52 protein-coding genes, 1 tRNA gene and 1 pseudogene (2 of these 54 cut by a window edge) are annotated in these 57076 nt (G+C 60.0%); 28 read left to right on the forward strand and 26 right to left on the reverse strand.

Annotation, left to right across the window (positions count from 1 at the left end):
* From hemN to ABDX87_RS04555, 3 genes are all read left to right on the forward strand, one after another.
* Nucleotides 1-328, forward strand: partial view of an oxygen-independent coproporphyrinogen III oxidase gene (gene hemN, locus ABDX87_RS04545; protein ID WP_346831806.1) — the end only. The gene continues 1055 nt to the left of window position 1, outside the view; 328 of the gene's 1383 nt are visible here — the last part of the coding sequence; its start codon lies off the left edge, out of view; its stop codon occupies nt 326-328.
* Nucleotides 329-448: 120 nt separating this feature from the next.
* The gene (gene fnr, locus ABDX87_RS04550) at nt 449-1183 is read left to right on the forward strand and encodes a fumarate/nitrate reduction transcriptional regulator Fnr (RefSeq protein WP_346831807.1); all 735 of its coding nucleotides are present in this window, start codon (nt 449-451) and stop codon (nt 1181-1183) included.
* A gap of 66 nt (nt 1184-1249) precedes the next feature.
* A complete protein-coding gene (locus ABDX87_RS04555; protein ID WP_346831808.1) occupies nt 1250-1798 on the forward strand; it encodes an adenine phosphoribosyltransferase in 549 nt (182 codons plus the stop codon).
* 128 nt (nt 1799-1926) lie between these two features.
* Here the strand turns inward: ABDX87_RS04555 and recR are convergent, their stop codons facing one another.
* From recR to dnaX, 4 genes are all read right to left on the reverse strand, one after another.
* The gene (gene recR / locus ABDX87_RS04560) at nt 1927-2529 is read right to left on the reverse strand and encodes a recombination mediator RecR (protein WP_074755055.1); all 603 of its coding nucleotides are present in this window, start codon (nt 2527-2529) and stop codon (nt 1927-1929) included.
* Nucleotides 2530-2598: 69 nt separating this feature from the next.
* Nucleotides 2599-3627: an NADP-dependent oxidoreductase gene (locus ABDX87_RS04565; RefSeq protein WP_346831809.1), complete on the reverse strand. Its 1029-nt coding sequence runs from the start codon at nt 3625-3627 to the stop codon at nt 2599-2601.
* A gap of 401 nt (nt 3628-4028) precedes the next feature.
* Nucleotides 4029-4355 carry a YbaB/EbfC family nucleoid-associated protein gene (locus ABDX87_RS04570; RefSeq protein ID WP_062385680.1) on the reverse strand — a complete coding sequence of 109 codons (327 nt, stop codon included), beginning with the start codon at nt 4353-4355 and terminating at the stop codon, nt 4029-4031.
* A gap of 67 nt (nt 4356-4422) precedes the next feature.
* A complete protein-coding gene (gene dnaX / locus ABDX87_RS04575; RefSeq protein ID WP_346831810.1) occupies nt 4423-6561 on the reverse strand; it encodes a DNA polymerase III subunit gamma/tau in 2139 nt (712 codons plus the stop codon).
* 153 nt (nt 6562-6714) lie between these two features.
* Here dnaX and ABDX87_RS04580 point away from each other — a divergent pair, with 153 nt between their 5' ends.
* Together ABDX87_RS04580 and acpA are read left to right on the forward strand one after the other, a co-directional pair.
* Entirely contained in the window at nt 6715-7488 is a 774-nt protein-coding gene (locus tag ABDX87_RS04580) for a substrate-binding periplasmic protein (RefSeq protein ID WP_346831811.1), read from the forward strand.
* 148 nt (nt 7489-7636) lie between these two features.
* Nucleotides 7637-9358 carry an acid phosphatase gene (gene acpA / locus ABDX87_RS04585; protein ID WP_346831812.1) on the forward strand — a complete coding sequence of 574 codons (1722 nt, stop codon included), beginning with the start codon at nt 7637-7639 and terminating at the stop codon, nt 9356-9358.
* Nucleotides 9359-9420: 62 nt separating this feature from the next.
* Here the strand turns inward: acpA and ABDX87_RS04590 are convergent, their stop codons facing one another.
* Nucleotides 9421-10308, reverse strand: coding sequence for a LysR family transcriptional regulator (locus ABDX87_RS04590; RefSeq protein WP_346831813.1), 888 nt, complete (start codon nt 10306-10308; stop codon nt 9421-9423).
* A 107-nt stretch (nt 10309-10415) separates the two neighbouring features.
* Between ABDX87_RS04590 and ABDX87_RS04595 the strand changes: the two genes are divergently transcribed.
* On the forward strand, nt 10416-10907 hold the full coding sequence (locus ABDX87_RS04595; protein ID WP_346831814.1) for a multidrug/biocide efflux PACE transporter: 492 nt from the start codon (nt 10416-10418) through the stop codon (nt 10905-10907).
* A 160-nt stretch (nt 10908-11067) separates the two neighbouring features.
* Here ABDX87_RS04595 and ABDX87_RS04600 read toward each other — a convergent pair whose 3' ends face one another.
* The gene (locus ABDX87_RS04600) at nt 11068-11943 is read right to left on the reverse strand and encodes an alpha/beta fold hydrolase (RefSeq protein WP_346831815.1); all 876 of its coding nucleotides are present in this window, start codon (nt 11941-11943) and stop codon (nt 11068-11070) included.
* A 258-nt stretch (nt 11944-12201) separates the two neighbouring features.
* Here ABDX87_RS04600 and ABDX87_RS04605 point away from each other — a divergent pair, with 258 nt between their 5' ends.
* Nucleotides 12202-12639, forward strand: a complete 438-nt coding sequence (locus ABDX87_RS04605; RefSeq protein ID WP_346831816.1) for a carboxymuconolactone decarboxylase family protein — start codon at nt 12202-12204, stop codon at nt 12637-12639.
* Nucleotides 12640-12806: 167 nt separating this feature from the next.
* Complete coding sequence (locus ABDX87_RS04610; RefSeq protein WP_346831817.1) at nt 12807-13640, forward strand: PhzF family phenazine biosynthesis protein; 834 nt, start codon at nt 12807-12809, stop codon at nt 13638-13640.
* 3 nt (nt 13641-13643) lie between these two features.
* On the opposite strand, the gene ABDX87_RS04615 is transcribed toward ABDX87_RS04610, so the two are convergent.
* Both ABDX87_RS04615 and ABDX87_RS04620 read right to left on the reverse strand, forming a co-directional pair.
* Nucleotides 13644-14795 carry an MFS transporter gene (locus tag ABDX87_RS04615; protein ID WP_346831818.1) on the reverse strand — a complete coding sequence of 384 codons (1152 nt, stop codon included), beginning with the start codon at nt 14793-14795 and terminating at the stop codon, nt 13644-13646.
* A gap of 1008 nt (nt 14796-15803) precedes the next feature.
* The gene (locus ABDX87_RS04620; RefSeq protein WP_346831819.1) at nt 15804-16445 is read right to left on the reverse strand and encodes an HD domain-containing protein; all 642 of its coding nucleotides are present in this window, start codon (nt 16443-16445) and stop codon (nt 15804-15806) included.
* A gap of 265 nt (nt 16446-16710) precedes the next feature.
* Here ABDX87_RS04620 and rarD point away from each other — a divergent pair, with 265 nt between their 5' ends.
* Complete coding sequence (gene rarD, locus ABDX87_RS04625; protein ID WP_346831820.1) at nt 16711-17595, forward strand: EamA family transporter RarD; 885 nt, start codon at nt 16711-16713, stop codon at nt 17593-17595.
* Nucleotides 17596-17772: 177 nt separating this feature from the next.
* On the opposite strand, the gene zapE is transcribed toward rarD, so the two are convergent.
* The 3 genes from zapE to ABDX87_RS04640 form a co-directional block, all read right to left on the reverse strand.
* Nucleotides 17773-18894 (reverse strand): cell division protein ZapE, encoded by a 1122-nt coding sequence (zapE, locus tag ABDX87_RS04630; protein WP_346831821.1) that lies wholly within the window; start codon nt 18892-18894, stop codon nt 17773-17775.
* Between the two features lie 9 nt (nt 18895-18903).
* Entirely contained in the window at nt 18904-20112 is a 1209-nt protein-coding gene (locus tag ABDX87_RS04635) for an MFS transporter (protein WP_346831822.1), read from the reverse strand.
* A 106-nt stretch (nt 20113-20218) separates the two neighbouring features.
* The gene (locus ABDX87_RS04640; protein WP_346831823.1) at nt 20219-22801 is read right to left on the reverse strand and encodes a bifunctional diguanylate cyclase/phosphodiesterase; all 2583 of its coding nucleotides are present in this window, start codon (nt 22799-22801) and stop codon (nt 20219-20221) included.
* 271 nt (nt 22802-23072) lie between these two features.
* Here ABDX87_RS04640 and ABDX87_RS04645 point away from each other — a divergent pair, with 271 nt between their 5' ends.
* Nucleotides 23073-24515 (forward strand): SulP family inorganic anion transporter, encoded by a 1443-nt coding sequence (locus ABDX87_RS04645; RefSeq protein WP_346831824.1) that lies wholly within the window; start codon nt 23073-23075, stop codon nt 24513-24515.
* Nucleotides 24516-24576: 61 nt separating this feature from the next.
* On the opposite strand, the gene ABDX87_RS04650 is transcribed toward ABDX87_RS04645, so the two are convergent.
* The 3 genes from ABDX87_RS04650 to ABDX87_RS04660 all read right to left on the reverse strand — a co-directional run bounded on the left by ABDX87_RS04650 (nt 24577) and on the right by ABDX87_RS04660 (nt 26993).
* The gene (locus tag ABDX87_RS04650; protein ID WP_346831825.1) at nt 24577-25251 is read right to left on the reverse strand and encodes an HAD family hydrolase; all 675 of its coding nucleotides are present in this window, start codon (nt 25249-25251) and stop codon (nt 24577-24579) included.
* 88 nt (nt 25252-25339) lie between these two features.
* Nucleotides 25340-25531, reverse strand: a complete 192-nt coding sequence (locus tag ABDX87_RS04655) for a hypothetical protein (RefSeq protein WP_346831826.1) — start codon at nt 25529-25531, stop codon at nt 25340-25342.
* A 559-nt stretch (nt 25532-26090) separates the two neighbouring features.
* Nucleotides 26091-26993: a manganese catalase family protein gene (locus ABDX87_RS04660; protein ID WP_346831827.1), complete on the reverse strand. Its 903-nt coding sequence runs from the start codon at nt 26991-26993 to the stop codon at nt 26091-26093.
* A 406-nt stretch (nt 26994-27399) separates the two neighbouring features.
* On the opposite strand from ABDX87_RS04660, the gene ABDX87_RS04665 reads away from it, so the two are divergent.
* The 4 genes from ABDX87_RS04665 (at nt 27400) to ABDX87_RS04680 (ending at nt 31269) form a co-directional block, all read left to right on the forward strand.
* Nucleotides 27400-27915 (forward strand): DUF4142 domain-containing protein, encoded by a 516-nt coding sequence (locus ABDX87_RS04665; protein WP_346833702.1) that lies wholly within the window; start codon nt 27400-27402, stop codon nt 27913-27915.
* A 397-nt stretch (nt 27916-28312) separates the two neighbouring features.
* Nucleotides 28313-28747: a hypothetical protein gene (locus ABDX87_RS04670; RefSeq protein WP_346831828.1), complete on the forward strand. Its 435-nt coding sequence runs from the start codon at nt 28313-28315 to the stop codon at nt 28745-28747.
* On the forward strand, nt 28744-30228 hold the full coding sequence (locus tag ABDX87_RS04675; RefSeq protein WP_346831829.1) for an ATPase domain-containing protein: 1485 nt from the start codon (nt 28744-28746) through the stop codon (nt 30226-30228). The genes ABDX87_RS04670 and ABDX87_RS04675 overlap by 4 nt, the downstream gene beginning before the upstream one ends.
* Before the next feature lie 9 nt (nt 30229-30237).
* A complete protein-coding gene (locus ABDX87_RS04680; protein WP_346831830.1) occupies nt 30238-31269 on the forward strand; it encodes a sensor histidine kinase in 1032 nt (343 codons plus the stop codon).
* A 384-nt stretch (nt 31270-31653) separates the two neighbouring features.
* Here ABDX87_RS04680 and ABDX87_RS04685 read toward each other — a convergent pair whose 3' ends face one another.
* Genes ABDX87_RS04685 through ABDX87_RS04700 form a run of 4 tightly spaced genes read right to left on the reverse strand, consistent with a single transcriptional unit; the run spans nt 31654 to nt 35269 of the window.
* The gene (locus tag ABDX87_RS04685; protein WP_431061209.1) at nt 31654-33195 is read right to left on the reverse strand and encodes an ArnT family glycosyltransferase; all 1542 of its coding nucleotides are present in this window, start codon (nt 33193-33195) and stop codon (nt 31654-31656) included.
* A gap of 2 nt (nt 33196-33197) precedes the next feature.
* Entirely contained in the window at nt 33198-33491 is a 294-nt protein-coding gene (locus ABDX87_RS04690) for a lipid-A-disaccharide synthase N-terminal domain-containing protein (RefSeq protein WP_346831832.1), read from the reverse strand.
* Between the two features lies 1 nt (nt 33492).
* On the reverse strand, nt 33493-34236 hold the full coding sequence (locus ABDX87_RS04695; RefSeq protein WP_346831833.1) for a glycosyltransferase family 2 protein: 744 nt from the start codon (nt 34234-34236) through the stop codon (nt 33493-33495).
* Between the two features lie 34 nt (nt 34237-34270).
* Complete coding sequence (locus ABDX87_RS04700; protein ID WP_346831834.1) at nt 34271-35269, reverse strand: NAD-dependent epimerase/dehydratase family protein; 999 nt, start codon at nt 35267-35269, stop codon at nt 34271-34273.
* A gap of 551 nt (nt 35270-35820) precedes the next feature.
* Between ABDX87_RS04700 and ABDX87_RS29110 the strand changes: the two are divergent.
* Together ABDX87_RS29110 and ABDX87_RS29115 are read left to right on the forward strand one after the other, a co-directional pair.
* Nucleotides 35821-36711 (forward strand): annotated as a pseudogene (locus ABDX87_RS29110) (cache domain-containing protein); the annotation flags it as partial.
* A gap of 201 nt (nt 36712-36912) precedes the next feature.
* On the forward strand, nt 36913-37617 hold the full coding sequence (locus ABDX87_RS29115; RefSeq protein ID WP_431061309.1) for a methyl-accepting chemotaxis protein: 705 nt from the start codon (nt 36913-36915) through the stop codon (nt 37615-37617).
* A 103-nt stretch (nt 37618-37720) separates the two neighbouring features.
* Here the strand turns inward: ABDX87_RS29115 and ABDX87_RS04710 are convergent, their stop codons facing one another.
* Nucleotides 37721-38281 carry a cysteine hydrolase family protein gene (locus ABDX87_RS04710; protein WP_346831836.1) on the reverse strand — a complete coding sequence of 187 codons (561 nt, stop codon included), beginning with the start codon at nt 38279-38281 and terminating at the stop codon, nt 37721-37723.
* Between the two features lie 13 nt (nt 38282-38294).
* Nucleotides 38295-39218, reverse strand: coding sequence for a LysR family transcriptional regulator (locus tag ABDX87_RS04715; protein ID WP_346833703.1), 924 nt, complete (start codon nt 39216-39218; stop codon nt 38295-38297).
* Nucleotides 39219-39337: 119 nt separating this feature from the next.
* On the opposite strand from ABDX87_RS04715, the gene ABDX87_RS04720 reads away from it, so the two are divergent.
* The 10 genes from ABDX87_RS04720 to ABDX87_RS04765 all read left to right on the forward strand — a co-directional run bounded on the left by ABDX87_RS04720 (nt 39338) and on the right by ABDX87_RS04765 (nt 47511).
* Complete coding sequence (locus ABDX87_RS04720) at nt 39338-40087, forward strand: 3-oxoacyl-ACP reductase family protein (RefSeq protein WP_346831837.1); 750 nt, start codon at nt 39338-39340, stop codon at nt 40085-40087.
* Nucleotides 40088-40250: 163 nt separating this feature from the next.
* Nucleotides 40251-40340: transfer RNA gene (locus ABDX87_RS04725), tRNA-Ser, on the forward strand.
* Nucleotides 40341-40768: 428 nt separating this feature from the next.
* Nucleotides 40769-41263: a helix-turn-helix domain-containing protein gene (locus ABDX87_RS04730; RefSeq protein WP_346831838.1), complete on the forward strand. Its 495-nt coding sequence runs from the start codon at nt 40769-40771 to the stop codon at nt 41261-41263.
* 72 nt (nt 41264-41335) lie between these two features.
* Nucleotides 41336-41767, forward strand: coding sequence for a DUF4124 domain-containing protein (locus ABDX87_RS04735; RefSeq protein WP_346831839.1), 432 nt, complete (start codon nt 41336-41338; stop codon nt 41765-41767).
* 129 nt (nt 41768-41896) lie between these two features.
* On the forward strand, nt 41897-42295 hold the full coding sequence (locus ABDX87_RS04740) for a YybH family protein (RefSeq protein WP_346831840.1): 399 nt from the start codon (nt 41897-41899) through the stop codon (nt 42293-42295).
* Between the two features lie 198 nt (nt 42296-42493).
* Nucleotides 42494-43996, forward strand: coding sequence for a purine-cytosine permease family protein (locus tag ABDX87_RS04745; RefSeq protein ID WP_346831841.1), 1503 nt, complete (start codon nt 42494-42496; stop codon nt 43994-43996).
* Between the two features lie 174 nt (nt 43997-44170).
* Entirely contained in the window at nt 44171-44464 is a 294-nt protein-coding gene (locus ABDX87_RS04750; RefSeq protein WP_346831842.1) for a DUF6388 family protein, read from the forward strand.
* A 144-nt stretch (nt 44465-44608) separates the two neighbouring features.
* A complete protein-coding gene (locus tag ABDX87_RS04755) occupies nt 44609-45298 on the forward strand; it encodes a crotonase/enoyl-CoA hydratase family protein (protein ID WP_346831843.1) in 690 nt (229 codons plus the stop codon).
* A gap of 391 nt (nt 45299-45689) precedes the next feature.
* The gene (locus tag ABDX87_RS04760; protein ID WP_346831844.1) at nt 45690-46466 is read left to right on the forward strand and encodes a lysophospholipid acyltransferase family protein; all 777 of its coding nucleotides are present in this window, start codon (nt 45690-45692) and stop codon (nt 46464-46466) included.
* A 73-nt stretch (nt 46467-46539) separates the two neighbouring features.
* Nucleotides 46540-47511 carry a magnesium and cobalt transport protein CorA gene (locus tag ABDX87_RS04765; protein ID WP_346831845.1) on the forward strand — a complete coding sequence of 324 codons (972 nt, stop codon included), beginning with the start codon at nt 46540-46542 and terminating at the stop codon, nt 47509-47511.
* Nucleotides 47512-48045: 534 nt separating this feature from the next.
* Here the strand turns inward: ABDX87_RS04765 and ABDX87_RS04770 are convergent.
* From ABDX87_RS04770 to ABDX87_RS04780, 3 genes are all read right to left on the reverse strand, one after another.
* Nucleotides 48046-48768, reverse strand: a complete 723-nt coding sequence (locus ABDX87_RS04770) for an amidotransferase (protein ID WP_346831846.1) — start codon at nt 48766-48768, stop codon at nt 48046-48048.
* 150 nt (nt 48769-48918) lie between these two features.
* On the reverse strand, nt 48919-51060 hold the full coding sequence (locus tag ABDX87_RS04775) for a 3-hydroxyacyl-CoA dehydrogenase NAD-binding domain-containing protein (RefSeq protein WP_346831847.1): 2142 nt from the start codon (nt 51058-51060) through the stop codon (nt 48919-48921).
* Between the two features lie 80 nt (nt 51061-51140).
* A complete protein-coding gene (locus ABDX87_RS04780) occupies nt 51141-52346 on the reverse strand; it encodes an acetyl-CoA C-acetyltransferase (protein ID WP_346831848.1) in 1206 nt (401 codons plus the stop codon).
* 631 nt (nt 52347-52977) lie between these two features.
* On the opposite strand from ABDX87_RS04780, the gene ABDX87_RS04785 reads away from it, so the two are divergent.
* Entirely contained in the window at nt 52978-53352 is a 375-nt protein-coding gene (locus ABDX87_RS04785; protein WP_346831849.1) for a rhodanese-like domain-containing protein, read from the forward strand.
* 8 nt (nt 53353-53360) lie between these two features.
* Nucleotides 53361-54167 carry a cytochrome c gene (locus tag ABDX87_RS04790; RefSeq protein WP_346831850.1) on the forward strand — a complete coding sequence of 269 codons (807 nt, stop codon included), beginning with the start codon at nt 53361-53363 and terminating at the stop codon, nt 54165-54167.
* An 815-nt stretch (nt 54168-54982) separates the two neighbouring features.
* Here the strand turns inward: ABDX87_RS04790 and ABDX87_RS04795 are convergent.
* The 3 genes in view from ABDX87_RS04795 to ABDX87_RS04805 are tightly spaced (at most 12 nt apart) and all read right to left on the reverse strand, a layout consistent with a single transcriptional unit that may run on beyond the window.
* Nucleotides 54983-55831 carry a transglutaminase family protein gene (locus ABDX87_RS04795; protein WP_346831851.1) on the reverse strand — a complete coding sequence of 283 codons (849 nt, stop codon included), beginning with the start codon at nt 55829-55831 and terminating at the stop codon, nt 54983-54985.
* The gene (locus ABDX87_RS04800) at nt 55828-56787 is read right to left on the reverse strand and encodes an alpha-E domain-containing protein (protein WP_346831852.1); all 960 of its coding nucleotides are present in this window, start codon (nt 56785-56787) and stop codon (nt 55828-55830) included. Before ABDX87_RS04800 ends, ABDX87_RS04795 begins: the two co-directional genes overlap by 4 nt.
* A gap of 12 nt (nt 56788-56799) precedes the next feature.
* Nucleotides 56800-57076, reverse strand: partial view of a circularly permuted type 2 ATP-grasp protein gene (locus ABDX87_RS04805; protein ID WP_346831853.1) — the end only. The gene runs 1133 nt beyond the window's last position; the window shows 277 of its 1410 coding nt (coding positions 1134-1410); its start codon lies off the right edge, out of view — the gene reads right to left on this strand; the stop codon is at nt 56800-56802.

Genomic DNA, 57076 nt, shown 5'->3' on the forward strand with positions numbered 1-57076 from the left:
CCTGATCGCCAGCGATCAACTGGCGACCAAACGCGGGTTGATCTGCAACGATGACGACCGCATAAGGCGTGCGGTCATTCAGCAGTTGATCTGTCACTGCTCGCTCGATTTCGGCCCGATCAACGAAGCATTCGGTATCGATTTCCGTAGCTATTTCAGCGAAATCTGGCCCAGGTTGCTGCAGATGGCCAAAGACGGACTGATTCACCTGGACAGCAACGGCATCCGCGTCACCCCGGCCGGCCGCTTGTTGGTGCGCTCGATCTGTATGGTCTTCGACGCTTACATGAGTGTGCAGAACCGTCAGCGGTTTTCGCGAGTGATCTAGGACATTTGCGTAGTAGCAGCAGGAATTCATTTCACGCCATGGAGGGCGCGTGCTAGTCGAGGCCTTGACCCGTGGGTTACCCTTACGACTTATGTGTGTTTTATTACAAGGAATTACCCGATGTCTGAGCCAGTAAAGATGCGCGCTCATACCCAGGCTCACTGCAAGGATTGCAGCCTGGCCCCGTTGTGCCTCCCGCTTTCATTGAACCTTGAAGACATGGATGCACTCGACGAGATCGTCAAACGTGGCCGTCCCCTGAAAAAAGGCGAGTTCCTGTTTCGCCAGGGCGACACCTTCGATTCGGTGTATGCCGTGCGGTCCGGCGCGCTGAAGACCTTCAGCTTGAGCGACGGCGGTGAAGAACAGCTCACCGGCTTCCATCTGCCCAGTGAACTGGTCGGATTGTCAGGCATGGACGCAGAGGCTTATCCGGTCTCCGCCCAAGCCATGGAAACCACCTCGGTGTGTGAAATCCCCTTCGAGCGTCTGGATGAGTTGTCGGTGCAATTGCCGCAACTGCGTCGTCAGCTGATGCGCGTCATGAGCCGCGAGATCCGCGACGACCAACAAATGATGCTGTTGCTGTCGAAGAAAACAGCAGACGAGCGCATTGCGACCTTTCTGGTCAACCTGTCTGCCCGTTTCCGGGCGCGCGGCTTTTCAGCCAATCAGTTCCGCCTGAGCATGTCGCGCAACGAAATCGGCAATTACCTGGGGCTGGCGGTGGAGACCGTGTCTCGGGTGTTCACCCGCTTTCAGCAGAACGCGCTGATCGCCGCCGAAGGCAAGGAAATTCACATTCTTGACCCCATCCAGCTGTGCGCGCTGGCGGGCGGTTCGCTGGAAAGCTGATGGCGGCACAGACCGGGCAGGCTTAAACTACGCTCTTCGCGTGTACTGCCTGCCCGAGACCTTTCGATGATTTTCGACGAATTCAGCTTCAAATCCCTGATCCGCCCGGTGGTGGACTTTCCCAAGCCTGGCGTCATTTTTCGCGACATCACCCCACTGTTTCAATCGCCCAAGGCGTTGCGCCTGGTGATGGACAGCTTCGTGCAGCGTTACATCGATTCGGACTTCACCCACGTGGGTGCCATGGATGCACGCGGATTTCTGATCGGCTCGATCATCGCCTACGAGCTCAACAAACCTCTGGTGCTGTTCCGCAAACAGGGCAAGCTTCCCGCCGACGTGCTGGCAGAGGGTTATCAGACCGAATACGGCGAAGCGTTTCTGGAAGTCCACGCCGACAGCCTGTGCGACGGCGACTCGGTGGTGATGTTCGATGACCTGATCGCCACGGGCGGCACGCTGATCGCAGCCGCCAATCTCATCCGCCGCATGGGCGCAAAAGTGCATGAAGCGGCCGCCATCATCGACCTGCCTGAACTGGGCGGCTCGCAGCGCCTGCAAGACATGGAAATCCCGACGTTCTGCCTGACGCAGTTTGCGTTGACCGATAAATAAGCCCGCCAGACCAAGCGGCCTCCACTTTAGAGCCGGCTTGCCCGCGACATCGGTGCGTCATTCACTCTGCATGTGGCTGACCCGAGGCCTTCGCCAGCAAGCCGAGTCCTACAGTGCTTGGCAAAACCTCAAAGCTGTATCGGCTTGCGCCCGGCGAACGAATGCGCCAGCGTGCCACCGTCCACCAGTTCCAGCTCCCCACCCAACGGCACGCCGTGGGCAATCCGTGAGGTGATCAGGCCCTTGTTGTTGAGCAACTGGGCGATGTAATGCGCGGTGGCCTCACCTTCCACGGTCGGGTTAGTCGCCAGGATCACTTCGGTGAACGTGCCCTGCTCTTCGATCCGCGCCATCAGTTGCGGAATACCAATGGCCTCAGGCCCGAGGCCATCGAGCGGCGACAGATGCCCCTTGAGCACGAAATAGCGACCGCGATAGCCCGTCTGCTCGACGGCATACACGTCCATCGGGCCTTCCACCACGCACAGCAGCGTGTCGTCCCGACGCACATCGGAACACTGAGGGCAGAGTTCTTCTTCGGTGAGGGTGCGGCATTGTTTGCAGTGTCCGACGCCTTCCATGGCCTGACTCAGCGCCTGAGCCAGGCGTGAGCCACCGCTGCGATCGCGCTCAAGCAACTGCAACGCCATGCGCTGAGCGGTTTTCTGACCGACGCCGGGCAGAATGCGCAGGGAGTCAATCAACTGGCGAATCAGTGGGCTGAAGCTCATTGGGGAAAGGTCCGACAAATACACGAGACGCGGTTTATACCCGCGCCTCCGGTGAGCGTCAAATCACGCTTACGACACCTTCACCACCAGCTTGCCGAAGTTCTTGCCTTCGAGCATGCCGATGAAGGCATCCGGCGCATGTTCCAGGCCATCGACCACGTCTTCGCGGAATTTCACCTTGCCGTCCTTCACCAACGGCACCATGGCCTGCATGAATTCTTCCAGGCGGTGGTAGTACTCCTCGTAGACGATAAAGCCCTGAATCTTCGCGCGCTTGGTCAACAGCGTGCGCATCAGCAGCGGCAGGTAATTCGGTCCGTCGGGCAGACGCTGGGCGTTGTACTGAGCGATCAGGCCGCACAGCGGTATGCGAGCGTGCTGGTTGAGCAGTGGCAGTACCGCTTCGAAGACCTTGCCGCCAACCAGTTCGAAATAGATGTCGATGCCGCTGGGACAGGCCTCGCTCAACTGCTCGGCAAAATGCTCGCTCTTGTGATCGATACAGGCGTCAAAGCCCAGCTCGTCCATCACGTAGCGACATTTGTCGATACCACCCGCGATCCCGACCACGCGCAGACCGTGCAGCTTGGCGACTTGCCCGACCACCGAGCCAACCGCGCCGGACGCCGCAGCGACCACCAGGGTTTCGCCGGCCTTGGGCTGGCCGATGTTCATCAAGCCCATGTAACCGGTGATGCCCGGCATGCCGAGCACGCCCACGGCCATCGACGGGCTCGGCAGGTCTTTGGGCACCTGCATCAGGTTCTTGCCATCGGAAATACTGTGGGTCTGCCAGCCGGTTTGCCCGACCACCAGATCGCCTTCCTTGAACGCCGGGTTGCGCGATTGCTCGACCACGCTGACTGCCCCGCCCTCCATAACGGCGTCGATTTCCACGGGCGGCGCGTAGGACGGCGCGTCACTCATGCGACCGCGCATGTACGGGTCGAGGGAAAGATACAGCGTGCGCAGTTGAACCTGGCCGTCCTTCAGGTCAGGCAATGCCTCGCGCTCAAGCCGAAAATTCTCCGGCGTTGGCGAACCTTGGGGTCGGGAGGCCAGGACGACACGCTGGTTGAGGATCAATTCTTGCGACATCGGAGCGGTTCCTTTATCGATGAGTGACAGGCTGTAGAAAGCAGACCGTGTCGTACAGAAGGGGTTCGGTTGGATGTGGCGGGTAGTATGAAACGCGTAATGAACGCAGAAAACACCCCAGGCGTCGAAAGGGGTAACCCGTAGCAGCGAGGCTTGACGACAAAGGCATCCATGAAATCGACTCAGCCATCACAGATCAGACGCTTGACTAATGTGGGAGCGAATTCATTCGCGAAAAAGTGGTTCAGGTGACAGGAATGTGTCGAGGCGGCTGGCCAATCGCGAATAAATGCGCTCCCACAGGGCTTGCGCCGCCCGGCGAGTATCCGTCGGTCGTCCAGAAACGCTTACAAAAATGCCAGGCACTTGGCCTGGCATTTGGGTGCAGCAAACCCGCTCGATCAGAACGGCAGCTTCATGCCTGGCGGCAGTTGCATGCCAGCGGTCATGCTGGCGGTTTTTTCCTGGCTGGCCGCTTCGATCTTGCGCACGGCGTCGTTGACGGCGGCGGCGATCAGGTCTTCAAGGATTTCCTTGTCTTCCTGCATCAGGCTGTCGTCCAGGCTGACGCGCTTGACGTCGTGACGACCGGTCATCACCACGCTCACCAGGCCAGCGCCCGATTGGCCGGTCACTTCGGCATTGGCCAGTTCTTCCTGCATCTTGGCCATTTTTTCCTGCATCTGCTGGGCCTGCTTCATCAGGCCAGCCATGCCACCTTTCATCATGGGAATTCTCCTCGAAAGTCGATGGGGTCGTTGCGCGGCGCTAAATCAGCTTAGCGCCTTGTGGTCATTAAGGGGTCTGTACAGCGGGAGCATCCACGGGGGCAATCGTATCCTCACGGATCCTGGCGCCAAACTGTTCGAGCATTTGCTGGATGAACGGATCGGCGTGAATCGACGCCTCGGCCTGACGCTGGCGATCGGCACGCCGCCGCGCCGCCGCCTGAGCCGGGGTTTCCTGCTCGGGCTTGATCAGCTCGATACTCAGATTGAGGGTGCGTTCATGGTATTGGTTCAGCGCATCGTTCAGTCGGCGCTGCTGCGTGGAGTTGAAAAGCGCGCTGTGGGCCGGGTCCAGGTGCAGCAACCAGTTGTCGCCGTCTACCGAAATCAAGGTGCAGTTGGCGGCAATACTGCCGGTCATGCCGGAAATCGGCAGTTTCGGGAACAGGTCGAGCCAGTCGGCGGCAAGGCCGGTCGCAGGCTTCGCAGCTGGCAACAATTCAGGCTCTTTCTCCACCGCCTCGGCCGTGTCGTGGGCCAGGTCGTCGAGATAGGCGAACGACGCCGGGTCGATGTCCACGTCCGGCTCGTAATAATCGTCGTCGGGTGGCGGTTCGTCGTCACGCTCCATGGGCGCAGGCACATACGGCACGGCGTCAGGCACATGCTCAAGCATCGCCGGGGTGACGACCTCGGCGGCCGCCTGAATGTGTTCCTGTGATTCGACTTCCGGCGCATCCGGCACCGGGCTCGCAGGCGCGGGCGTCGGCATGGGCGTCAACTCGGGCTGCTCGGCCACGGTGTCGAGAACGGGCTCGGGGATGTCCTCCGCAACAGATGCAGGGACCGGTTCTGGCTCTGGCTCAGGCTCGCTGATCGGCGACGCCGCTTTGGGTTCGTTCCAGGGCAGGTCCACTTCCTCGACCGGCGCAGGCGCATAAGCGGGCGCGGGCGGCGTCACGGGCGCAGGCTTTTCCAGAACAGGAGCAGGCGCTGTTGCTGCCGGAACCGGTGCAGGTGTCGGCGCAACAGGCGCTGCACCGGCCACCGTTGTCTGGGAATCAACCGTGGCCGGGTTGATCCCCACTGACTTTAACGGCTGTCTCGGCGCGTTATCGCTGTCGGCCGGGCGGAAGGCCAACATGCGCAACAGGACCATTTCAAAACCGCCGCGCGGGTCCGGCGCCAGAGGCAGGTCGCGACGACCGATCAGGCCCATCTGGTAATAGAACTGCACGTCCTCGGCCGGCAATGCCTGGGCCAGCGCCAACACGCGGTCCCGGTCGCCGTGACCGTTGTCGACGCCTTCAGGCAAGGCCTGCGCAATCGCAACGCGGTGCAACACGTTGAGGATTTCCGAGAGCACGCCGCTCCAGTCCGGGCCTTGTTCAGCCAGATGGCGCACAGCTTCCAGCAAGGAACGCGCGTCGCCGTCGATGAGTGCCGTCAGCACGTCATACACCTGACCGTGATCCAGCGTGCCGAGCATCGCCCGTACATCGGCGGCCAGCACCTTGCCTTCGCCGAAAGCAATCGCCTGGTCGGTCAGGCTCATGGCGTCCCGCATCGAGCCGTCAGCGGCACGACCGAGCAGCCACAGCGCATCGTCTTCGAAGGGAATGTTTTCGGCGCCCAGTACGTGGGTCAGGTGCTCGACCACGCGCTCAGGCGTCATGTTTTTCAGGGAGAACTGCAGGCAACGGGACAGAATGGTGGCCGGCAGCTTCTGCGGATCGGTGGTCGCCAGGATGAACTTGACGTAGGGCGGCGGCTCTTCCAGCGTTTTCAGCAAGGCGTTGAACGAGTGGCTGGACAGCATGTGCACTTCGTCGATCAGGTAGACCTTGAAGCGGCCACGGCTGGGCGCGTACTGCACGTTATCCAGCAGCTCGCGGGTATCTTCGACCTTGGTGCGGCTCGCGGCGTCGATTTCGATCAGGTCGACGAAGCGACCTTCGTCAATCTCGCGGCACACCGAACATTCGCCACAGGGCGAGGAAGTAATACCGGTTTCACAGTTCAGACATTTAGCGATGATTCGCGCGATGGTGGTCTTGCCGACACCGCGCGTGCCGGTGAATAAATAGGCATGGTGCAGGCGCTGGCTGTCCAGCGCGTTGATCAAGGCCTTGAGCACATGGGTCTGGCCGACCATTTCGCGGAACGAGCGCGGACGCCATTTACGTGCAAGAACCTGATAACTCATTGAAAACCGTCGCGACTGGGTTGCGGAAGACCGCTAATGCTAGCGGAGCGGGGCCAAAATTGCATCCGGGCAATATGAACGCGCGCATATAAACAATCTGCCGCTAGACTGCCATCACTGCCCCATAGCATTCGGCTCACACCGAGGGACCTCATGCGGTTGCTGACATTGAGCGCTTTTTTGCTAATGAGTGGGTTCGTCACAGCGCAGGAAACACCGTTACGGTTTTCCATCGCCGATGCGTGGTCGATGCCGCTGGTGCAGCTCGACGACCATCAACCCACTGGCGGCATCATCTTCGACATCATGCAAAGCATGGCGGCGCAGGCAAACCTGTCGGCGGAGTACCGCGTGGTGCCGATCCAGCGGGTGCAACGCACGCTGGAGCGCGGCGCCATCAACGTGCGCTGCTATGCCGCGCAATCGTGGATGCCCAACCTCTCCGGCGACTACACCTGGAGCTTGCCGCTGCTGATCCAGCGCGATCTTTTGATCAGCACACCGGATAATCCGACGCCCAGAGCGCCGGATTCCCTCGTCGACGAAACCATCGGCACCGTGCTCGGCTACGTCTACCCTACCCTGCAAACCGCCTTCGACAGCCATCGATTGAAGCGTGATGACGCGCGCAGCGAAGTCCAGGTGCTGCAGAAACTGCAAGTCCACCGCTACCGCTACGCCGTGGGCAATCAATGGTCGCTGGACTGGTTCAATCGCAACCTGCCCGACGATCAGAAACTGCGTGGCATCGCCGTCATCGACGAACAGCCGGTGGGTTGCATCGTGCGTAACGACACGCAAATTCCCGCGCAACGCCTGATGCGGATCTTGCTGAGAATGCGCATGTCGGGCGAGATCGACCGGATCATGAGCCGCTACAACACGGTGTCGGGGCTTCCAGCGGACCGACCTGCGGCGGCGCCTTGACCTCCAGTCCCAAGGCTCGGGACCTCACTGCTCCTTCCATCGACTGCTCTAGATTCAGTGTTTCAAGCTGTCGCATTAATGTCACATTGCAGGATTAGGCTCCGTCGACATAATTGGTAACACCTCGAATCCCGCATCAGGAGCCGTGATGAGCGACAAACAACAAGACCTCAACAAGCCGTCCGCTGCCGATCACTCTGTTGATTCCCCCGCCGATACCAGCCGCCGTCGTTTCCTCGGTGGCGTCGCCGTGCTGGGCGCTGGCGCCACCTTGAGTGGCGTCGTGGCCGCCAGCGAGACGCCGGGCGATGGCAAGTCCACCGCCCTTGAAACCACGCTTAGCGGTCCTGAGCTGGACAAGGCGCTGCAGGACAACGTCAAGACCATCGTGGTGATCTACGGCGAAAACCGCAGTTTCAATAACCTGTTCGCCAACTTCCCCGGCGTGGAAAAACCCTTGTCTGCGGTGAAGCCCGAGGAATACCGGCAGCGCGACCGCAATGGTTCTGTGCTCGAGAAGCTGCCGCAATGCTGGGGCGGTGTCTGCCAGATCGGCCCGCAGAGCGTCGATGGCGTGACCTACGCCACCGGCCTGCAGTATCAGGAAAACCTGCCGAACGCGCCGTATGCCCTCAAAGGCCCGAGTGGCGAAGACCTGCCCTTGAACGTGGTCACCCGCGACCTGTGGCACGTGTTCTATCAGAATCAGATGCAGATCAATGGCGGCAAAAATGACGGCTTCGTGGCGTGGGCCGACTCCGGCAGCCTGACCATGGGTCATTACGCACAGACCCAGTATTCCCTCCGCTTGTGGGAGGTCGCCAAGGAGTTCGTGCTCTGCGACAACTTCTTCCAGGGCGCTTTTGGCGGCTCCTTCCTTAATCATCAGTACCTGGTGTCCGCCAAAGTGCCGTTCTACCCAGACGCGGCCAACTCGCCCGCCAAGTCGCAGATTGCCACGCTGGAAAGCAGCGACCCGCTGGAATTCCGCCTCAAGCCGCTGGAAAAATCCCCTGCCAGCGCCATGGACGGCCCGCCGCAATTCGGGCCCAGCCTGCTGACCCCGGATGGTTACGCGGTGAACACCATGGCACCGCCGTACTGGCCGACCTGGCTGCGCGACAAGGAAAAACCGGACTACTCGCAACCCAACCTGGCCAACGTGCTGGTGCCGCAGACCCATGACCACATCGGCGACAAGCTGTCGAAGAAGAACGTCGACTGGGCGTGGTACGCCGGTGCGTGGCAAGTCACGCTGGACGAGTACAAGGACTCGGCGGGCATCCCCAAGATCCCGAACTTCCAGTACCACCATCAGCCCTTCAACTATTTCAAGCAGCAAGGTCCGCAAAACGCTGCTGAACGCAATAAGCGTTTGCGCGACGGCGGGCTGGGGGACGATTCAGGCACCAATAAATTCTTTGCCGACGTCGAAGCGGGCAAACTGCCTGCGGTGACCTTCTACAAACCTCAGGGCAACCTGAACATGCATGCCGGTTACGCCGACGTCGCCGCCGGTGACCGACACATCGACCGCGCCGTGAAGATGCTGCGCAACAGTCCGCAATGGAAAAACATGGTGATCGTCATCACCGTCGATGAAAACGGCGGCTGGTGGGATCACGTGGCGCCGCCCAAAGGTGACCGCTGGGGCCCAGGTACACGCGTTCCGGCCATCGTGATTTCGCCGTTTGCCCGTAAAGGCACGGTGGACCACACCGTTTACGACACCGCTTCGATCCTGCGCCTGATCACCCGCGTGCACGGGCTGGAAAAGCTCGACGGTATCGTCGAGCGTGACAACGCCATGATAGCGCGTGGCCAGGCGCCGATGGGTGATCTGACCAACGCGCTGAGGTTCCCGGCGTAATCATCGCGCGACCAAGAACGCTCGCAGGAAATGCCGGAACAGCGTTTCCTGCGAGCGGTCCGCTAATAATCCCCTCGCCCCTCCAGCAACGTATCCAGCAACCAAGCGCCCGCAGGCCCCAAGCTCTTTTGCCGCGACCAGATCACATCCACCGCCGAACTGCGCGGCCATCCCGGCACCTGCAGCTCCTTGAGCCGCCCCTGCGCATAACCCCGCACCAGCCAGCGCGGCAGGGCCGACCAGCCAAAACCAAACACCGCCATGTCCATCAACAACAGGTAGTTGGGCGCCGACCAGCTGCGGCGTGCACCGCTGGGCAGGTCGTTGGTGGGAACACTTTCATCGACGATGGTGTTCAAACGCAGCGCGCGATGCTGCGCAAGCCTGTGGTAATCGACCGCCGGCTCAGAGGCCAGCGGATGCGTGTGCGACACGAAAAGACCGAAATCGGCACGCTCGGCGATGGTCGCGTAACCCACTTCCGGCGGGTAACTCGCCTGCGCCGACAGCAGCCCGAGCGAGGCCCGACCGCTCTGGATCAGGTTGATCGCATCGCCGTGTTCGGCAAACACGCACTCCAGTTCAATCTCGGGAAAACGTTGATCGAGCTCGGCCATGCGCGCCTCGAATTCGGCAAACTGGTTGGCGTCCGATAACACCAGGGTCAAGCGCGGCTCCATCCCTTCAACCAGTCGGCCGGCGGCGCGGCGCAGCTTGTCGGATGCGGCCAGCAGCTCTTCAATTCGCCCTTGCAGCGCCCTGCCCGCTTCGGTCAGCGTCGGGTGTTTGGACGACCGGTCGAAAAGCGTGACGCCCAGATCGATTTCCAGCCGTGAGATGGCTTCGCTGATGGTCGACTGGCTCTTGCCGAGACGACGCGCCGCCGCGCTGAACGACCCCAGGGCCAGGACTTGGGAAAACGCTTCCAGCGCTTCGGGTGAATAGCTCATGCTCACACTCGCTCTTTCATCCATCGGTTTTTCCGATGGCAACGATTTTCACTTTAGTGCATCGCCCAGAGACAATGCACGCCTGCCCGTAACAAAGTGAACGTGTCATGCCTGTTAACGTCCTGTCCAAGGAGAAGGCCGCGAAGTCGGCTGTCCCTGCGAAATCCGTAAAAGAACGCGCGCTGCATGCGCTGGTGTTCGAACTCATCGGCGTACTGCTGTTCGCCCCGGGACTGGCGTGGGTCCTTGGTCAGTCCCTCGGCAAAATGGGCGCGATGACGGTGATGATTTCCACGGTGGCGATGCTGTGGAACATGATCTTCAACGCAGGCTTCGACCGACTGCGGGCGCGACTCGGCTTTGCCATGACCGTGAAGGCCCGCGCGCTGCACGCCATCGCGTTCGAAACCGGTTTGATCGTGGCGGTCGTGCCGCTGGCGGCATGGTGGCTCTCGATCAGCCTGTGGGAGGCTTTCCTGCTGGATGTCGGACTGCTGCTGTTGTTCCTGCCCTACACGATGCTGTTCAACATGGCGTGGGACAAGGTGCGTGAGCGGGTTGTGGCCAAACCGCATCAGACCGTTCAGGCTGATCGCTAAAAAAAGTGAAGAGCACACATCCCCTTGTGGGAGCGAATTCATTCGCGAAAAACAGTTCAGCCGATAGAGATGCACCGGTTGCACTGGCCCATCGCGAATGAATTCGCTCCCACTGGGCGGACAGCGTTCATCCCCTAATCGAGTCAAGCCCCGTCTGGCCTCAGGATAAAAACGGTAAAACTTCTGCCAGCAATTCCTGCGGAATCTCCTCGGCCAGATAATGCCCGCCCGGCAGCGCTTTGCCGCGCACGTCGGTGGCGACGTTCTGCCACTCCTTCAGCGGCTCGAAACATTTGCCGACCGTGCCCTCGCTGCCCCACAAGACCAGTAACGGCAACGTCAGGTGATGACCGGCCTCGATGTCCGCCCGATCATGTTCCAGGTCGATGCTGGCGCTGGCGCGATAGTCTTCGCACACACCACGAGACGCACCTGGCAGGCTCGCGCACCGCAGGTATTCGGCGAAGGCTTCGTCGGTGAAAGGCGTCAGCCCTGCGCTACGACTGCCCATCACACTGCGCAGGTACTGCTCCGGACTGGCCTCCAGCAACATTTCCGGCAAAGGGGCCGGACGGATCAGGAAAAACCAGTGCCAATAGGCACGGGCAAAGGCCTCATTGGTCTGGCTGTACATCGCCAACGTCGGTGCGATGTCGAGCAAGGCCATGCGCGTCACGGTCTGCGGATGATCCAGCGCCAGCCGATGCGCAACGCGGGCGCCGCGATCATGGGCCAGGATGGAGAACGTCGACAGGCCCAGTTCGCGCATCAACTCGACCATGTCGCGGCCCATCTCGCGCTTGGAATAACTGGAATGGTCTGGCGTCGCAGGCGGCTTGCTGCTGTCGCCATAACCGCGCAAATCAGCGGCCACCACCGTGAAGTGCTGGCTCAGGCGCTCGGCAATCTTGTGCCAGATGACGTGGGTCTGCGGGTGACCGTGCAGCAGCAACAGGCCTGGGCCGGTCCCGCCGATGCGATAGCTGATCCGTACACCGTTGACCAGGCGCTGGTCTTTCTGAAATCCGGCAAACATGGATGACTCCTTGTGATTGTTGGCGCATAGCCTAGATCGCTGAGCCAGAGCGGCAAGGCCCAAAGCGTGGCCGCGCCGTTCATGAACCGTGTTCGCAGGCCATGACGCAAATGCGCGATGCGGTAGACCAATCCTGGAAAACCTCGGCAATTGGTCTCCAAAAATCCTGATCCATTGGCTATTCGGCCATCGTGAGCTCAAGCGTAATGTAGTGCCACAGCCAACGAATTTCCCACTGACTCATCGGAGCACGCACACATGAACAAAAGAATTTCCTGGGCACAGAAATCGCCAGAAGCCTACAAAGCCATGGTCGGGCTGGAAGCCGCCCTGGCCAAATCAGGCCTGGACAGCTCGCTGCTGGAACTGATCCGTCTGCGCGCTTCGCAGATCAATGGCTGCGCCTACTGCGTCAACATGCACGCCAATGACGCCCGCAAAGCCGGTGAAACCGAAGCCCGCCTGCAGACCCTGAGCGTATGGGCAGAAACCGCGTTCTTCACCGACAAAGAGAAGACGGTACTGGCGTGGGTCGAAAGCCTGACGCAGTTGTCGATCCATCACGCGCCGCAGGATCAATACGAAGCCCTGCTTGAGCATTACAGCGAAGCGGACGTCGCCAACATCACCCTGGCGATCGCCACCATCAATGCCTGGAACCGCTTCGGCGTGGGCTTTGCGATGGTTCCGGCCTGATCGATTGCGCTGGAAAACCTTTGCCGGACCACTAAGGGATGCACGTCGTACATTCGCAGCGTGCATCAACCCGTTGAATCCCACGCATAAGCACTTTTGGTTGGTGCCCATTACCGTGCGTCGATAACAATTACGCCACTTCCCCACGGCGCAATGAGCACTCGAACATGACAATGGACATCCTCAGGCTTGCGGCCTTTTCCGACGCTGACCAAGGCGGTAATCCGGCTGGGGTCTGGATCGGCGAAATCTTTCCTGACGACGCGATCATGCAGCGGGTGGCCGCCGAGGTCGGCTATTCGGAAACGGCCTTCGCGGTGCCGCAAGGTGACGGTTTTCGTGTGCGCTATTTCTCCCCCGAAGCCGAAGTGCCGTTCTGCGGTCACGCCACCATCGCCTTGGGCGCAGCGCTGGCGGGCCGGTTTGGCGAAGGCCTTTTCAAGCTCTTCCTGAACGAAGCGCAGATCAGCGTCGAAGGACACAGGCACGGCGCATTGACCTCTGCCGCGCTGCAATCCCCGCCGACCTTCAGCAAACCGGTCAGCCGCGAACGGCTCAGTCAGGCCATGTCACTGTTTGATCTGCAAGCCGAAGATATCGACTTGCGTATTCCGCCTGCGCTTATCAATGGCGGCGCGCAGCACCTGGTGCTCGCCGTGAATCGTCGGGACACGCTCAGGAACATGCGCTATGACTTCGCGACGGGCCGTGAGTTGATGGTGCGTGAAGGTTGGGTGACGATATTGCTGGTGTTCGCCGAATCCCCTCGCCTCTTCCACACGCGCAATCCATTTGCCTTTGGCGGCGTCTATGAAGACCCTGCCACGGGTGCATCGAGCGCGGCGTTCGCCGGTTATTTGCGTGACATTGGCTGGGACCATGGCGGCGTCATCGACATCGTGCAGGGCGAAGACATGGGCAGCCGCTCGCGGATTCGAGCCGAGTTCAGTCCTGAACCCGGCAGTTCAATCCGTCTGTCAGGGACCGCGCGTACGTTGTAATCGCTACACCTTCAGATAGCGACCGCTGATCGCCGCACCCAGCAGCATCACGGCGATGATCAGAAACGCCGCGCCGAGGCTGCTGAGGTGGGCGACGAACCCGATACCGGCCGGGCCCATCAGGATACCGATGTAACCCAGCGTGGTGATGGCCGGAACGGCGACGTTCTCGGGCATGGTTTTCTGTCGGCCCACCGCGCTGTAGAACACCGGCACGATGTTGGAGCAACCCAGCCCCACGAGCGCGTAACCGGCCAAGGCTGCTTGCCAATAGGGAACCAGTGTGGCGACTGTCATGCCGACCGCTGCGCACAACCCACCGAACAGAATGATCTTGTGCACGCCCAGTCGACGCACGATCGGGTCGCCGCACAAGCGTCCGATGGCCATCGCCAACGCAAACACCGCATAACCAAAACCGGCGTATGACGGCTCGACACCGTGCCGGGCGCTTAGGAACACGGCGCTCCAGTCGAGCATCGCGCCTTCGGTGAGGAAGACGGTAAAGCACATCAGGCCGATGAACAGCACCACGCCATGGGGAATGGCGAACGCCGGACCGCCCGCTTCACTGCCGTAACCGAGCATGTTCGGGCGAGCCTTGTACAAGGCCAGGGCGATGAACACCGACACCAGCGAAACGGTCAGCCACGGCCACACGCCTATGCTCAGCAGCGCAGAAACACCTGCCGCCCCCACAATACCGCCACAACTGAACAGCCCGTGAAAGCCCGACATCATGGTCTTGCCACTGGCGCGCTCGACGATGATGGCCTGTATGTTGGTGACACACCCCAGCGCGCCCATGCTGGCGCCGTAGATAAAAAGGACCGCCACCATCAATGGCACGTTGTCGAGTGTGGCGAGTAACGGCAGGCACAGGCAGGCGATGCTGCCGACCACAGTGATGATGCGACGACAGCCGTAACGCACGGTCATGGCGCCGGCCAGTGGCATGGCGATGATCGAGCCGATGCCCAGACACAGCAGCAACAGGCCGAGGCTTGCGTCGTCCAGGCCCAGGCGGCTCTTGGCATAAGGCACCAGCGGCGCCCACGCGGAAATGCTGAACCCGGTGATGAAATACGTGACGCGGGTGGAAAACTGTTCGAGCCGTCCTGGCACGGTCGGTGCCGCAGTGCCGATGGAGGTCATTGCTGCTCCCTTGTCTGGCGGTGGAGAAAGCCGCCCTGCATGGGTCGACAAACTAAGAGCCTAACAAAGGTTGGCGCAATGCCGAAGAAGGGATGTGGGTGGATTTAGCCTCAGGAAGGCCTCAGTCGTCTTACGACATCCATGATCGACATAGCCGGGAGACTGCATTACCCCTGTAGGAGCAATCGGAGGTTACGACGGTCGCGACGCAGTGTGTCAGCCAATACATCACTGCCTGACACACCGCGTTCGCTGCCGTCGTAACCTCCGACGTCTCCCACACTGGACCGCGTTGCCGGGCGTACGCCTTATGCTTTCCGCGGCGAGATTGTGAATGATCTCGACGATTGAGCGTGGGAAACGATCAAGCACCCTCTACATCGCCGGGAGAATGCATTTCCCCTGTAGGAGCAATCGGAGGTTACGACGGTCGCGAATGCGGTGTGTCAGCCAATACATCACTGCCTGACACACCGCATTCGCTACCGTCGTAACCTCCGACGTCTCCCACACCGGACCGCGTTGCCGGGGCGTATGGCTTACGCCTTCCAAGGGGACTTGCGGATGATTTCAATCAAGTTCAGCGGCTTGAGCGTGGGAACAAGCAGCACCCTCTACATCGCCGGGAGAATGCATTTCCCCTGTAGGAGCAATCGGAGGTTACGACGGTCGCGAATGCGGTGTGTCAGGCAATACATCACTGCCTGACATACCGCATTCGCTGCCGTCGTAACCTCCGACGTCTCCCACACCGGACCGCGTTGCCGGGGCGTGCGGCTTATGCCTTCCACGGCGAGGTGCGGATGATCTCGACGATTGAGCGTGGGAAACGATCAAGCACCCTCTACATCGCCGGGAGAATGCATTTCCCCTGTAGGAGCAATCGGAGGTTACGACGGTCGCGAATGCGGTGTGTCGGGCAATACATCACTGCCTGACACACCGCATTCGCTGCCGTCGTAACCTCCGACGTCTCCCACACTGGACCGCGTTGCCGGGGCGTGTGGCTCACGCCTTCCAAGGCGACTTACGAATGATCTCGACGAAGTTCAGCGGCTTGAACGTCGGGTTTTCATCGACCAGCACGTCGGCGTTGACGGTGCCGAAGGTGGTGTCGGGCTTGTGACGGAAGCCGTTGGCGAAGGCGCACAGGATGCATTCCTTGAAGGCTTCACCACGCGGGTGAGCGTGGGTCACGACTTCACGCTGCTGGTCGCTGAACTGGTCGTAGTTGATGCCGAGCACGTCCATCTCGACGCCTGCGGTGACCAGTGCCACGTTCGGCCGCAGGTGCTCCGGCACGCCCGGCGTGGTGTGCAGGGCGATCGACAACCACACTTGCTCCAGATCGCCTTCGGACAAGCCGAACGGCTTGGCGAACGCACGGGCTGCGTTGGCGCCGTCCACTTCGAAGCGCAGGTCCGGGCTGCGGTGTTTTTCCATCAGACCGAGGTCGTGGAACATGGCGCCGACGTACAACTGCTCGGCGTCGTACTTCAATCCTTTGCGCTCACCGGTCAACGCGCCCCACAAAAAAACACGGCGGGAGTGATTGAACAGCAGATCGTCTTCCTGATCGCGGATGTATTCGGTGGTCGCGCGAGCCAGGGCGCTGTCAGGGATCTTGATACCGGCGATTTCTTGAGTCATGGAGGTCTTCCTCGATTGATCGCGCCGGTGTGGCGCGTTGAGGAGAAGTCTGCGGGACGAGGGTTTGCCCCTCAATCGGCGCGCGGTCTCGTTCTCTGCCAAACGTGCATCGTTTACTGCCAGCCCATCTGGCGTTTACCAGATTCCGCGCGAACGAGAGGGGCGCCTTCGGCTAGACTGTGCGCCGTTTCCCACGATCAGGCCGCCAGAGTCTGACGCCGTAAGCACCTTCAAAATCCTCAAGCATCGAAACCAAGGAGACCCTGTGTACAAGGGTGTTGCGTTATCGGTCATGGCCTCCTGCCTCTTTGCGGTCATGTACTACTACACCTCGCTGCTCATACCGTTGAGCGGTGAAGAAATCTTCGGCTGGCGCATGCTGCTGACCCTGCCCTGCGTCACGGTCTTCATGCTGTCCAGTGGCGACTGGCGCCTGGCCCGTGCGCTGGCCGGACGCATTCGCCAGAACCCGGCCCTGCTCGGCGGCATGGCGCTGTCGGCATCGCTGATGGGCGTGCAACTGTGGCTGTTCCTGTGGGCGCCCTTGCACGGGCGCAGTCTGGAAGTGTCGCTGGGCTATTTTCTGTTGCCATTGACGATCATCCTCACGGGACGCCTGGTCTATGGCGAGCAGCTCTCGCATTTGCAGAAGATCGCCGCGTGCTGCGCATTGGTCGGCGTGGGCAACGAGCTGCTGCGTTTGGGCAGTTTTTCCTGGGAAACCCTGGTGGTGTGCCTTGGGTATCCGGTGTATTTCATCCTGCGGCGCAAACTCAAGACCGATAACCTTGGCGGGCTATGGTGGGACATGTTGCTGATACTGCCAGCGGCCGTGTTCTTCATCTGCAAGGGCAACCCTGCGGTGGTCGAACAGTTCCCGCGCTTCTACCTGTTGATTCCGGTACTGGGTGCGATCAGCGCTTCGGCCCTCGTCGCCTATATCCTGGCCAGTCGCCTGTTGGCGTTCAGCGTGTTCGGCCTGCTGAGTTACGTTGAGCCGGTGCTGCTGGTCGGTGTCGCCCTGTTGCTGGGCGAGTCCATCGGGCGGGATGAATGGATGACCTACCTGCCGATCTGGCTCGCGGTCATGGTGCTGATGGGTGAAGGCGTCAAGCATGTGTTGGCGCAAAGTCGACGTAACAGCGTTTGATCGCAACACATCGTCGATGCAAGCGATGAGCGCATCGCTGATGGTTTAACGCTGTGGCAGCGAATTCATTCGCGGGGGCCGGTACAGCCGATAGCTGTCTGGCGTCTGGAGCATCTTTCGCGAATAAATTCGCTCCCACAGGTTTCCATCGCCTGAAGGTACATTGCATCGGTTGCCTTAGTGCCCAAACCGCGCCAGCTGCATTTCCTGCAACCGGCTCAGCGTCCGGCGAAAGGCAAAGGCCAGGTAACCCTCGGTGTACAGTTCCTGCATCGGCATGGCCGCCTCGACATACAGCGGCACCTTGCGGTCATAACACTCGTCCACCAAGGCAATGAACCGCCGCACGCCGTCATCGTAGGGCGACAACTGCGGCAGTTCACGGTCGCCCGCCACCACCTGCTCCACGCCGTCCTCGGTGCCGCGTGCGATGCGCCCTTCTCGCTGCGGCGCACTCAACGCCGGCACTTCGCTTAGCAACACCGCCTGGTAGCGGTCGCACAGCTCGATGAAGTCCATCGCCGCCAGAGGCTGCTCGCACAAATCGGCATATCGACACCAGACCACCGTCCTGCTGGCGCGCACCACCGGCACATGCCGCCGCCCCACGGGCACCGGCTGAATCGACACCGACTCGCCGCTGCTCAGCGTCTCGAAGACCTCGACCAAGGCGCTGGCGCCCTGCGCTTTCGTCACCCAATAACGCTGCTGCGCCTGCCCCGGGTGCAAGCGATGGTCTTCACCGCCGTCCACGGAGACCACAGTCATGTAGTGATTGATCGCGGTAATCGCGGGCACGAAACGATCGCGATTGTGCCCCGTCGCATAGAGCTGTTCCGGCAGTTGGTTCGACGTGCAGACCAGCACCACACCTTCTTCGAACATGGCCCTTAGCAAACCGCCCAGAATCACCGCATCGCCAATGTCATTGACGAACAGCTCGTCGAAACACAGCACGCGCACTTCCTGAGCGAGTTCCCGGGCGAGCACCTCCAGCGGCTTGGGCATGCCGGTCAACTGGAACAACCGCTGATGCACCCAACGCATGAAGTGATGAAAATGCTGGCGGCGCGCGGGAATCTGCAGGCTCTCGTAGAAACGGTCCATGAGCCAGGTCTTACCACGCCCGACCGGGCCCCACAGGTACACGCCCTTTACCGGCGCTTGAGACGTGCGATCACGCAGGGCCTGCCAGCACGCCTGAAGTCTCTGCGCCGCCTGGCGCTGGGCCTCATCCGGCTGAAAACCCTGCGTGTCGACCGCCTGTTGCCAGGCATCCAGAGGAGACAGAACACTCATCGCAAAACATCACCGCGTGCTGGAGGATTGATCGTGGCGTCTGGAGTAGGAAGCGCCCAGCAGGTAGAAACAGCCGCCGGCCACGATAAAGGCCGCCAGCATATAGAACATGAAGTGCGCTGACTGCGTCGCCAGCGCAAAACCGCACAGCACCGGCCCCAAAGCACCACCAAGGTTGGACAAGTTCTGCGCGCCGTAATACATGCCGCGCAGGTGCGTCGGCGCGATGCGGTCGATGAACATGTATTCAGCCGGGAACACGATGATTTCGCCAAGGGTGAAAATCGCCACCGCCAGCGACCAGTGCAGCACCGTGGTCGACAGCGCAAACCCGACCACGCCCATCAGAAACAGGCTGAAACCTGCCGTCAGCCACTGATTCAGGTACTGATGGCTGATGTGTTTGCCAACGAAATACTGCAGGCAGATGACCACCGTGGCGTTGACCGCCACCACCGAGCTGATGACCTGATACGTGAATTCCGGGGTGCTGGTGGTCACCAGGTACTGCGAGATATACGCCGTGAACTGCCCGAACACCACGGCGCTCAGCACGCCGCCTACGGTGAAGCACACCAGCCGATAGTCCTTGAGCAGAATTCGCCCGACCGCCAAAAACGATACCGGCGTGTTCGCAGGGTCCGCCGAGCTGAGCTTGCGGTCGCCGAAAATCGAATAAACCACGAAGAAACCCAGCCCCAGAAGCGCCGACATCATGAACGGCAGCTTCATGTTCCAGTGCGCCAGCCCCGCGCCAATGAACGGCCCCACCGCATAACCGATGTTGATCAGCGTGTAGCGCACCGAAAACACCTTGCTCTGCTCGGCCACCGGCAACAGCTTGCCAAACGCCGCCTTGACCACGATGTCGATCACTGAATAGGCGAAGTTGAAGGACACCAGAAACAGGAAGAACAGCCACAGCTTGTTTGTCACGCACATGCCGACGAAGCCGGTGACGAAGAACCCGGTGAAACACAGGATCAGCTTGTAGCTGGACAGTTTGTCGGTGAGGTAGCCGCCATACAGGCTCAGCAATGAGCCGACGATCAGCGCACTGCCTACGACCATGCCGATATCACTGATGCCCAGGACAAAGCTGGAGGAAAGGTAAATCACCAGATACGGCAGGGTGATCGCCCTGCCCAGCGTCAGAAACAGCGACGAGGACAACAGCAGATTGACTGAGGCAGGGTAATGTCTGAGGGCAGCGAGCATCCGTGTTCTGTCCTTAAAGGCGGCGGATTGGGCGAGCAAGAAGCGTCAAGCCAGGCATCGTTACATAATCTTGCCTGGCTGGACACCGAGAAAGCCCTCCCGGCGGTCAGCAATCGCTGTCGACCGGGCTCCCCATACCCAGCAGCGACGTGAAGTCGCGCATATTCAGGGGCTTGCTCAGGTAATAGCCCTGCCCTTCATCACAGGCCACCGCCTTGAGCAGCGCAAGATGCTCGGCGGTTTCGATGCCCTCGGCGGTGACCGTCAGCGAGAGCGCTCGCCCTAACCCGATGATGGCTTTGACAATCGACTGGTCATCCTCGCTTTCACCCAGCCGGGTGAGAAAACTGCGGTCGATCTTCAGCCCGTCAAACGGGAACGTGCGCAGGTAGCTCAACGACGAATACCCCGTGCCGAAGTCATCCATCGCAATACGGACCCCGAGACGCTTGAGTGATTGCATGACCTCCAGCGCGCCCGCAGCATCCTCCAGCATCACCCCTTCGGTGATCTCCAGTTCGACGCGCGACGGCGCCAGGCCGCTCGCCTCCAGAATCTTCTGGACCCGAAGCGCGACCTGACCGCGCTTGAACTCTGCCGGTGACAGGTTGATCGAGACAAACAGATGGGCTGGCCATGTGGCGGCCTGGTTGCAGGCGGTCGCAATGACCCAGTCACTGAGGGGAATGATCAGGCCCGTCTCTTCTGCAATCGGGATAAAGGTGTCGGGCGCGATCAGTCCCCGGACGGGATGCTGCCAGCGAACCAGTGCCTCGGCGCCCACCATGTGCCCATCGGAAATCCGGTACCGGGGCTGAAAATGCAGCCTCAGCTCGCCATGCTTGATGGCAAAGCGCAGATCACTTTCCAGTCGACGCCGCTCGATGATCCGCGCGTTCATGTCGCCCGCATAAAAACGCCAGGTGCTTCTGCCGCTGGCTTTGGCCTCATACAAGGCAATGTCGGCATAACGAAGCAGTTCGGCGGCTTCTCGAGCGTCAGTGGGTGCCATCGCGATACCGATGCTGGCACTGACGAACACTTCTTGCTCGTTGAGCAGGACGGGATGCTCGATGGACCCGATCAATCGCTGGCACAACGCTTCGACCTCTTCGGGGCCTTCGACATCGGTCAGGATCAGCACAAACTCGTCGCCGCCGACGCGCGCCACCAGGTCGCCGTGACGCACACAATCGGAAAGCCGTCGGGACACCTCGTTCAGCACCGTGTCACCCGCAGCGTGCCCCAGCAGGTCGTTGACCGGTTTGAACCGATCCAGGTCCAGGCTGAGCATGACCAGCGGATGCTGCACCGTCGGCGTCGCCTTGAGCTTGCCATCCAGGAACTCCTGGAGCCTGACCCGGTTTGGCAGTCCGGTCAGCGCATCGTGCTGCGAAAGAAACTCGATGCGTCGCCGCGCCTCGACTTCCTCAGTGACGTCCGTTGCGGTGCCGCGAAAGCCTCCGCCGATCATTTGCCGGGCGGACAAACGCGTGATCCGCGCTTGACCCAGGGCGTCTGCATAACGGCACTGGATACTGATCTCAGGCTTGCGATCCGGAATCGCCAGCCACTGTGAGACGGTCCCCATTTCAGTGCCCAGCAAATCATCCATGGAAGCACCGGCCCAACGGTCGCGCGACAGGCCGGTGACGGCTTCGAATCGCTCCGACAGGTAGGTGAAGCGTCCCTGGTCATCGATTTCCCATACCCAGTCGGAGCTGGCTTCGACGACATCCCGAAACCTGGCTTCACTGGTGGCCAGTGCAATCTGGCTGTGTTGTAAGGAGGCGTAACTGTCATCGAGCGATTTGGCGCTGGCAGTAGTACGACGCAAAATGACCCACGCCATCAGACAGACCAGCAGTGCGGCCACGCAGACCCAAGGCAGACCCAGCATCAATAAGCGCTCGCCTGGCTTGGGCGGTGTCCAGCTCAGGGCTCCGGCCTCGCCGTCTTGACCAAGCGCCAACGCCGACGCCTGACCCATCTCGTTCCCTGCGGCCACGTGGAGCGCGTCCACACCGTAGTCCCTGCCGAGCGCGGCGAGCTTGGTTTCACTCAGCAGCGTGACAAACAGCAGCACCGACGAGGTCCGGTCATCCGGTACGACGGTCGGATCGGTGCCTGGGGTTATCGCAGCGGCGGCCACCAGGGCGGGAACGCCATCGACCTTGATGAACGCCGTCGTCGGGGTCTCCTTCTCAGCGCCCTCACGAGCCTGCGCAAGGATCTGGCTCATCGACGGCCCCAGCCACCGTGCGGCATCGACAGTCGTCAGATTGCCCTCGATCACGGCATAAACGGTGGCATCGACGTCGTTGACGACAAACAGGCCTTCAAACCCGAAATCGCTGTACAGCGTCGGGCCGATGTTCTGGCGCACAAAGGCCCAGTCGGTGTCGACGTGCAGATGGAGGTTCTTATAGCTGTCGCCCCAAAAGGCGTAGTCCTTGATGGTCGCGCTCAGCGACTTCTCCAGCGAACTCACCGCCTTGTGCGTGTAGAACGCACTCTCAACTTCTTCAACACGGTCAAGATCCCGGGCCAGATAGGCGAGCATGCAGGCACCAAGCACAAAAACGCCGGTCAATAGCGCAACGAATTTGAAGAGTGACGCACGAGCCAGCGCCACACTGGAGCGATGGTTTTTCGGGTTCGAGGGGTCCGCAGGGGGAAGCGTTGGCATAGTCGTTCGCAAGGGCTCTTCACGGTCAGTCATGAACCTGTATCGACGGATGCACCAAAATGATGAGTTGCCACCGATCAGCTGCAATCGCCAAAGACAAGCAGCCAGCGGACACCATGGCGAGCAGCTTATGGAACGCGCAGCGACAGACACGCAGCGAATGACGCCAGGCGTTCTCACCTCGGCTGGCTTACGCTCGCAGCATTCCGTAACATTCCCCCTTTTTCGCCGACGCGGCCGTTCCGGCGCCGCTCCGTCATTCAGGTATTACATGAAACCCGCCCGCCTCCGCGCCGATGTCCTCGCCGGCCTCACCACGTCTTTCGCCCTGGTGCCCGAGTGCATCGCCTTCGCTCTGGTCGCCCACCTCAACCCGCTGATGGGCCTGTATGGCGCGTTCATCATCTGCACGCTGACCGCGCTGTTCGGTGGTCGGCCCGGCATGGTGTCGGGCGCCGCGGGATCGATGGCGGTGGTGATCGTCGCGCTGGTGGTGCAACACGGTGTGCAGTACTTGCTGGCAACGGTGTTGCTCGGCGGTCTGGTGATGATTGCGTTCGGCGTGCTGCGTCTGGGCAAACTGGTGCGCATGGTGCCGTACCCGGTGATGCTCGGCTTCGTCAACGGTCTGGCGATCGTGATCGCCATGGCCCAGCTTGAGCACTTCAAAAGCGGCGACACCTGGCTCAGCGGCACGCCGCTTTACCTGATGCTTGGACTGGTGGCATTGACCATGGGCGTCGTCTATACCCTGCCGCGCCTGACCCGTTCGGTCCCGCCCGCACTGGTCGCCATTCTGGGCGTCGGGCTGCTGGTGTACCTGTTCAACCTGCCAACCCGCACGCTGGGCGATATGGCGCACATCGCGGGCGGCCTGCCGGGGCTCGCGCTACCGGATGTGCCGTGGAACCTGGACACCCTTTACATCATTGCGCCCTATGCCGTGTTGATGGCGCTGGTCGGTCTGCTGGAAACCCTGCTGACGCTTAACCTCACCGATGAAATCACCGAAAGCCGTGGCTACCCGGACCGGGAGTGCGTGGCGTTGGGCGTTGCCAACATAGCGTCGGGGTTCTGCGGCGGCATGGGCGGTTGCGCTATGATCGGCCAGACCGTGATCAACCTCAGCTCGGGCGGTCGTGGACGTCTGTCAGGCATCGTGGCCGGGGTAATGATTCTGATGTTCGTGCTGTTTCTGTCGCCGCTGATCGAGCGGATTCCGCTCGCCGCGCTGGTCGGCGTGATGTTCGTGGTCGCTCAACAGACCTTCGCCTGGGCGTCGCTGCGCGTGCTGCGCAAAGTGCCGTTGAATGATGTGCTGGCGATCATCGCCGTGACCATCGTCACCGTGCTCACGGATCTGGCGACCGCGGTGCTGTTCGGCATTCTCATCGCAGCCCTCAACTTTGCCTGGCAACAAGCCCGCGAGCTGTACGCCGACAGCCATGTCGAAGCGGACGGCAGCAAGCTGTATCACCTGCACGGCACATTGTTCTTCGCCTCGGCCACGCCGTTTCTCGATCAGTTCGATCACCTCAACGATCCAGACCACGTCACCTTGGACTGCCGACACTTGCGCTTCGTCGATTACTCGGCCATTGCCGCCCTGAAGACCTTGCGCGAGCGCTATCAGAAAGCCGGCAAACACTTGCGGGTCGTGCACCTGTCCGAGCGCTGCAAAAAGCTGCTCAAGCGCGCGGGCGAGCATCACTGACCGCCAGCAGATAAGCAAGACTTGAGCAGCGTGGTGGTGTTCCTCGGGCCAGGTTGCCCGTTTATGGACGGGACGCGATCTCGTCCAGATGATTGAGCAGGTCCAGCGGATCCTCATAAACCCGCAGCGCCCCGGCCCGCTCCAGCTCGCTGATGTCATAGCCGCCCGAGAGCAGGCCGATGCCTGTGGCCTTGCAACGCCGGGCAGCGAGCATGTCCCAGATGGCGTCTCCGATCACCAGGCACTCCTCGATTGGCACCTCCATGCGCTGAGCAGCTGCCAGGAAAAGGTCCGGATCAGGCTTGCCGTACTTAACGTCGTCGCGCGTGATGAGGGCGACCTCCTCGAGTTTCAGCCCCAGCGCCTCGAGGTTGATTCTGGCGGTCTCGCTGCCTCCGCTGGTCGCGATACACCACTTCAAATCACCGCGATTGAGTGTTTCCAGCAGCTCGATTGCACCGGGCAGCGCAATGATCTGACCCTGAAGCTCGCGATAGGCTTCACTGTGTTTCTCGCTGAGTCGATCAGCCTGCTCGGCGGAGATGTCCATTCCCGTTTCCCGGGATAACGACTTGAGCATCAACCCGCCACTCATGCCGATTTTCCGGTGGATGCGCCACATCGCGAGCGGGATGCCTTCCGAGTCCAGCGCTTGCTTCCAGGCCGCGACATTCTGATAAACACTGTCGGTGAGGGTGCCATCCAGATCAAAAATGAAAGAAGTTCTCGGGCTCATTTTGGTGCTCCATTGCAGCTGCGCAGATCCCGCGAAGGGTAACGCTGCGCGTTTAAAACGGCAGGTAAAAAGGTCGGGCGATCAGCGATCAGGGCTTCTTCATCCGCTCGGCATCGGCGGGCCCGGGTTTGACGCGTGCCCCGCTTTCAGGCGACAGGTCTTCTCGACTCACGCGCTGGTCATCTGTCAATCCGGTCTCCGGCATCGCCTCCGATACCCTTTGTTTATCTGCCTTGTCCTGAACGCCTTGATTTTCAGGCCGGGGTGTTGAGTTCGTCATAGGTGCTACCTCGTCCCCTGAATGGGCACACAGTCGTTCGAGAACCGTTGCGCGGTTGCGTTCCAAGTTTCGGTCAGTCGTAGCCGTCACTGGTCGAATACCCGGATCAAGGTGTCGTCCAGCGCCCAGGCTCGCGGCGCACACTTGGCCGAGCAACCAGCATCGTTGCGCTGCACATCGACCGGGACAACGTTCACGCTGAGAATTACCCGAAGTCTAAAGACGGCGCAGCACGTTCAGACGCAGATTCAGCGGTGAAGAAGGTCAATCCTGGCGCAAAAAAAACCCGCACAGAGTACGGGCCAAACCTCAGTGGGCTACGAGCTACTGAGCAATCCTTTTTTTAAATCCTGAGTCAAATAACGCTGAATGCAGATCGCGTACAAGTGTTGCAGCGCTGGCGTCGAATGCCCGCGCACGTCGGCTGAATTTTCCCGCAATCAACGCATTGACCTGTGGAAGAGCGTCTGTCGAGTGTTTCGAGTGATGGTTCATGGCACATTCCCGAGCAGGTTAAAGAAGCGGCCGCAAGACCAGGGTCTGCGACCGTACAGGTTGTTTAACGCGCCGGATCGAGTTCCCTGTCCGCCGCTTGAGCGAGACCGGAACCCAAATCGGCACCGGTCATGGGATCCGAGGCCAGATCGGACTTCGTGCGCTCTTTGAGCATGGTCAGTGTCACTGAATCATCCTCGCTCAGTTCGATGGAGGCCGTGCCGTCACCTCCGTCCACTGCCGGGTGCGGATTCTCCACATACTCAAACTCGGCGTCGCTGTTCCACGGCCCACGTACGTTCGGATCGCCATTGGACATGCTGAAATAGGTCCGACTGAACTCCGGCATGCCCGGCAACTTGCCCTGAGGGAAGTTCGGCTGAATCGAATGCAGCGCTTTCTCGAACGACAACTGGTGAGCGATTTCGCGGGTCATCAGAAAGCCGAGGGCCTCTTTGATGCCTGGATCCGTGGTGACGTTGATGAGCCGCTCGTAGACGATTTTCGCCCGTGCCTCAGCCGCAATATTCGAACGGAAGTCAGCGGTAGGTTCACCGATGGTGTCGATGTACGCTGCCGTCCACGGGATACCCGCAGAATTCACCAGCGGCGCGCCACCCCCATACAGCAGCGAGGTAATGTGCGAGTCGTTACCGGCACCGTTGATATCGCGGTACAGCTCGCCTTCCTCCTGGACACCTTCTGCCAACTTCCCTTTGCCGCCTTTATTGAGCATGACGATGATCGAGCCAATGATCTCCAAATGGCTCAGCTCTTCCGTGGCGATGTCGAGAAGCAGATCCTTACGACCTGGATCCTCCTCGGCCAATGCCTGAGTGAAATAGCGGGTCGCGGCGGCGAGTTCGCCCTGGGCACCACCGAACTGCTCAAGGAGCAGGTTGGCAAGGCCAGGATTAGGCTCGGCAACACGGACGGTGTATTGCAGTCTTTTGTTGTGCAGAAACATGGTGGAACTCCCATATCAAGCTGAACGTCGCTGGCGACAACAATACTTGGCGCTATCGCACTCACGGTTTGAATTAAACGACTGGAGCAGTCATTTACTAGGAGGCGGCAGAGGATATGTAATTCATCTACTTGACAGGAAGCTCGACCAGCGGCGCTTTCAAATAAGTTTTAATACGCTGACAAAATAACGATCAATGGTCACCGTCGATGTTATCCACTCAAACGACACCGGTATGAATTCTTTTTCTACAGCATCTATCCAATCGCATTTGAACGTGGTTATCAGATGTATGGATTCATTTAACCGCACCCGCCCGTAAAGTTGGCTGAACGTTCCAGAATGACGCCGGGTCGAAAAGGTGCAAGGGCACTGGCGCCCTATTATGGATAAGAGGAAACACACAATGGCACACCTAATAAAAACTTCGACGTTCGCCTTGCTTGTCGCGCTTGCCAGTCAAGGTGCTTTCGCGGCGCAGGACAACGATGACTTTGTCGAGGACGCTTCTGCAAAAGGCGTCGCTGAGGTTGAAGCAGGCAAGCTTGCCCAGGAAAAAGGCAGCGCCAGCGACGTCAAGTCGTTTGCGGATATGATGGTCAAAGATCACACGGCGGCCAACAGCAAACTCAAGATGATTGCCGACAAGAAGAATCTGGAAGTCTCTGACAGCGCCGAGCTGGTCGACAAGGCAAAGGCGATGATCCTGGAACTGCGCAGTTCAAAATCCTTCGATCAGGCCTACGCAAACAACCAAGTCAAAGCGCATGAGGCGACCATCGCCCTGTTCGAGGAAGAAGCATCGAATGGAAAAGATGCCGATCTGAAAGCCTTTGCCGCAGAAACCCTTCCAAAGCTCAAGGAACACCTTGTGCATGCTCAGGCGTTGGCCAAGGCTCACGGCGGTGACGCTGCAAAATAAGTACGAACTATCGATGAAGGCAGGGCGACCTGCCTTCAATCGTTTCGTTTTTATCTCCCGATGAAATGCAGATATACATATTAGTTGCGCGCTTACAGGGTCTATTTAGCCTTCGCCGGTGACGCGGTCTGAACTGACGCTTAATTATTAAGTCCGCTTATGGATCCTCCCAGGCAAAACGGAGCCATAGAGATGAGCGCACTCACCTTAAGCGTGCGCACGACGTTAAGCTCAATACCCTTCCGATCCCGACGCCGTCATTGAAGCCTCGAAGTTGGGACACAACACTTCTGTCCGCGACGTCCAAAAACGACGTCGTTTATTCACGCACGTTTTACTCATCTGCCGCCCCGTCAGAACGTGTAGTATGCATAAACATCTATCAGAAATTACCCCCATGTTTGCTGAAAGCGAAGCAGGCCAAAGAATCGCGGTGGCTCTGGCGCACCGGGTTGACGGCATCGCGGACATTTCCAGGATCGCCGACGCGATCACCACAATGTTTGCGGATATAAATGCCGCCTTGACGCCCATTATCGGGCCCAAAGGCGTTGCTGCGCTGCACCGCAGGAATCTGCTGCTTTGTACCTCAACGCACCCGCAATTCGCGGAAGTTTTCAAGACGCTGGTCGATGCCATGGATCTGAGGGAGCTTAGATCGACGCTGATCAAGCTACAGAAGGACGAGGCCGTTTTCTTTAGTGAGCAATTGCTGAAAACGTTCTTCGAGCTGCTTGCCACTCTGATCGGACGATCCCTCGCTACACGACTGCTGCTTGACGTGTGGGGAAATTCTTTAAGCGGCACACCTCCGCAGGACACTTCACGATGAGTACCAAAGTCACAATCAATCGTCTGGCCACAGGCGTACCGGGTTTCGACGAAATTCTGGGTGGAGGTTTGCCGGAGTTTTCATTCAACCTGATTGCAGGCCCGCCGGGCTGCGGCAAGACAACCCTGGCTCATCAAATGATGTTCGCGCTCGCCACACCTGAGCGCCCTGCGATTTTCTTCACGGTGCTCGGTGAGCCTCCACTGAAGATGCTCCGCTACCAGCAGCAGTTCAGCTTTTTCGACGAGGACGCGGTTAACCGTTCGATTCGGTACGTCAACCTTGCCGACGATACCCTTGCCGGGGACCTGGACGAGGTGCTTCGCCGTATCGTGAGCGAGGTAGAAACGCACGCGCCGGCACTGGTGTTCGTCGACTCTTTCCGATCTGTCGTGCTTGCCAGTGAAACGGAATGCAACCCGAACAACAACCTGCCTCAGTTCGTTCAGCAACTGGGGATGTTGATGACCACCTGGCATGCGACGACCTTTCTGCTGGGCGAGTACTTCAACGAACTGGACAGCAACCCTATTTTCACGGTTGCGGACGGGCTGATCTGGCTCCGTCAGAGCGTGCAGCGCAACTCCATGGTGCGCAAAATGGAGATCATGAAGATGCGCGGACAGCCCACGCTGCCGGGGCTGCATACCTTTCGCATCGGAAACTCCGGCGTAACCGTTTATCCGCCTGCGCCTGTCGCGGTGCAGGCGTCCTCCGAGCAGTTGCACGTAAGCGCGCACCCACGCTTGAAGATGGGTATCCCTCGCCTGGACGAAATGCTTGGAGGGGGCCTGCCCAAAGGGTATTCCCTGCTCATTGCAGGCCCGTCAGGTTCGGGCAAGAGCCTGTTGGCTGCCGCCTTCCTGGAAGAAGGCGCACGCAACGGTGAGACAGGGGTCATGGCGGTCTTCGAACAGCGCTCCAACCACCTTCGAAATCCCAAGCTGGTGGAGCTGATCATCAGTGGCAAAGTCGGGATTGTCGACAGACGAGTTCCCGACCTGTCTATCGATGAAATCGTTCAGCAGTTGCTGAGTGAAATCCAGAGACTGAAGGCCTCTCGGGTAGTCATCGATTCCCTGTCAGGGTTTGAGCTCGCCGTGGCACCTGCTTTTCGCGAAGACTTTCGCGAGTCACTGTCACGCATGGTCGGCGCCCTGACCAGCACCGGCGTGACGGTATTGATGACCTCCGAACTCGAGGATCGCTACACGGATTTGCGATTCAGCCCGTATGGCACGGCGTTCTTGACGGACGCGATCATCGTCCAGCGGTACATCGAGGTAGACAGCCGGCTGCAACGCATCATGGCCGTGGTGAAAGTACGCGCCAGTGCCCATTCCGACGAACTTCGGCTGTACCGCATCGACGATAACGGTCTGCAGATCGGCGATCGGCTTTATAACCAGGAAGGATTGCTGGGGGGACGACCCACGCAGCACGGCGCAGGCGACATTCGCTCCTCAGAAGACATCTCATGAGCCACACTTGTGAGTGAGCACAATGACGGGGATAAGACCGAGCGTTCTCAAGAGACTCTCGGGCAATCCTCGCATGCCCCGCATAAGGACAGGGCGCTTGAGCATCTGGAATTCCTGCAGCGGGAACTGGCGGTAGCCAAAGCCTCTGCCGCCAGCGCGCTCCAGATGCAGCTTCTGGTAGAAGCCAATGAACAATTGGTGGTGGCTGCACTCTCGGCGCGAGAGCAACCTCCGACACCGAATCCCGCCGAGCTCTCCGAGCTGTATCACGCAATGCGTGAGGCCAATGAAAACCTGATCGTTTCCGCACTCCATGCTCAGAAGCTTCAGGCTCATGCCGAGCATGCGCTGCTTGAACAAAAAAATGCGCTGGCGAGCGTCGCCCATGAGATGCGCAATCCGCTGACGCCCATCAGCATGCTGGCCGAGCGCATACCGAGCATGCCCGCTGAGAAGATTCCCGAGATGTGCACTTTGATCGAAGGCCAGGTGCGGCATCTCGCACGCATGGTTGAAGACTTGCTGGACGTATCACGTTTGAGCACTGGCAAGCTGCGACTCAATCGTTCTCCCGTCGATATCCTGCTTATCCTCAACCGTGCAGTGGAGGCCTGTGCCACGCTGACGTCAGTCAAGCATCTGCAGGTCGAGACCGATATCCCGAAAACCTCACTCATGGTCGACGGCGACCCGATCCGGATCGCTCAGATATTTACGAACGTGATCACCAACGCCGCGAAATACACGCCCTGCGATGGCTGCATCAGGTTAGAGGTTTCTGTCGAGGCTGACGTCATGCACGTCGTCATATCGGATAACGGCATCGGTATCTCTGCCCAGGCCCTTCCGGTCATTTTCGATGCCTATTTTCAGGATGCGCAGGCCATTGGCTTCAATGGGTCCGGACTGGGAATCGGCTTGACTGTGGTTCGCGAACTCGTCGAGGCGCATGGGGGTAGCGTTCGCGTCAGTAGTGAAGGCGTGGGAAAAGGCAGCCAGTTCACCCTCACCTTTCCGCTGTTCAAGACCGAAGGCCACTAAGTCGATATGCATGGACGTTCAACAGTGGCTGAAAATCCGCAACCCGTTTGCTTCTGCAGGTGCAATGTGACCACGAACGAAGAACTTATCGCGTGGAACGCCCACTGGAGAATATCCAGGCAGACCATGCTGTGCAGAATCTGTGGGGCGGAGCAAGCCGAGACTGACCGGGCCGAAGGCTTCAGCCACTTACCGGGATGCGTTCAAGCCCATACCGGGCATTGTCCATGGGACGAGTTGGACCGGATCTGCAAGCCGTTCGAGCGCAAGCCGGGTCCCTAGCCCTATCCCATGACAACTCCAAAATCGCTAACGCCTTGGTGAAGACCGCAGGCTAAGGTACTGCGGCGTTCACAGAACAAACATCCGACTGCTCTTCACCCGTCAACGCGCAGCCACACCACTCACCCGCTGCCGAGCCCATTCAAACGCATACACCTTCTCCGGCGGCGGAGCCTGGCAAGTGCCGTTGTCTGCATCCGCCCCGACCAGATACCACTCGGCCCGCGACGTGTCGCCCACACTGCGGGCCTTCGCCGGGTCGTAGCAGCGCGCCATAGCGCCTGCGGGCACGAGGGCGTAGGCCTGTGGGTGGCTGCGCAACCAGACGACCGAATGCTCCAGCGGGTTTTTGTCCATGAAGCCAAAGTGCACGACGGGCTGCTGCGCGAACAGCCAGTGCCCTTCACGCCAACCCACCAGCACCACCTCCGCATTCCCGGTCAATTGCGCCACGTCCCGCATCATGGTTTCGTGAGGATTGATGCCTTCCTGACGAGGCTCGACGAAACCGCGCACGAACCAGGCGCACAACCACACTGCCGTGAGCGTGACAAACACCGTTCGGCCCCAAGGCCTGCGGTTGAACCAGCGACGCAGCATCCAGGGAATCAACGGCGCGACCGCCAGCACCAGCGCAGGCACCGCAGGAAAAACGTAGATCTTGCGCTTGCCGGTGCTCAGGCTGAAGAACACCAGCACCATCACCACCCAGCCGAGCAACACCAGGACCCGACCATCGTGCTTGAGCAACTGCTTGCGCCAGGCGGGCACCAGCCAAGGCAGCATGAAGATGATCGGTATCCAGTATTTGGGGATGACCTGGACGAAGAAATACCAGAACGGCTCGCGGTGGTCCCAAGCATTGGCGTAGCGGCCAGCCGTCTGCTTCAGCAGGATTTCCTGAGCGTACGCCAGGCTGTCGGCGCTGCCCTGCGACACGATCACGATCAACGGCAGCAGCCATATGGCAATCGCCGCCAACGCCACCAGCAACCCCAACCACCAGGCTTTGGCCTTGCCCGGCATTGGCACCACCCCGTGCCAGCCTTTGCGCACCCCATAGGCATAAGGGATCAACATCAACGCCGGCAAAAAGCCCACACCCTTGCTGATGATCCCCAGGCCCATGGCCGCGCAGGCGATGTAAAACCAGCCCCATGCCGGTCCCAGCAGCAAGTGCCGGCACATGCCGTAGATCCCGAGCATCATCCACAGCGCGAGAAAGCCGTCGATCTGTCCGGTCTGCAAGATGCTGTACGTCTGGTAGGTCGTGAGGAACAGCAGCGCCGTGATCACGCCGATACGCCGTCCCCACAGGCGCCGGCCCAGGTCATACAGGCAACCGGTGGACACCGCGCCCGCCAGCAGCGCCGGCAGATACAACGCGACTTTGGGCAGGTGGGTCAGTTGCACGCACAGCGCCACCGCCCACATGAACAGCGGCGGTTTGTCGGCGTAAATCTCACCCGCACGGTGCGGAATGAACCAGGAACCGTTCTGCAGCATTTCCAGCGCGACGCCCAGAAAGCGCTCTTCGTCGACGTTGAGCGGTTGGCGCCAGCCAAGACCGGCGCCCAGCAGCACCACCGCTAACCCCACACATGCCCAAAACTCCAACCGCGAAGAGGCCAATCGTATCCGCACGGTCAGTTTCCCTTGTCCGGTTCGGGAGATTGCTGGTCGCCATGTTTGGCAATCAGTTGCAGATTGCGCAGGTAGACGATGAACCCGAAGGACTGCCCGACGATGAACACCGGGTCTGCACGGTAAATCGCGTACGCCAGCAGCAAGGCACTGCCGATGATGCTCAAGTACCAGAACCCGACCGGGATCATGCTGCGTTTCTTGTATTCGCTGTACAGCCATTGCAGGACAAACCGCCCGGTGAACGCCAGCTGGCCGACGAAACCGACGGCCAGCCATAACGATTCTCTGCCCATCTCAGACCTCGGTTTCTTGTGCGGTGACGTCCAGACGGGTGCGCCTTATCAGCCACCACACGCCGAACAGATCGAGGATGCCCACAAGGGCCCGGTCCAGGTTGCCGTAATTCGACACCCCCGATCCGCGCTCGCGGTGATTGACCGGTTGCACCAGCATTCGGCCGTTGTGACGACGGATCAGCGCAGGGATGAAACGGTGCATGTGATCGAAGTACGGCAAGCGCAGAAACGCTTCGCGCTCGATCAGCTTGATGCCGCAGCCAGTGTCGGGCGTCTGGTCTTTAAGCAGGTTGCTGCGCAGCCTGTTGGCGAAGCGCGACGCCCAGCGTTTGCTCGCAGTGTCCTGACGGTTGACCCGATGGCCCGCCACCAGCTTCACGCCCCCGGGTTTACCTTCCGATCCCCGGACCAGATCCAGCATCTTTGGCAGGTCGGCAGGGTCGTTCTGACCATCACCGTCCAGCGTCGCCAGCCAGTGCCCGCGCGCCGCCTCGGCAGCGTGGTGAATCGAGGTGCTTTGGCCCAGCGAACGCGCATGACTCAGCACCCGTAACTGAGGGTATCCACTGGCCTGCAAGCTTCGTAATTCGGCAGCGGTGGCGTCGGTGCTGCCGTCGTCCACCACGATGACTTCAAAGGTCTCGTTGGCCAGCGCGGCGCGGACTTCTTCCAGCAACGGAATGAGGTTGCCGGCTTCATTTTTTGCCGGAATGAGCACCGATACATAAGGAGTTTCGGACATGAAGTTCCTGTCACAAGGCTGGGAAAATGAAGGGTTAAACGCGGTAGTAGCTGCAGTACCAGTCCACGAAGGACGGCACACCGGTCGACACCGTGACCTGAGGCCGGAAACCCGTTCGCGCTTCGAGCTCACGGGTGTCGGCCCAGGTGTTCAGGACGTCGCCCGGCTGCAGTGGCATGAAATGCTTGATGGCGCGGATGCCAAGGGTGTCTTCGAGGCACTCGACGAAGTCCAGCAGCTTCACGGGGGAGCCAAATCCGATGTTGTAGACCTTGTTCGGCGCGCCGTCTTCGCAGGTCGGCGGCAGCGGGATCAGGCGCACGAGGCCCTCGACGATGTCGTCGATATAAGTGAAGTCGCGAGACATGGCGCCATCGTTATAGATGTCGAGGGTGCGTCGTTTAAGAATGGCGTCCGTGAATTTGAACAGCGCCATGTCCGGTCGGCCCCACGGGCCATACACGGTAAAAAAACGAAGGCCGGTCGTGGGAATGCCATAGAGGTGAGCGTACGAATGGGCCATGAGCTCGTTGGCGCGTTTGGTGGCGGCATAGAACGACATCGGCCGCTCGACCGAGTCCGTCGTTGCATACGGCAGATGATCGTTCAACCCGTACACCGAGCTGCTTGAGGCATAGATCAGATGCGTCGGCACATGGGCGCGGCAAGCTTCCAGCACATTGAGAAAACCCACCAGGTTGCTTTGCGCGTAGGTGTCCGGGCTGTCGATGGAATAGCGCACGCCGGCCTGAGCGGCGAGGTGAACGACGTGGTCGAAGCGCTGTTCGGCAAACAACGCCAGCATCGCGGGCTTGTCGCCCAGATCGAGCAGCCTGAACTCGAAATTGGGCAGCGCCTTGAGCAGGGCCAGTCGAGCTTGCTTGAGTTCGACGCTGTAGTAACCGTTGAGGTTATCGATGCCGACCACGTCGTGGCCGTCCCTGCACAGCCGTCTGGCGGTATGAAAACCGATAAACCCCGCAGCCCCGGTGATGAGGATTTTCTTACGGTTACCCGGAACGCTCACATCCATAAGTTGCTCTGCTCGATGGCCAAGGCGTTTTTATCGCTGCAGAGGCTTATATCAATCGCAAGTGAAGCTTTTATGGGCAGTTGTTTACAGTTGTGTGAGCAACGACGGTGTCCGGTCCCGCGTCAGCCAAATGGCAACTTCGGGTGCAGTGTTTCCGGCCTTTTGCCAGATGGGTGCGCCCCCCTGAGAATAATCGATACAAAAATACTCATACTTTGTACACAACCAAAATCTGCAACAGCTTTGAAACAATCCGCCCAATGGTCGATGCCCTTCATCTATAAGGCTCTCAAGCGTGTCGGCGCTATACAAGCTGACCACTCGATCAGATTCGTGGCCCGGTTATTGCTCCAGGCGAGCTACCGGCACTGTTCCATCGTGGTTGTGCGCTTGTATTTGCGGAGTTTTCTATGCCTGTCTGGCGAAAAAGTATTCAGTGGCAACTGACACTGAGCATGGGCGCTGCGCTGGTGATCAGCAGCCTGATCGTCATTGCGATTTACGCCTTCGCACTGAATAAATTGACCGACCGTTACCTGCTCCAGCAAGCGATGCCGGCCAGTGTCGAGGCAATCCGTAACGACCTTGAACGTCTGCTGGCCGCCCCGCTGACCGCCGCCAGCGACATCGCCGACAACACGCTGGTGTCGGACTGGCTGGGCACAGGCGAAGACGCCGCGCAGCAACCCTCTTTCATTCGTTACCTGGCGAAAATCAAGGACCAGCACAACGCGCTGACCACGTTCATCGTCGCCAAGGACAGCGGTCACTACATCACCAATAAAGGGGCGGACCGCACGCTGCAACGCGGCCCCGCCGAGAACACCTGGTTCTACGGGTTTCTCGACAGCAACAAGCAACGCTCGCTGGACATCGACATCGATGCCACGACCAAGGTGCCGACGCTGTTTATTAACCAGCGTATCGAGCACAACGGCGCAGTAGTGGGCGTGGCGGGCCTGGGCTTCAGCATGAGTGCGCTGTCGCAGATGGTTCGCGATTTCCATTTCGGCAAGGAAGGCCAGGTGTATCTGGTCAGCGCGGACGGTAAGGTCAAAGTGCACCCGAATGCAGACTTCAATGACCGTGAAACGTTGACGCAACTGGTGGGCGATTCCGCCGCGCGGGCGCTGTTGAGTCAGACCGGCGACGGACAGGCGCTGGAATTCGAACGCCAGGGTCAGGCCTACGTGGCGGTCGCCAAACCCGTTGCATCGCTGGGCTGGACGCTGGTGAGCGAGGTTCCGCTGGCGGAAGTCTATGGCCCGGCCAAGGACGCCTTGACCACCATTTCGGCGATCAGCCTCGCCGTGGTGCTGTGTTTCCTGGGCTTTGTCGCCTGGATCGCCCGAGGCATCGTGCGGCCGATTCAACAGGTGACGAATGCGCTGGTCGACATCGGTGGCGGCCAGGGCGATCTCACCCGACGCCTTGATGACAGCCGTGCGAACGAGCTGGGCGACCTGGCGCGGGGCTTCAACCGGTTCATTGAAAGCCTGCGTCTGTTGATCGGCGACGTGCTGAAAACCAGCGAGCAATTGCGCCACAGCGTGGTGGACGTGGCGCGTGTGGTCGACAGCACGTCAAGCCGTGCGCTCAAGCAACAACAGATGACCGACATGGTCGCCACAGCGGTCCACGAGATGGGCCTGACCGTGCAGGAAATTGCCCGTAACGCGGGCGCCGCTGCCGACGTGTCGCGTAATACCCATCAGGAAGCGGTGTCGGCGAAGAAGGTGGTCGGCGAGTCCATCGGTCACATCCAGAGCATGTCCGACGGCGTCGGCACCGCAGCCGGTGCCGTGGAAAACCTGGCGACGCAGATCTCCACCATCGATCAGGTGCTCAGCGTGATTCGCAGCATCTCCGAGCAAACCAACCTGCTGGCGCTCAACGCAGCCATTGAAGCTGCGCGCGCGGGCGAGATGGGCCGCGGGTTCGCCGTGGTCGCCGATGAAGTGCGCACCCTTGCGGGCCGCACACAGAGCGCAACGTCGGAAATCCAGCAGATGATGGGGGAATTGAAGAGTGGCGCCGACCAAGCTGTCACCTCCATGCGCGCCGGGCAAGCGGCGACAGGCACCGGCGTGGAAGCCAGTCGCCGGACGGGCAACTCGCTGGATGCGATTGCCGGGCACGTCGAAGAGCTGACCGACCGCAACCACCAGGTCGCCGCCGCCACAGAAGAACAAAGCACCGTGACCGAAGAGATCAACCGTAACGTGCAAGGCATCGCCGACCTCGCGCAGTCCACCGCCAGCGATGTCAAAGCCTGCCGCGAAGACTGCCAGCGGTTGTCGGAAAAGGCCGAACATCTGGCGGCTCAGATGGCGCGGTTCAGGTTGTAATCGACCACCGCGCATCATGATCTGAACGCCTGACCTGTGGGAGTTAGCTTGCTGACGAATGCAGCCCAGACCACGCGTTCTCACAGGTATAGCGTTTGCGGCGTTAATTCAGGTCCGACAAAATGGTCTCAGTCGCCACCACCTGCGCGTATTCGCCGTGCAGGTTCGCCAGCGACATCCCGTGGATCTCTTCGGCGGTACGCGGATGACCAAAAAAATCCGCACCGTCAAAGGTGTAGCAGGCGTCGTGGGGCACGATCACCTCAAACCCCAGATTGCCGCCGGTGCGCGCCGTGGACTCCACGGAATTGTGGGTCACCACACCAACGATCACCACCTGATTGATCCCGTCCGCGCGCAACCAGCCTTCCAGTGCCGAATGACAGAACGCATCCGGCACCTGTTTGTGCAGCTCCCCTTCCCCGTCCCTCGGCAGAAACGCAGGCTGGAATTCGACCCCCGACTGCTTGGGCCAGAACACCGAATCCGGTTCGCGGGAAAAATGCCGGACGTGAATCACCGTCCGGTCGGTTCGGCGCCACGCCTCAAGCAGCGACAGCATCTGCCGCTCCGCATCAGGGTTGTTGCGGCGTCCCAGCTTGGGGTGGTTGATGCCTTGCTGCATGTCGATGATGACCAGCGCAGCCTTACGGTGGATATCCATGAAATCGCTCTCTTCACACGGCACTGAAATGTCTGGCCAGCTGCTGTTCGGCAAACTGCTCGATGATGAAATCGACAAACGCCCGGGTCTTCCCAGGCAGCATTTTGTGTTCACTGTAATAGATCGAGATGGTGCCATCCTCGACATACCAATCCGGCAACACCCGCTGCAACGCGCCGCTGCGTAAATAAGGCAGGGCAAACGGCATGCTCACCAGCGCGACACCCAAGCCTTGGGTCGCCGCCCGGCACGCCGCTTCGGAATCGCTCATGGTCATGCGCGCCTTCAAGCGCAACGGGCTTTGTTCCTGGCTGCGGTGAGTGAGCGGCCAGGCACGGATTCTGCCCGTCTGCGGCGAACGAATCAGGATGCCTTCGCACTCACTCAAATCGTCAGGATGCTCGAGCCGCGGATGCGTCGACAGCCACTGCGCAGACGCCACCAAGACGCGATGGGCCGGCGCCAGCTTGCGGGCAACGACACCTTGCGGCAGATCGAAACCGCCGCCAATCGCGGCGTCAAAGCCCTGCCCGATCAAGTCCACCTGCCGGTTATCGAAATGCCAGTCAGGCGTGATCGCCGGATAACGACGCAAAAACTCGCCCAGCAACGGCACCACGTATAGACAGCCGAATATCGTTCCCACGCTGACCTTCAGCGTGCCGGCCGGACTGCCTTCGGCGCTCGCCAGATTGGCGACGGCATTCTGGATGGTATTGAAGCTTGCGCGGACCTCTTCAAGAAATCGTTGCCCGGCTTCCGTCAGCGTCAGCCGACGCGTACTACGCTGGAACAGCCGCACGCCGAGCCGCCCTTCAAGCTTCGCGACGCTTTTGCCCACCGCCGCCGGGGTCAGGCTCAGACGCCGGGCCGCTTCAGCGAAGCTGCCGACCTCCGCGCTGCGCACGAAACACTCAATGCTGCTGAAGTTTTCCATCTCGATCATTCACAACTTCTGGTTTACACAGACTATAGCGATTACCGGCTACCGAGAACCTAATCCACACCAGATACTGAACCCATCCACTCACTGATCAACGGTTACAGGAGATCGACATGACTCACCCAACCAACCTCATCGGCAAAATCGTACTGGTCCAAGGCGGATCTCGCGGTATCGGCGCCGCCATCGTCAAACGTCTGGCCGAGCAAGGCGCCGCAGTGGCCTTCACCTTCGTCAGCTCCGAAGACAAGGCGCGCGCCCTGCAGGATCACATCACCTCTGCTGGCGGCAAAGCCCTGGCGATCAAGGCCGACAGCGCGAATGAGCAAGACATTCGCGGCGCCGTGGCCAAAACCGTGGAAGCCTTCGAAGGCCTCGACATACTGGTCAACAACGCAGGCGTATTGGCGGTCGCGCCGCTGGACGAGTTCACACTGGAAGATTTCGACCGGACTCTGGCCATCAACGTGCGCAGCGTCTTCATCGCCAGCCAGGAAGCGGCCCGCCATATGAAAGAAGGCGGTCGCATCATCAACATCGGCAGCACCAATGCTGACCGCATGCCCTTCGCCGGCGGCGGCGTCTATGCCATGAGCAAATCGGCACTGGTCGGCCTGACCAAAGGCCTGGCACGGGACCTCGGCCCTCGCGGCATCACCGTCAACAACGTACAACCCGGCCCGGTGGACACCGACATGAACCCGGCAGACAGTGATTTCGCCGAATCGCTGATGAGCCTGATGGCCGTCCCTCGCTACGGTAAAGCCGAAGAAATCGCTGCAATGGTTGCCTACCTCGCAGGCCCCGAAGCGGGCTACGTCACCGGTGCCAGCCTGACCATCGACGGCGGCTTCGGCGCCTGATCCAGACGCCCGAGCTCTCCCACCCCGCCCCGCGCTTCATAAAGAAGCCGGGGCTTCGTGCTTTTTGCTTAACCGCATGAAAATTCTGAAAAAAAGTTTTGCCTTCGAGAGAACTTTCGACTACATTAGCGCGCCTCGACAGACTGAACGTCTGAAGAGATACGGTGAAGTGTCCGAGTGGCTTAAGGAGCACGCCTGGAAAGTGTGTATACAGGAAACTGTATCGAGAGTTCGAATCTCTCCTTCACCGCCACATTCGATGTAAAAGAAACCCCTGAGATTCCTCGAGAATCCAGGGGTTTTTCTTTTTTGGTGATTGAGCCCTTGCCCACCGCCCGCACTGATCCAAACGAGGTGAAAGACCCTCTCGCGTGAACGCCGTTTTGCCCCCACCATTTGTGTGGGTCCACGCTTTTCCCCCATCCGTCCGGATGAACCACCCATCCGATACGGTGTATTTTTGGGGTAATCCCTCCGTCCGCACACTCATTCACCCGCAGAACATCGGAAAGCACGCCGTACTGTCAATTGACCAGCTAATGTTTATCCGTTGCTTTCCACTTTGGGAGTAACAAGTTAGTACGAGGCTAGCTCTACAAGATTACCCAGCCCGTATTCCGGCCCCCATTGCGCGCCCTATTAGAACGAAAACCAGGGCGTGGATCTCGCAGGAGTAGGTTGATGAACGGTATTGGCAAACGCCTGAAACAGGAAAGGAAACGCTTGAAGCTGACGCAAAGTGCCCTGGGCGCCATCGGGGGTGTAGAAGCCAACGCTCAAGGTCATTACGAAAGCGGACAGCGTCTGCCCAGAGCCGACTATCTCTTCCGTATCGCCGCGGCAGGCGTCGACATCAGTCGCGTGGTGACTGGCATCGATTCGCACAATCGAATGGAGGTGCCGGTTTTGCCCAACTTGCCAGCGGGGCATAACGGGTTCGGTGACGATGAACACGACAGCACGGAAAGTGTGGTGAAAATCATTGGGCAGCTCCGTCAAAGCCTGTGGGTCACCGCCAATGCGTTGTGCGAAGTCACCCGGTTGGTCGACTCCAGAGAGGTGCAGAAAAACGGCGATCATGTCGAGGACCATTTACGGGTTCTGCAGGGAGATGCTGACATGTTCGTTGCGCTGGCGTTGGCCAGAGTGCAGAAAGCGAATCACGAAACGCATTGAAGGCACCACCGCACCACTGACAGCACCCTCCCGCAGATGGTAGCCTTGCGCCATACAGGGAGGGTTCTTTCAATGAAACTGTTTGCAGGCACACTCGCCCTGCTCGCGCTGGGCGTGTGTGACGTCGCTACTGCGGAAGTGTTCAAGTGCATGACGCACGATGGCAGGGTCAGCTTTGCTTCAACGCCCTGCCCTACCTACGTGGGCGATGCCTTACCGCTGCGCCCTGCTCCCTCGCGTCTCTCCAGTGACTGGGAGGAACCTGACTTCCCGCATCGGGTAAACAAGAACGCCACTGAAATCCTGCAAGTAAGCCGCCGCAGGAAGATCATCATCACCAACGAAAAAGAAATCTCCGACCACATGCAGGCCATTCGGCCACCGCCTCCTGGTGTGCCGTCGACGTGTGTGGCGCCGGTGTACGACAGCGCGTGTTTCGACCCGTCCGGCGGCAAGGTTCGGCAACCGGTAAAGGGCAATCTGTTCCACTCGGGCGCTAACTAAAAGAGCACTCATAAAGCGGTGCTTACTTCTGGTTTTTCTGAACTGAATATTTATCGGGAAAGATGTTACCGAATCTGAGAGCTGCTTAAAGTCATGCCCCATCGCCAGAACCACAACAACGAGACGGCCATGACCTCCACCGCGCACCGCAAAGAACACGTTCAGCAAGCCGCCGATGCGCTGATCGCTGCATTCGCCAGCAACGACACCGACGCCTACTTCGCCGCCTTCAGCGAAGACGCCACCTTCCTGTTCTATACGCTCCCCACTCCGCTGCTCTCCCGCGCTGCCTACCGAGAGGTGTGGAACGGCTGGCAAGCCGATGGATTTGCAGTGATCGACTGCCGGTCGAGCAATGTCACGATCAGCCTGCAGGGCGACGTGGCGGTGTTCTTCCATGACGTCGCCACCCATGTTCGGTTCGGCACCGAAGAGAGCCACTTCCACGAGCGGGAAACCATTGTCTTCCGCCATGACGGCACTCGATGGCTGGCTTGTCACGAGCACTTGTCGACGCAACCGGATTAACCGGCACGGCGATCGGGCGAGCGCGCCGGTAGAGCGCGCCGCCTCAGCGTTCAATCACAACAAGCACAACGTTTCACCCGCTCTTACGGTCGGTTTGTCGACCACTGCCAATGCCACGGCCGGATACCCATCGGCCGACAATACGGGCCAGCACTCGTGCCAGCCTAATAACAACACGACAGCGCGCAGGAATACGTCATGTCTCAATCCACTACCCGTATCGAAACATTTGGGGTCGAACAGATTCCAGACGATCAACGCGATGCGTCCCCCATCGACCTGTTTCGCCTGACCTTCGGCGGGGCCAACACCTTTGCTACTGCCGTGCTCGGCAGCTTCCCGGTGCTGTTCGGCCTGTCGTTCCAGGCGGGCGTCTGGTCGATCATTCTGGGCATCGTGCTGGGCTCCGTCATCCTTGCGCCGATGGGGCTGTTCGGCGCACTCAACGGCACCAATAACGCGGTGTCTTCAGGGGCGCATTTCGGCGTGCATGGCCGGATCGTCGGCTCGTTTCTGTCGTTGCTGACCGCAGTGGCGTTTTTCTCGCTGTCCGTATGGAGTTCGGGCGATGCGTTGATCGGCGGTGCCAAGCGCATGGCCGGGCTGCCGGAGAACGACCTGACGCTGGCCGTCGCTTACGGTGTGTTCGCGGTGCTGGTACTGGTGGTGTGCATCTATGGCTTTCGCTTCATGTTGTGGGTCAACAAGATTGCGGTATTCGCCTCCAGCCTGCTGTTCCTGCTCGGCATCGTCGCCTTCAGCGGCAGCTTCGACGCGGGCTTTGCAGGCACCGTCAATCAAGGCAGCGAGGGCTTCTGGGCAGCGTTCATCGGCGCGGCCCTGCTGGCCATGAGTAACCCGGTTTCGTTCGGTGCTTTCCTCGGTGACTGGTCGCGCTACATCCCGCGCCACACGCCCAAAAAACGCATCATGGCCTCCGTGTTCCTGGCGCAGATCTGCACCCTGATCCCGTTCCTGTTCGGCCTTTGCACCGCCACCATTGTCGCCACTCAAGCACCGCAGTACATCACCGACAACAACTACGTCGGCGGCCTGCTGGCCGTGTCGCCGAGCTGGTTCTTCTTGCCGGTGTGCCTGATCGCAATCATCGGCGGCATGTCCACCGGCACCACCTCGCTCTATGGCACGGGTCTGGATATGTCGAGCATGTTCCCGCGTCTGCTCAATCGCGCCCAGGCGACGATTCTGATCGGCATCGCCGCCATCGCCTTCATCTTCGTCGGCCGTTTCGCCTTCAATCTGGTGCAAAGCGTGTCGACTTTCGCGGTGTTGATCGTCACCTGCACCTCGCCCTGGATCGTGATCATGGTGCTGGGCCTGATCATTCGTCGTGGTTTCTACCATCCGGCCGATTTGCAGGTGTTCACGCGCGGTCAGAGCGGCGGTCACTACTGGTTCGAAAAGGGCTGGAACTGGCGCGGTCTGGGCGCGTGGATCCCGAGCGCCGCCGTGGGGCTGTGCTTCGTCAACCTGCCAGGGCAATTCGTCGGTCCGCTGGGCAACCTCGCAGGCGGTATCGACATCAGCCTGCCGATCACCCTGGGGCTGGCGGCATTGCTTTACATCACGCTGCTGCGCACGTTCCCGGAGCCAGTGGGCGTCTACGGCGACCACCAGCCGCATCCGCTGCTGGGTGACAATGCTCACCGCAACGTGAAAAAGCCGATGGCCATCGGTTGAGTCAACCTGCGCTATCGATAAGGGCTCACCACAGGTGGGCCCTTTTCATTTGCAGCACCGACAAACGGCCCGCGTGCGGCTGGCATGCGCTGCGGACATCCCGCACAATCGGGCCTCACGTCTACATCCCTACCATAGAAAATGTCAGCTCGACCCACAGGAGATCTACCTCACATGAATAAAGAAGAATGGATCGAAGCTGCCCTGCCGAATTACATCGTGACCAACCCGGCTCTGCAGGAAGAGATATCAGGCCTTAGCCAGAAAGATCAACAAGACCAGATCCGCTGGGCCTTCGAGGACGAAGCCGAAGCCTTGAACATTGAAACCTGGGAGTTGGCCCTGAACTTCAGCGACAAACCAGACGAAGAAGTGAAGGCACTGCGGATCGCTGTCCATAAGGAAGCCGCTGAGGCTCTGGACATGGATTGGGAAGAATACTGCGCCCTGAACGCTGTCGAGGTATAACCCGCTTCTCCCTCCCTCGGGCCGCGCCCTTCACTGCCCCTCACGCGGCCCGATTCCCTGACTCATCGGTCACCCTTTACGCTTTACCTCGCCCGTTGGGGTGGGTAACGTCTGCGCCACTTCAAAACAATAAGGACTCGTCCCATGAGTGATTTGGTCGCGTATCAGCTGGACGACGGCGTCGCAACGCTGACCCTGAGCAACGGCAAGGTCAATGCCATCAGCAACGAGGTGATCGCTGCTTTCAACGCGGCGCTGGACCAGGCAGAAAAGGATCGCGCGGTCGTGATCATCACCAGTGGCCCGGGCATCCTGTCCGGCGGCTACGACCTGAAAATCATGACGTCAAGCCCGCAGGCGGCCATGGATCTGGTGGCCGCCGGTTCGACCCTGGCGCGTCGCATGCTCTCGCACCCCTTCCCCATCGTGGTGGCCTGCACCGGCCATGCCGTGGCAAAAGGCGCCTTCCTGCTGCTGTCAGCCGATTACCGCATCGGCGTCGAAGGCCCGTTCAGCATTGGCCTGAACGAAGTGCAGATCGGCATGACCATGCACAACGCCGGGATCGAACTGGCCCGAGATCGCCTGAACACGAGTGCCTTCGGCCGCTCGGTAATCAACGGCGAGATGTTCGACCCCAAAGGCGCACTACAAGCAGGTTTCCTCGACAAGGTCGTCGCACCCGAAGAACTCACCGACGCCGCCCGTACCGTGGCCTTGCAGTTGAAAAAGATCAACATGAAGGCCCACAAGCAGACCAAGCTCAAAGTGCGCAAGCACTTCCTCGAGACGCTGGACAAGGCCATCGAGCTGGATCGACAGCATCAGTTTTGAAGGGTACTTGCTGCAGGGCGGCTTCATGAGCAAGCGGTGGGTCAGTCGACATCTTCACGGCTGACCGACCGATTCGTCAGCAAGCTGACTCCCACAGGTTTTTTGCTGAGTCGGTCAGCAGTGTTCTGGGCAGCAACCTCCGTGTTTCTGCCTGAAGGACGTAGCTCGACGCAAAGCGTCTATCCCTGCATTACCACGCGGAGCGTGGGAACGATCAGGTACTCATTGGGGTGACGCTGATGGTTTGGTTAGGCCGTCAGGACGAACCCAAATGACATTCCACTCTGAAACATTCCGTTAAATTCGCCGAACACCATCTGTCTGTCTGCCATTTGCCGAATTAAGTGCACATCCGTACACTGCGCCACCTTTTGTTTCCAGAGTGGTCTGCATGCTGTTTGTTCTGCGTATGTTGCTGATGGGTCTGCACTTCATCGTTGCTGGGGTGTTGGGTTTGTTGTTGGGCATCTGCCGTCCGTTCAACCCCGACAACAGCCGTCTGTGCGCCCGCCTGTATGCGTTGCCGGCGATGTGGATTCTGCGTCTGCGCCTCAAAGCCGACATGGGCGCGCAGTTCGACCGCACTCGCCCCTGCGTGATTGTCTGCAACCACCAATCCAACTACGACCTGTTCATTCTCGGCAACATTGTCCCGCCGCGGACCGTCTGCATCGGTAAGAAGAGCCTGAAGTGGGTCCCTTTTTTCGGTCAGTTGTTCTGGCTCGCGGGCAATGTGCTGATTGACCGTGGCAACCCTCTGCGGGCGCGCCTGTCCATTCGCCAGACCACTGAAACCCTGCAGCACAAGGACACCTCGATCTGGGTCTTCCCGGAAGGCACGCGCAACAAAGGCAAGGGGCTTCTACCCTTCAAACGCGGCGCCTTTCAGATGGCCATCGACGCGGGCGTGCCCATTGTCCCGGTGTGCGTCAGCACCTACGTGCGCGACATGCAATTGAACGCCTGGGACAGCGGCCGCGTGATGATTCGCGCCCTTCCGGCCCTCTCCACGACCGGCCTGACCAGCGATGACATTCCGCGATTGATCGAGCTGTGCCACAGCCAGATGCAGGCCGGTATCGAGCAGATGGACGCGCAGCTTCGCGCGCCGTCCAACGCCGCCCAAACCGTTGCTGAACAGCTTGCACAAAACCCGCGAACTCGCTGAATCTGGCCGACTCTGAAGAGGAGACCGCGCTAAGCTGCGCATAGTCCCTCTCGAAAAGAAGAAGCAGATCACCATGGGCCGAGTTGTCGCTGCCGCCGTTTACAGTGCCGGGAAAAAAGTCACCAACATCACCCTCGACGAAGGGGCTGCCTGGGCCGCAAAGCCTGGGCATTTCGTCTGGATCGGCCTTGAGCAGCCCAATGCTCAGGAACTCGCCACCCTGCAAAAACAGTTCTGCCTGCACGAGCTCGCCATCGAGGATGCGCTGGAGGTTCACAGCCGCCCCAAGCTGGAAACCTTCGGCGATGCGCTGTTCATCGTCACCTACGCGCCGATCCGCGAGAACGGAAAGCTCATCTTCATCGAAACGCATATCTTCGCGGGCAAGGGCTACATCATTACCTCGCGTAACGGGGACTCGAAGTCCTACGGTCTGGTGCGTCAGCGCTGCGAAGCACGCCCCTTGTTGCTGGAGCACGGGGAAGATTTCGTGCTGTATGCCCTGCTCGACTTCGTGACCGAGAACTACCAGCCGGTGACCGAAGCCATTCATTGCGAGCTGGAAGAGCTGGAGCACAGCGTGCTGAGCACAGAGCTCAACGAGTCCGATATTCATCGCATTCATGCCTTGCGCCGTGACCTGCTGCGGCTAAGGCGTTACGTGGCGCCCATGGTCGAGATCGGCGAAGAGTTGCAGAAGCTGAGCTTCCCGTTCATCGACAAGAACATGCGCCCGTATTTCCGCGACGTGGAAATTCATGTGAAGCGGCAGATGGAAGACCTGGCCAATCTGCGCGACATCGCCAGCCAGACCATTGAAATCGGGCTGCTGCTGGAGTCCTCGCGACAAAGCCTGACCCAGCGCAAGTTTGCCGCCTGGGCCGCGATTCTGGCGTTCCCAACGGCCATTGCCGGGATCTATGGCATGAACTTCCAGAACATGCCCGAGCTGAGCTGGCACTACGGCTACTTTGCCGTGCTGGGCGTGATTGTCGGCGGGTGCGGTGTGCTGTTCGCGAGCTTCAAGCGGTCGGGATGGCTGTAAAACGCAGTCGATTCCTGTGGGAGATTCTATGGTCTTAAACAAGTCCTTCACGCCGCTTTGGACTCATAGCTGGGGGTTACGACAATGGCGACTGCGGTAGGACAGTGACATCGGCGGCGATTGACCCACCGCATTCGCTGCCGTCGTAACCTCCGACGTCTCCTACACATACTGGGCAAACCCAGAGCTTGTGGTTACCGAAAGACCTGTGGGAGCTGCTGGAGGTTACGACAGTGGCGAATACGGTGGGACAGTGACATCGGCTGCGACTGACCCACCGCATTCGCTGCCGTCGTAACCTCCGACGTCTCCTACAAATACTGGGCAAACCCAGAACCCCTGGCAGCCCTAGACCTGCGGACCGGATAGACCACAGAACCTGTTGCTGCTTCAAGACCTCTGAGCCGCCAAAACCCAGAACCTGTGGCTGCCGCAAGACCTGTGGGAGCTTGCTCGCGAATGGCGGTCCAGACCCACACAGATCTGGCGATCGTACGTCCGTCTTCGCGGGCAAGCGCTCCTACAGGTACTGCGTTAAGCCACCTGCGGTTTGTTCGCCACAAACCGCATCATCCATTCGGCCACCGTCGTACCGTGGTGATCCTCTTCCAGGCTGGCGATGCCCTTGCTGTAGACCTGCTCGCCCAGTGCTTCCTGACGAATATCGAGCAAGGTGCGCGAGTAGTCGTGGATGAACTCCGGGTGGCCCTGGAAGCACAGCACCTGATCGTTGATGTGATACGCCGCGAACTGGCAGAACTCGCTGGAGGCAATGACCGTTGCGCCTTCCGGCAAGGCGGTCACCTGATCCTGATGGCTGATCAACAGCGTGAGTTTGTCCATCGCCGGGCTCATCCACGGCTTCGCAGGCGCCAGATCGTAGTGATGAATGCCCACGCCCCAGCCTTGGGTGGCACGCTCGGTCTTGCCACCGAGCAACAGGGCCAGCAACTGATGGCCGAAGCACACACCCAACAGCTTGTCGCCACGTTTGTAGCGATCCAGCAGGTAGGTCTTGAGGGTCTGAATCCATGGCTCGGTGCCAAAGGAGTCAGCCTTGGAACCGGTAATCAGGTACGCGTCGAAGCGCTCGTCATCAGGGGGATAGTCACCCTGCATCACGTTGTAGACGACAAATTCGGCGGGGATAGGCTGGCGGGAAAACAGTGACTCGAACATCCGCCCATAACCTTGATATTGATCGACCAGTTCCGGGCGAAGAACGTCGGTTTCCAGAATGCAGATGCGTAACGACATAAAAAGTCCTGAAGCGACAAAGGCGAAAATGCGTACGCCCAAGCCTGCCTTGAAGCCACAGGCAAGGCAAGGGCCGTTTGCGCCCTGTCGTCAGTCGAGGCTGAACCGTCGCTGTACCGATTTGAAGTCGATACAGCAACCGTGCCAAGGTCAGAACAACTCGCCGTTGAGCGCCTTTTCCAGCAGCAAGGCCGGGGGCTGGAAACGCTCGCCGTAGTGCTCGGCCAGGTATTGCGCGCGGGCAATGAAGTCCTTGAGGCCGTATTGATTGATGAATTGCAACGCGCCACCGGTCCAGGCCGGAAAACCGATACCGTAGATGGAGCCGATGTTCGCGTCGGTGGTCGAGCGCAGGACGCCCTCTTCGACACAGCGCACCGTTTCTATCGCCTGAATGAACAGCAGGCGATCACGAATCTCCTGCCCGGCAATTTGAGCCTCGGCGTTCTCGAACCGCGCCTTGAGTTCTGGCCACAGCCGTTTGGGCGCGCCGTCGGGATAATCGTAAAAGCCGCCACCCGCCGCCTTGCCCGCACGCGTGTACTCATTGAGCAGGAGATCGATCACCGCAGTCGCCGGGTGGTCCGTGACCGTCTCGCCCTGTGCTTCCAGGTCCTTGCGCGCTTGCTGACGAATGTGGCTCATCAGACTCAACGAGACTTCGTCCGACACCGCCAGCGGCCCGACCGGCATTCCGGCCTTGCGCGCTTCGGTTTCGATCATGACCGCCGATATCCCCTCGCCAAGCATCGCAATGCCTTCGTTGGTGAAGGTTGCAAACACCCTGGAGGTAAAGAACCCACGGGCATCGTTGACCACGATCGGGGTCTTGTTGATCTGTTGCACGAAGTCGAAGGCGCGGGCGAGCGTCATGTCGTTGGTGCGCGCGCCCTTGATGATTTCCACCAGGCGCATCTTGTCCACCGGACTGAAGAAGTGCATGCCGATGAAGCGCTCCTGCCGGCTGACGGCGGTCGCCAGGCCCGTGATGGGCAAGGTCGAGGTGTTGGACGCGATCACCGCATAGGGCACGACCACCTGTTCAGCGGCCGCCGTCACCTGCGCTTTGAGTTCACGGTCTTCGAACACCGCTTCAATGATCAGGTCGCACCCTTCCAGGTCACTGTCCCGGCCCGTGGTCTTGATGCGCGCCAACACCGCATCCCGTTGCTCAACGCTCATGCGGCCCGTGGCAACCTGCTTGTCCAGCAGCCGCACCGAGTAGTCCTTGCCCTTCTGGGCAGTGGCCAGGTTGATGTCCTTGAGCACCACGTCCACACCGGCCAGTGCGGTGACGTAGGCAATGCCGCCACCCATCATCCCCGCGCCCAGAATCCCGACCTTGCGCATGTGATAAACAGGCGGCGCCTTGGGCCTGGACTGGCCTGCATTGAGTTCGTTGAGTTGAAACCAGGTGCCGATCATGTTCTTCGAGATCTGGCCGGTGGTGAGCTCGGTGAAATAGCGCGCCTCGATTTTTTCGGCGGTGTGAAAGTCCACCTGTGCGCCTTCCACGGCGGCGGCGAGGATCTTCTCGGGGGCCGGATAACACCCGTGGGTCTTGCTGCGAAGTATCGACGGCGCAATCGCCAGCATCTGCGCGACCTTGGGGTGCGACGGCGTGCCACCCGGAATCTGATAGCCCGGCCGGTCCCATGGCTTGCTCGGCGTCGGGTTGGCCAGAATCCATTCCCGCGACTTGGCGAGCAAATCGTCGACGTCGGTGGCGAGCTGATCGACCAGCCCGGCCTTGAACGCCTGCTGCGCACTCAAGTTGCGCCCTTCCATCAACAACGGCAGCGCCTTTTCCAGGCCCAGCATTCGTACCAGCCGCACCGTCCCGCCACCGCCAGGGAGCAACCCCAGCGTGACCTCGGGCAAACCGAGGCGCACGTTTTTTTCATCGAGGGCGATACGGTGGTGACACGCCAGGCAAAACTCCCAGCCACCGCCCAGCGCCGCCCCGTTTATGGCGGCGACGACCGGTTTGCCCAAGGTTTCCAGCGCCCGAAGTTGCGCCTTCAGGTCCATCGTCATCTGGTAAAACCAGGCCGCACGTGAGGCGTCGACCCGAATCAGTTCGTTGAGGTCGCCACCGGTAAAAAAGGTCTTTTTCGCTGATCGGACGATCACCCCAACCAGCGTGTCCTTGTCCGCGTGCAGACGAGCAAGCACCTCGCCCATGGCCTGACGATACGTCGCGTTCATGGTGTTGGCCTGCTGGCCAGGCATGTCCAGAGTCAACGTGAGGATCTGATCGGGGCCGATTTCGTACTGGATGGCATCAGTCATGCGGTCGTTCTTCCTGAAGCTGTTTTTATGTCGTGAGCTGCCGGAATCGGCGGCAGCGAGGGTCCGCCGATTCAGAACAATCAGAGCCGCTCGATAATCGTCGCGATGCCCATGCCGCCACCGACGCACAAGGTTGCCAGGCCGTAACGCAGTTGCCGCGCTTCAAGCTCATCCAGCAACGTGCCGAGGATGATGCAGCCTGTGGCACCGAGCGGATGGCCAAGGGCAATGGAACCGCCATTGACATTGACCTTCTGCGGATCGACGCGCAGGTCCTTGATGAACTTGAGCACTACCGAGGCGAAGGCTTCGTTGACTTCGAACAGGTCAATGTCCTCGACCTTGAGCCCTGCCCGCGCCAGGGCTTTTCGGGTCGCCGGCGCGGGCCCCGTGAGCATGATGGTCGGATCGGTGCTGGTGACGGCCGTCGCCACGATTCGGGCGCGCGGCTGCAGGCCCAGTTCCTGTCCTTTTTGCGCGGAACCCAACAGCATCAAGGCTGCACCGTCAACGATGCCTGAACTGTTGCCCGGCGTGTGCACATGGTCGATGCGCTCGACGTGGCTGTACACGCGCAGCGCCGTGGCGTCATACCCCATCTGGCCCATGGCTTCAAAGCTGGGTTTGAGCCTGGCCAGGCCTTCGAGCGTCGTGTCGGCCCGGATGAATTCGTCATGGTCCAGCAACAGCAGGCCGTTCTGGTCCAGCACGGGGACCAGCGAGCGTTCGAACGCGCCGCTGTCTCGGGCACGCGCCGCTTTCTGTTGCGATTGCAGGGCAAAGCCGTCGACGTCTTCACGGCTGAACCCTTCCAGCGTCGCGATCAAGTCGGCGCCAATGCCCTGCGGCGTGAAGTGCGTGTGCAGGTTGGTCTGTGGGTCCAGCACCCAGGCGCCGCCATCGCTGCCCATGGGCACGCGGGACATCGACTCGACGCCGCCGACCACCACCAGCTCCTCGAAGTCGGAACGTATTTTCATCGCGCCCAGATTGACGGCCTCAAGGCCCGACGCACAGAAGCGATTCACCTGTACTCCCGCCACACTGACCGCCCAGTTAGCGACCAGCGCGGCGGTCTTGGCAATGTCTGCGCCCTGATCGCCGACCGGCGTCACGCACCCCAGCACGATGTCATCGACCTGGCGGGTGTCCAGCTGGTGACGCGACTGCATCTCACGCAACAGCCCGGCGATCAGGCTCACCGGCTTGACGCTGTAGAGCGCTCCATCGGGTTTGCCTCTGCCTCGCGGTGTGCGCAACGCCTCAAAAATAAACGCCTCGGTCATCGTTCCCCTCGCTGCCCTGCTGGAAATTATTGTTCTGCTGACACCATAACGGTCACACAGATGCTTTCAATGATCAAAGTGCTCAGGTCACTTGACTGCCGTGAAGGGTAGCCCGTTGTAGGAAGTTTCGGACTCAGACGAACGGTAGCTGGCTATCGGACGTGAATCGATTCGCCTCAACGTGTCTAGCAAGGGAGTGCCTGAATGATAGCCATGCGCCTTATCGTGTTTTTAACTAAAAAAATCATAAGCTCATACCAAACAGATCTAAAGCGCGTCGCACGCGGGCTCTAAGGTTAAGTCAGTAGCAGAGGCGCCATAAAAACCGATTCCCTAAGCGCCCATGTCTTCGACACACATTGTCGGGACACCTGCTCTCTTGCTTTCACCTTTGCCAGCTGCCGCTTCTGTTCAACACGAAGCAGGAGCTTTTGTCGCTCAGGAATAACGAAAAAGGCATACGCCATGTTCAAGCATTCGAAAATACGTCAAGCGGGACTCATTGTTTTTGCCACCACACTTCTGTTGATATTGCCGAACTTGACCCGTCTGTTTGGCTGATCATGCATTCGTCCTTGTGACGTCGTGTTTCTGTGCCACTCTTTCTGTATTCATGCAGGGAGAGAAACGCATGCGTCAGATGTTGGCAGTTTTCGCATTGGGTTTAAGCAGCATAACGGCGCATGCCGGACCGGTGGAGCAGGCGCAAGCGGTCGCCGCGATCAGGGAAGGCAAACTCGCCATCGATATGCGCAGCCAGAGCGATTACGAATCCGGCACGGTCCTCAACGCCGTGCGGGTAGATCATCGGCGCCTGGTCAACCAGCTCAAGCAGGTGATGACCGACCGCAACCTGGCCCTGGTGATTTTCAGCTCCAGCGACGCCCGCGCCAGCAAGGCCCAGGACAAACTGGTAAAAGCCGGTTACAGCAGTATCATCAACGGCGGCTCCTACGACGAACTGCACAACGCGCTGTACGACCTCACCGACGATCCTGCGGAGTAACCACCATCTTGCGCACCCTCTTGCTGCTGGCTGGCGCCCTGCTGGCCCTGCCTCTTCACGCTGCTCAACTGACGATCGACCTTGCCAACGGCTCCCGCACCTGGAGCACCGAGCAACTGCTCACCCACCCGCAAGCCCGCGACATCGATGTACCTGACGATGTCTCCTACAAGCGTCCGATGCACTATGGCGCGGTGCCTGTGGCGGTCCTGCTGGAAGGCGTCACGAGCGATGCCCATCTGCAAGCCGTCGCCACCGATGGCTTTGCCGCCGAACTGCCTGCCGGTCCATTGCTGCAGAAAACAGGCTCGCAGGCTTGGCTTGCCATCGAAGACCCCGCGCATCCATGGCCGGGCCTGAGCAAGGACAAGCCCGGTGCCGGCCCGTTTTACCTGGTCTGGACCAACCCTGCCGCCAGCAGGATCAGCCCTGAACAATGGCCGTATGCGGTCGGCAAAATTCGCCTCTTGGCGTCCGTCGCTGAACGATTCCCCGCCCTGCTCCCCGACGCCAGTCTCGCCGCGAACGACCCGGTCAACCAGGGCTTTGCGTTGTTTCAGAAGAACTGCTTTGCCTGCCACCGTTTGAACGGCGCGGGCGATTCGCAACTGGGCCCCGATTTGAACATTCCCCATAACCCGACCGAGTACTTCGCCGGCGATTACCTGAAGCTGTACATCCGAAACCCGCAAGCCCTGCGCCAGTGGCCTCAAGCGAAGATGCCGGCGATTACCCCGCAAGTCTTATCGGATGAAGAGCTGGATCAGGTGGTGAAGTATCTGAAGCACATGGCGGGCAGGAAAGTCAGCCACTAAGAAAATGTTCGTCTGGCACAGAACGACGTGGCCGGCTTGCTGGCGAATGCGGTCTTTCACTAAACATCAGTGTCGCTGACCCACCGCATCGCTGCCCTCGTAACCTCGGACGTCTCCCACAGGGAGCGCGTTGCTGACAAATCACAGGCTATCCATCAAATCCATGTCCGTGCTCATGTTCATGTTCATGTTCATGTTCATGTCCAGGCTCGGACGTGTGGGAGCCGGCTTGCTGGCGAATGCGGTCTTTCACTAAACATCAATGTCACTGACCCACCGCATTCGCTGCCCTCGTAACCTCGGACGTCTCCCACAGGGAAAGCGTCGCTGACAGATCAGAGGCTATCCATCAAATCCATGTCCGTGCTCATGTTCATGTTCATGTCCAGGCGCGGACGTGTGGGAGCCGGCTTGCTGGCGAATGCAATCGTTCAGTAAACATCAATGTCACTGACCCACCGCATTCGCTGCCCTCGTAACCTCGGACGTCTCCGACAGGGAAAGCGTCGCTGACAGATCAGAGGCTATCCATCAAATCCATGTCCGTGCTCATGTTCATGTTCATGTCCAGGCGCGGACGTGTGGGAGCCGGCTTGCTGGCGAATGCAATCGTTCAGTAAACATCAATGTCACTGACCCACCGCATTCGCTGCCCTCGTAACCTCGGACGTCTCCTACAGGAACGCGTCGCTGACCAATCAGAGGACATCCATCAAATCCAGGTCCAAGCGTCTCCAAGGACAGCATCCTTTCTATGGGAAGACCGCCGACTTCAAGGAAGTCATCGGAGCAAGACGAAATTGCCCTGCCCGCCTTCAGGACTGGCGCTGCACCTGCATCTGCACCACTGGAGCAGGCGCCGCCACGATCGGCGTTGCGACGGGCGCAGAGGGCGACACCACAACCTTGGCATGCATCTGCTCGCAACCGCCGCCACGGCGCATGCCGCGCACCGGGCAGGCATCCAGATAATCCAGTCCCACCGCCAGCTTCAAATGACGTTCTGGAATGGCCAGTTGATTGGTCACATCGAAGCTGTACCAGGCGTCATCGATCCACGCCTCGGCCCAGGCATGACTGGCCAGGTGCTCGCTGCTGTCGCTGTACAGATAGCCCGATACGTAACGCGCTGGCACACCCAGGCTGCGTGCGCAGGCCAGGAACGCGTGGGTGTGGTCCTGGCAAACGCCCGCGCCGTTGGCAAACGCCTGCGCCGCGCTGGTGTCCACTGCCGTAGAGCCGGGCGTGTAGGTGATGTGCTGGTTCAGCGCCTGCATCAGGTCAATCAACGCCGTGCGGTCGGTACGCTTCTTGGTTTCCTTGGCGGCAAAGGCGCGAATCGCCTCATCCGCTTCAGTCAAACGGGTGAAACGCAGGAAGGGCAGTGAAGACTGGCTCTCGTGTTCGGCTTCACGCTTCTCATCGATCTCGACCTGTCCGCGCGCGCCGATGACGATGGCCTCATGGGGTTCGTCCATGGTCAGCACGTGAAGGATATTGCCGAACGGATCGACTTGGGCGCGCACCGGGCGCGGCAGTGCGAGTTGCCAGCTCAGCACCTGCTGGCGCTCGCTGTCGTGTGGGGTCAGACGCAAATACTGGATGCTGGCGCGGACCTGATCGTCGTAGTGATAGGTGGTCTCGTGGCTAATTGAGAGTCTCATGCAGCCTCCAGGTAAGAAGTGTGAATAACGTCACCCAGTTGGGCCAATAACGGAATGAATTCGTTCAACCATTCGTGCAGGCCTTCGCCGAGGATTTCGTCGATGCCGGTGTAGCGCAAACGAGCATCCAGTTCGGCCGCCAGACGCTGCGCCGGGCGGCCGTTGGCGCCTGGCAAGCTGGCGAGAATCATGTCCATTTCTTCGAGGCAGGCACGCAGCGAACGTGGAATGTCGGCACGCAACAGCAGCAACTCGGCGACCTGACGCGCACCCGGCGCATCACGGTAGACCTCGGTGTACGCCTCGAACGACGACAATGCACGCAGCAAGGCGCTCCACTGATAGTAGCCAGCGGCCGAATTGTCGGCAGCCGCGTTGGCGGCAGGACCGCGCAACTCCAGCATCTCGTAGCGGGCATCGACCATGCGCAAGGTGTTGTCGGCGCGCTCGATGAAAGTGCCGAGGCGAATGAAACGGAAAGCGTCGTTACGCATGATGGTGCCGTAGGTCGCCCCGCGGAACAGGTGCGAACGCTCTTTGACCCACTCGCAGAACCGGCTCATGCCGTAACGGCTCAGGCCCTGTTCGGCGATGCCGCGAATTTCCAGGTACGTGGCGTTGATGTTTTCCCACATGTCCGCCGTGATGCGCCCACGTACCGCATGAGCACTGGCCCGCGCGGCGGCCAGGCAACTGAAAATACTGGCCGGGTTGGCGGCGTCCAGGGCGAAGAAATGCAGCAGGCGTTCAGCGTGCAATTCGCCATGGCGTTCCAGGTAATCGTCCAGGGTGCCGGTGATCAGCAAGGGCATGGCGATCTCGTTGAGGCCATCCCCGCGTCCGTCCTGAGGCATCAGCGAAAGCGAGTAACTGACGTCCAGCATCCGTGCGAGATTTTCCGCCCGCTCCAGGTACCGCGACATCCAATATAAATCCGAGGCAGTTCTACTTAGCATTGGCAGGCATCCTTAATCCTCGACCACCCAGGTGTCCTTGGTTCCGCCACCCTGCGACGAGTTCACCACCAGCGACCCCTCCCGCAACGCAACGCGGGTGAGTCCGCCAGGAACAACGCGGGTTTCGCGGCCAGCCAGAACGAATGGGCGCAAGTCGATATGTCGCGGGGCGATGCCGTTCTCGACGAACGTCGGGCAGGTCGAGAGGGACAAGGTCGGTTGAGCGATGTACGCGTGAGGCTTGGCTTTGAGGCGGGCGCGGAAGGCTTCGATTTCAGCGGCCGTTGCC

Source organism: Pseudomonas abietaniphila (assembly GCF_039697315.1).
In the GTDB taxonomy this organism is placed as follows: Bacteria; Pseudomonadota; Gammaproteobacteria; order Pseudomonadales; family Pseudomonadaceae; genus Aquipseudomonas; species Aquipseudomonas abietaniphila_B.

Coding starts and splice junctions, on each gene's coding strand:
- fnr (WP_346831807.1), top strand. CDS start 449: ATGTCTGAGCCAGTAAAGATGCGCGCTCATACCCAGGCTCACTGCAAG.
- ABDX87_RS04555 (WP_346831808.1), top strand. CDS start 1,250: ATGATTTTCGACGAATTCAGCTTCAAATCCCTGATCCGCCCGGTGGTG.
- recR (WP_074755055.1), bottom strand. CDS start 2,529: ATGAGCTTCAGCCCACTGATTCGCCAGTTGATTGACTCCCTGCGCATT.
- ABDX87_RS04565 (WP_346831809.1), bottom strand. CDS start 3,627: ATGTCGCAAGAATTGATCCTCAACCAGCGTGTCGTCCTGGCCTCCCGA.
- ABDX87_RS04570 (WP_062385680.1), bottom strand. CDS start 4,355: ATGATGAAAGGTGGCATGGCTGGCCTGATGAAGCAGGCCCAGCAGATG.
- dnaX (WP_346831810.1), bottom strand. CDS start 6,561: ATGAGTTATCAGGTTCTTGCACGTAAATGGCGTCCGCGCTCGTTCCGC.
- ABDX87_RS04580 (WP_346831811.1), top strand. CDS start 6,715: ATGCGGTTGCTGACATTGAGCGCTTTTTTGCTAATGAGTGGGTTCGTC.
- acpA (WP_346831812.1), top strand. CDS start 7,637: ATGAGCGACAAACAACAAGACCTCAACAAGCCGTCCGCTGCCGATCAC.
- ABDX87_RS04590 (WP_346831813.1), bottom strand. CDS start 10,308: ATGAGCTATTCACCCGAAGCGCTGGAAGCGTTTTCCCAAGTCCTGGCC.
- ABDX87_RS04595 (WP_346831814.1), top strand. CDS start 10,416: ATGCCTGTTAACGTCCTGTCCAAGGAGAAGGCCGCGAAGTCGGCTGTC.
- ABDX87_RS04600 (WP_346831815.1), bottom strand. CDS start 11,943: ATGTTTGCCGGATTTCAGAAAGACCAGCGCCTGGTCAACGGTGTACGG.
- ABDX87_RS04605 (WP_346831816.1), top strand. CDS start 12,202: ATGAACAAAAGAATTTCCTGGGCACAGAAATCGCCAGAAGCCTACAAA.
- ABDX87_RS04610 (WP_346831817.1), top strand. CDS start 12,807: ATGACAATGGACATCCTCAGGCTTGCGGCCTTTTCCGACGCTGACCAA.
- ABDX87_RS04615 (WP_346831818.1), bottom strand. CDS start 14,795: ATGACCTCCATCGGCACTGCGGCACCGACCGTGCCAGGACGGCTCGAA.
- ABDX87_RS04620 (WP_346831819.1), bottom strand. CDS start 16,445: ATGACTCAAGAAATCGCCGGTATCAAGATCCCTGACAGCGCCCTGGCT.
- zapE (WP_346831821.1), bottom strand. CDS start 18,894: ATGAGTGTTCTGTCTCCTCTGGATGCCTGGCAACAGGCGGTCGACACG.
- ABDX87_RS04635 (WP_346831822.1), bottom strand. CDS start 20,112: ATGCTCGCTGCCCTCAGACATTACCCTGCCTCAGTCAATCTGCTGTTG.
- ABDX87_RS04640 (WP_346831823.1), bottom strand. CDS start 22,801: ATGCCAACGCTTCCCCCTGCGGACCCCTCGAACCCGAAAAACCATCGC.
- ABDX87_RS04645 (WP_346831824.1), top strand. CDS start 23,073: ATGAAACCCGCCCGCCTCCGCGCCGATGTCCTCGCCGGCCTCACCACG.
- ABDX87_RS04650 (WP_346831825.1), bottom strand. CDS start 25,251: ATGAGCCCGAGAACTTCTTTCATTTTTGATCTGGATGGCACCCTCACC.
- ABDX87_RS04655 (WP_346831826.1), bottom strand. CDS start 25,531: ATGACGAACTCAACACCCCGGCCTGAAAATCAAGGCGTTCAGGACAAG.
- ABDX87_RS04660 (WP_346831827.1), bottom strand. CDS start 26,993: ATGTTTCTGCACAACAAAAGACTGCAATACACCGTCCGTGTTGCCGAG.
- ABDX87_RS04665 (WP_346833702.1), top strand. CDS start 27,400: ATGGCACACCTAATAAAAACTTCGACGTTCGCCTTGCTTGTCGCGCTT.
- ABDX87_RS04670 (WP_346831828.1), top strand. CDS start 28,313: ATGTTTGCTGAAAGCGAAGCAGGCCAAAGAATCGCGGTGGCTCTGGCG.
- ABDX87_RS04675 (WP_346831829.1), top strand. CDS start 28,744: ATGAGTACCAAAGTCACAATCAATCGTCTGGCCACAGGCGTACCGGGT.
- ABDX87_RS04690 (WP_346831832.1), bottom strand. CDS start 33,491: ATGGGCAGAGAATCGTTATGGCTGGCCGTCGGTTTCGTCGGCCAGCTG.
- ABDX87_RS04695 (WP_346831833.1), bottom strand. CDS start 34,236: ATGTCCGAAACTCCTTATGTATCGGTGCTCATTCCGGCAAAAAATGAA.
- ABDX87_RS04700 (WP_346831834.1), bottom strand. CDS start 35,269: ATGGATGTGAGCGTTCCGGGTAACCGTAAGAAAATCCTCATCACCGGG.
- ABDX87_RS29115 (WP_431061309.1), top strand. CDS start 36,913: ATGGGCCTGACCGTGCAGGAAATTGCCCGTAACGCGGGCGCCGCTGCC.
- ABDX87_RS04710 (WP_346831836.1), bottom strand. CDS start 38,281: ATGGATATCCACCGTAAGGCTGCGCTGGTCATCATCGACATGCAGCAA.
- ABDX87_RS04715 (WP_346833703.1), bottom strand. CDS start 39,218: ATGGAAAACTTCAGCAGCATTGAGTGTTTCGTGCGCAGCGCGGAGGTC.
- ABDX87_RS04720 (WP_346831837.1), top strand. CDS start 39,338: ATGACTCACCCAACCAACCTCATCGGCAAAATCGTACTGGTCCAAGGC.
- ABDX87_RS04730 (WP_346831838.1), top strand. CDS start 40,769: ATGAACGGTATTGGCAAACGCCTGAAACAGGAAAGGAAACGCTTGAAG.
- ABDX87_RS04735 (WP_346831839.1), top strand. CDS start 41,336: ATGAAACTGTTTGCAGGCACACTCGCCCTGCTCGCGCTGGGCGTGTGT.
- ABDX87_RS04740 (WP_346831840.1), top strand. CDS start 41,897: ATGACCTCCACCGCGCACCGCAAAGAACACGTTCAGCAAGCCGCCGAT.
- ABDX87_RS04745 (WP_346831841.1), top strand. CDS start 42,494: ATGTCTCAATCCACTACCCGTATCGAAACATTTGGGGTCGAACAGATT.
- ABDX87_RS04750 (WP_346831842.1), top strand. CDS start 44,171: ATGAATAAAGAAGAATGGATCGAAGCTGCCCTGCCGAATTACATCGTG.
- ABDX87_RS04755 (WP_346831843.1), top strand. CDS start 44,609: ATGAGTGATTTGGTCGCGTATCAGCTGGACGACGGCGTCGCAACGCTG.
- ABDX87_RS04760 (WP_346831844.1), top strand. CDS start 45,690: ATGCTGTTTGTTCTGCGTATGTTGCTGATGGGTCTGCACTTCATCGTT.
- ABDX87_RS04765 (WP_346831845.1), top strand. CDS start 46,540: ATGGGCCGAGTTGTCGCTGCCGCCGTTTACAGTGCCGGGAAAAAAGTC.
- ABDX87_RS04770 (WP_346831846.1), bottom strand. CDS start 48,768: ATGTCGTTACGCATCTGCATTCTGGAAACCGACGTTCTTCGCCCGGAA.
- ABDX87_RS04775 (WP_346831847.1), bottom strand. CDS start 51,060: ATGACTGATGCCATCCAGTACGAAATCGGCCCCGATCAGATCCTCACG.
- ABDX87_RS04780 (WP_346831848.1), bottom strand. CDS start 52,346: ATGACCGAGGCGTTTATTTTTGAGGCGTTGCGCACACCGCGAGGCAGA.
- ABDX87_RS04785 (WP_346831849.1), top strand. CDS start 52,978: ATGCGTCAGATGTTGGCAGTTTTCGCATTGGGTTTAAGCAGCATAACG.
- ABDX87_RS04795 (WP_346831851.1), bottom strand. CDS start 55,831: ATGAGACTCTCAATTAGCCACGAGACCACCTATCACTACGACGATCAG.
- ABDX87_RS04800 (WP_346831852.1), bottom strand. CDS start 56,787: ATGCTAAGTAGAACTGCCTCGGATTTATATTGGATGTCGCGGTACCTG.